Below are 57,671 nucleotides of genomic sequence, written 5' to 3'. Positions count from 1 at the left end.
GTTGGAAAAAGTGGCGTAACTTATGGATATAAGGCTACGTACGAAAATTATTTAAAGCGATATCCGGACCGAGCAACAATGGGAAAGCTGAAATTTGATGTAATCAGCCTAACTTTTCCGTCAGAAAATGTAGCCTTTGTCGTCGGAAAATTTCACCTTACCCGCCCGGAGAAAGGTGACTTAAGCGGATACTATACCCTGTTGTGGAAAAAAATTAAAGGCAAGTGGCTGATCGTTTGCGATCATACTAGTTCTTAGAAAGATTGAACCTATATAACAAGAGTGCGCCGTATCAATTTGCGCACTCTTGTTATATAGTTATTAGACTATTGCTTTTTAAGCAACAGAACAATGTTTTTAGTACTCGTTGTAGTCAAGTCCGTATCGACGATAATTTTCAGGTCTGTTCCTGAAATACTATACTTGAAACTCTGATTGTTAGATCCGTTTGTAATGATCAGGTTATCAGCGTCTGTTTGCCAGGTTGTTTCTGTGCCCAATGTCAGATAACCCGTTTGCGCCATAAGCGCGATCAATTGCTCACATCCACTGGGAGTAATCTTGTTGTTAGCTGCAAAAGTTAAAACAAGTTGGTTATAACAAGGGGCCACAACGGGAAGAAGAGCGAGAGCAGAAATGGTGTCATTCGGGTTTTCCTGTGTGACAGTGCTCAGTTTCCAGGCGGCAACGATTTCGTTTTTATTTTCAACAACCGGATCATCGTCGTCATCGCTGCAGGAGATGAAAGCAACTGACAAGAACATTGCAAAAAGTAGTAATCCGAGGCCTCTTAGGTGTTTCATGGTTTTGTTATTATAAATGGAACTGCTCAATTTAACGGTAAAAGTGACTGAATGAATATCTTTTTCCAAAAAATATGCCCGAATATTCAGTCTTTGGCACCCGAATATTGGTCAAGAAAAGATTGAACCAGTTTTTGAGCGGCCAACAAAGGGGTATCCAGGCCCTGTTTCAAATTTTGTTCAGTTTCCTGAATATTCGCTTTCATATTCAGGCTGTTGTAGAATTTTTCTACTAAAAGAGTTTCAATATTGTTATGCAGTCGCTCGCTTTGTTGTGAATTGCGATTTTCCAGGAGATATCCATTTATGGTTGAAATGGATTGGAAATCGGTGATTATCTTCCATATCTCCGAAATACCGGATCCAGTTAACGAGGAGCAAGATATGACCTCGGGCTGAAACCCCGAAAATGATTTGGGCATCAATGGCAGGATATTCCTTAATTCTGTTACTGTGTTGGCAACCTTACCAATATTATCCCCATCTGCCTTATTAACAACCAGTAAATCAGCGATTTCCATAATCCCACGTTTAATTCCCTGCATTTCATCACCGGCTCCTGCTATCAAAAGCAGTATGAAAAAATCGGTTATATTCTTAACGACTGCTTCTGATTGACCTACTCCGACGGTTTCAACCATGATATAGTCATATCCCGCAGCCTCACAAAGAACAATAGCCTCAGGCGTGGATCGTGATACTCCACCAAGTATGTTGCCAGCGGGAGTCGGGCGGATGAAGACGTACCGATTTTGGGCCAATTTTTCCATCCGGGTTTTATCAGCCAGAATACTTCCATGAGAAAGGCTGCTAGTTGGATCAATCGCTAATACGGCGAGTTTCTTGCCTTTTTTAAGCACTTCATTTCCCAGTGCCTGTATGAATGTGCTTTTCCCCGCGCCGGGAATTCCGCTTACGCCGATTCTCAAAGAATTACCGCTATGAGGAAGAATCTGGCGGATGAGTTGGTCGGCCAGGACACGATCACTTTCTAATATACTCTCTACCAATGTGATAGCTTTTCCCAGAATTCTACGGTCTCCCGCGAGAATCCCCTGCAAATAGTCATCGACGGAAAGCCTGGTCCTCATATTAACGCTTACTTTGATATTGGTTACAAAAGTTAACAATCAAAACCGAGGTTAAAACTTTTTAATATTAAAAAACATGAAAAGCCGTATATTGCTCGTTAAGAATAACATTATTTTAATATTTAATTTATCCGAATGAAAGTTTCAAAAATCGGCCTGGGTACGCTGTTACTTGGTATTCTGGGTGGCTCGGCGTCTTTTTCGCAGGAGGCCGAAAAAACGAAGTATGATGCTCATGTGCTCTTTCATCCTTTGTTCAATTTCCAGCCAGGAAACGAATTTCGCTCTGGTAGCGGAGCGCCTGGGGCAAAATATTGGCAGAATCGTGCCGATTATAAGATCAATGTTTCTTTGGATGAGAAAGAGGGAGTTGTAAAGGGCGACGTAGAAATTTCTTATAAAAACAATAGTCCTGAGGATCAGGAGTTTTTATGGCTTCAACTGGATCAAAACGCTTTCAGTGACAAATCTCGCGGCGGGAAAACGACCGCGGTGTCCGGTGGACGTTTTGGAAATATGGGATTTGAGGGTGGAGATGCAATCACCTCCGTGTCAACCCAACGCGGAAAAGACAAAGCAACGGATGCGGCATACATCGTCAACGATACCCGCATGCAGATCCGGCTTTCTTCACCTCTGAAAGGAAACGGAGACGTTATAAAAATCAAGATTGCATATTCTTTCAAAGTGCCTGAATACGGTTCGGACAGAATGGGTACGCTTGATACGAAGAACGGTATCGTTTATGAAATGGCACAGTGGTATCCGCGCATGTGCGTTTTTGATGATATAGAAGGATGGAACGTATTGCCATATCTCGGTGCGGGAGAGTTTTACCTTGAATATGGGGACTTTGAATATAATGTTACTGTTCCCTGGGATCATATCGTAGTCGGTTCTGGGGAATTGCAAAATCCTGCTGAAGTATTAACTGCAGAACAACGCAAAAGATTGGCGGATGCCGCTAAAAGCGATCAGACGGTGATGATTCGTACTGCGGAAGAAGTTACTAGTCCATCGAGCCGTCCTAAGACTTCCGGTACGCTTACATGGAAATTTAAATGTGTTCAGTCAAGAGACGTTGCGTGGGCGAGTTCAAAGGCGTTTGTTTGGGATGCGGCTAAAATGAATCTTCCTGGAGGAAAAACGGCTCTTGCTCAATCCGTATATCCTGCTGAAGACGGTGGGTTGGATGGTTGGGGACGTTCCACCGAATATGTGAAAGGGTGTATCGAATTCTATTCGAATTACGTTCACGAGTTTACATATCCTGTTGCGACCAACGTAGCCGGTATTGTGGGGGGAATGGAATATCCGGGAATCGTTTTTTGCAGCAGCAAAAGCCGTAAGGAAGACCTTTGGGGTGTGACAGATCACGAATTCGGCCACAATTGGTTCCCGATGATCGTTGGGAACAACGAGCGTAAATATGCCTGGATGGACGAAGGTTTCAATACTTTTATCAACTTCCTTTCCGGCGATTATTTTAACAATGGTGAATATAAAGACACTCGTCTGAATGATTTGCACCGTGTTGCGCCTATGATTTTCCGCCCGAATGCAGACCCGATCATGACGATTCCTGATGTGGTTCAGGCTAAAAATTTGGGTTGGGAAGCATATTACAAACCGGCATTGGGTTTGAAAATGCTACGTGAGGAAGTTCTTGGGAAAGAAAGATTCGACTACGCGTTCAAAACCTACGTAAAGCGTTGGGCATTCAAACATCCAACTCCGTACGATTTCTTCAGAACAATGGAAGATGCGGCGGGTGAAGATTTGGGATGGTTCTGGAAGGGATGGTTTTTCGAGAACTACAAATTGGATCAGAGTGTAAAGGATGTCGTATATGTTGGTCAAAATCCCCAGAAAGGTTCTTTAATTACCATCGAAAACCTGGATCAGATGGCAATGCCTGCAAGAGTTGAGATTGAAGAACTAGACGGCAAGAAAACGACCGTAGAATTCCCGGTTGAGATTTGGCAGCGCGGTGGCGCATGGACTTTCAAGGCAAGTACTACGCAGCCTTTAAAATCAGTGACAATTGATCCGACCAACAAGCTACCTGATATTGATCCTGATAATAATCAATGGAAACCGCTACAGACAACGGATTCTGAGATAAACTAGTCGGTAAGCCTGATATTCTTGATTACGATATAAAACGAGAAAGGCCATTCGATCTGTCCGGATGGCCTTTCTCGTTTAGGTGGGAGTTTCGCTAAACATTGATCAACATTGCTCCATATGAATATCCGCCTCCGAATACGGTAATAACAATATTCTCTCCTTTCTTAAATTTCTCTTTATTTTCAGAAAGAGCGATGGCACAGCCCGCGCAACCCGTATTTCCCAGGTATTGAATATTAGAAATCAATTTTTCGACAGGGATGCCCAAAGTATTGATCACGTTCAAACTGATCCTATGGTTGGCCTGATGCGGAATCAAATAATCCAGATCATCGATTGTTAGTCCGCAAGCTTGTAACACCTGCTGACTCACTTTCGGCATATACACACATGCATTCTGGAATACATCACGTCCGTACGGCATAACCACTCCTCTGTGATTAGGTCTCAAAACCACCGCTTCAACCGCTCGGCCACTCGTAGCAGCACCGCCGGTGATCAGCTTTTTGATATGCATATCCGACTCTGTTTGTCGTTCTTTCGAAATCACAAGCGCGGATGCTCCGTCGCCCCAAAGGTGGCCGGAAACCGTATCCATTTCGTTGTAATATGCAGTGTTATGATCGGACACCACGACAAGTGCTTTTGACGCTTTACCCATCGCAAAATAGCCTTCCACGATCTCAATCGCATTCAGGAACGATGAACAAGCTGTTGAAAGGCTCAAAACCGGAATATCCGGAATCTGGATATGATGCTGAACCGCATGAGCAAGTGTAACAATGGTGTCGTACGGCGTATAAGTTGCGCCGACAATCAGATCAATTTCGTTTTTACTATAAGGTATTTCTTCCAGCAACAGATCAACTGCGGCAATTGCCATAGTTGTGGTGTTCTCCCCTTCTTCGGCTTTCCGGCGTTCATATATTCCTGTACGCTCCGCAATCCATTCTGTAGACAGGTTGTTTATTTTAGTAAAATATTCATTACCAATTACTTGGCTTGGAAAATAGTGACTTATTGTATTAATATACATGGTTGGGAAGTTGACTTCGCAAGCTTTAATTCTGATTCAGTTCCGAAAGTTAAATATTTCGTAGAAATCGTAGCATTTAATATTTGAACAATTCAACAATAAATTTCATAAATACAAAAGTTTCATTGTCTAAAGATTTGGCAAATGCTCTTTTACTTCGATTTTTTCATAAAAAGACAACAGTATTTTTTCTTCATTTGTCCAATTATATTCCGAGTTCACTGCTGTTTTTCCATTTTTGCCCAATAATCTGGCTTCTTCCGGATTATTAATGAGCCAAAAAAGCTGTTCGGCCAGCTTTTCGTGATCAAATGGTGAGATGCAAAAACCACAATTCGCTCTTTCGACCACATTTTTGTACAATGGAAATTCGGAGGTAATGACTGGGAGCTCCATGGCCATATACTCAAATAATTTGGTCGGATAAGAATCCACATAATCCGCCACTGGTTTGAGTAGTGCAATTCCTGCCGTGCTGCCCGTTGCATGTTTTAAAGTCACTCTCAGATCGGTATATCCATAAAACTCGAAATGGTCCTTCACAAGGTTAAATCCGGGAATCTGCTCTGCCTCGCTGATCGGAAATCGTACTGGTCCAAAGAAATATACTTTAAAATCAGTGATTCTTTCTTTGAGTATCACAAAAGCTTTCACCATCGTGTCAAAGCACCTTTCCATTGAAATAACCCCGCAATAATAAAAAACCGGAGGAATACCGGGCTCGCTTTTCCGATAAAACTGCTCAATAAATGGCAAACTGACATAATTGTGAACAACCGCACTCGGATACTTCAAATCCTGATACTCGTTAAGATAAGCGTTTTCCGTAAAAATCAAATGAAACTTACGTCGCGCCAGGTGATCAAAATGATAAAACAGCTTCTTGGATAGCCAGCTGTTGTTATAACTCTTGATCGAGAATTTTTTGTATAAATTCTCCTGAACTTCATATACTATTTCCGCGCCAAGCCAATTGAAAAGAAACGCAATTGGGATCAATTCAGGCACGAAAATATGCACAACTGAGGGTTTGAGGCGAAAACACTTCCAAAGCACCAGTGGGTGGCTAAACAATATCCGGTTGTACAAACTCCTGAAATGCGGCAGACGAATCATGGTCACGTCATTTTGTCCATCCATACTGGTTTTAGCATGCGGTAAGCAGGCAAAAACCCTATGTTGTTTGACCAAGGCCGGGATAATCTTATGGACAATCCGCGGATCGCTTGGAGGATGAACAGTGCTGAGTAGTAACACGCTCGTTGTCATACCTCGCTTACCAGGATAATGCCCGATGAAGTTCCAATCCGGTCGGCTCCCGCGGCTATCATTTCAAGAGCCGATTCCTTTGTTTTGATTCCACCCGAAGCTTTGATTTTGATATGGGCCGGTAAAATCCTGCGCATCGTTCGTACCACCTCCGGATCGGCACCTGCGGGTGCAAATCCAGTGGACGTTTTCACGAAATCAGCATTCACATCAGCGCATATTTCACACGCCGTATGCAGCTCAAAAGCATCGAGGTATGCCGTTTCAATGATAATCTTTATCAAAGCGTTTTGCGTGTGAGCCAAATCGGTAAGTTCCCTAAGCTCTTCCCGCACACTCAGATAAGCCATAGACTTGAACTGAGACATATTCATGACCACATCAAGCTCTGTCGCTCCGTCGTCAATCGCCCTTTGTGCTTCAACTAGTTTTGCTTTCTTGACAGAATACCCAAGCGGAAAACCGACTACGGTCGCAATTTCAATTCGGATAGGACAAAATTCCAGCATTTCCTTCGTGTAGCCAACATAAGAAGGCGCGACGCAAACCGCTTTAAACTGATGAATCCACGCCTCTTCACACAACTTTCTGATATCCGTTTCGCTGGCGATCGGGGAAAGAAGTGTATGATCAATATAGGAAGCCAGATTCACGAATCAATTATTTACAGTTGGAATAATGCAAAAACCCTGTCCGAAGACAGGGCTTTTGTTATATATCAGTCGTTTATACTATGCTTCGCTTTCTGTGGATGTTTCAGCGCTTTCTTCAGATACTTCGGAAGCTACGAATAGCTCAGGAACGTATTTCGAAAGAAGATTGAACCAGGTAATTATTTTTTTAATATCGGAAACATATACTTTCGAACGGTCAAAGTCCGGAAGGATTTCGTTCAAAAATTCGATAAGATCTTTATCAGAAGCTGTTTTTACAACAAGCGCAACTTCTTCTCCGTGAACTTCTTTGATTTTCAGAAAAACATCAGCCAAAGGAACTGACTCAAATTCGCCATCCGTGAAGATCGAAACGTCCTTCAAAACAGATACACGGGCAGTAGGGCCGATTAGTGTTTTCTCTTTTTTCTCGTCAAGACTTTCAACAATTACACCGGCACGGCTAGGTTTCAAAATACGGTATAGGCCGCTTTTTCCGGATACGTTGGCTATTTCTTTCAACAATTCCATTCCTGTAGTCTCTATTTTTTCACTCATCCTTTCTGGGAATTATATTTAATATTGATAAATCCATGTTTCATAAACTCAATTTGCAGCCTTATGAAACGGTCAAACTTTTGGTAATCACCTAATTTTGTCGCAAAATAAGTGAAATGTTACGGGGTAAACAACCTTCGGAGGCTATTACTTACTTGCAAACGTCGTATTATAGGACGCTATTGCGTCCAGAATGGGTTCCGAACCCTGATTTTTTTCAGCAGACGTGACGAATAGCGGGGGCAATTCTTCCCAAATTTCTAAAAGGTGCTCTTTGTAATCGTTAACGGCAATTTCCACCTGATATGGTTTCAATTTGTCGGCTTTCGTGAATATAACATGGAACGGAATTCCTTCTTCCCCCAGCTTTTGCATAAATTCCAGATCGGTGGCCAGAGCCTTATGCCGAATATCCACAAGTACAAACGTGCAAACCAGATTTGGGCGAAGCAACAAATAATCGTTGATCATCTTTTCCCATTTTTCGCGCTCGGTTTTACTCACTTTGGCATATCCATATCCAGGTAAATCGACGAGGTACCACGACTGGTTAATGATGAAGTGATTGATAAGCTGCGTTTTTCCAGGTTGCTGGGAAGTTTTTGCAAGTGCTTTTTTTCCAGTCAGCATGTTGATCACCGACGATTTGCCCACGTTGGAACGCCCTATGAAAGCATATTCAGGGATGTTCGGCTCAGGGCATTTTTGGAAATCTGAATTGCTTACAAAGAACTTGGCTTCCTGTATTTTCATCTTTAAATCTCTTAATTTTACTGCAAAGGTACTCCTTTCTTTTTAAACGGGGTGGAACTACAGGTCAAAGGTGGTATAGTAGAAATTTATATGGCTGTTTTGGAACCTGTTGCCCACTAAATTACTTTTGTTTAAAATGAAGGACGTATCAAGTTCGTTATCAGGTTGTAACAATTGAAATCATATCAACGCATGAAGAATTTTAAGAATTGGGCTCTGACAGGTTTTGTATTACTTCTCACTTTTGCCGTAAGTTTTGCGGATGGAAAAGTAAAAAACCATGAAGCCAAAGCAGACAAGGGTATTCAGTTTGTCCAAGGAAACTGGGCATCCATATTGAAAAAGGCCAAAGCAGAAAATAAGGTCATTTTCTTCGACGCATATACCACTTGGTGCGGACCGTGTAAGTTGATGCAAAAAAATGTTTTTACACAATCCAGTGTAGCTGACGTGTTTAACAAGAATTTTATCAATGTAAAGTTTGATATGGAAGATGGCGAAGGACCGATGTTGGCCGAAAAATATCCTTTGCAGGGATATCCAACGTTGTTTTTTATCAATCCTGATGGAACGGTAGCTAAAGAAGTTTTGGGATATCAGAAGCCTGAGGATCTCATTAAAATAGCCAACAAAATTCTAAAACCTTCTAAGAAGAGTGTTTAGGACGTTGAAGATTTAGAATAAAAAAAACCTGACAATCAGTAAGATGTCAGGTTTTTTTATGTCTTTCGAAAAATATCCTATTCGTAGTAATTTGGTACTCTGTGACCGCTGTCTTCCAGAATCTGATCTTTTTTGAACAGCGTAAGATCGGCAGTGACCATATCATTCACCAGTGCTTTCAAATCATATTTAGGCTTCCAGCCCAGCTTCGTCATTGATTTGGTTGGATCACCAATCAACAGCTCAACTTCGGTAGGGCGGAAATAGCGTGGATCCACAGCCACTACTTCTTTTCCGATTTCAATTTTATAGGCAGGATTGTTGCACTTAACAACTTTGGCAATTTCGCTCGCACCTTCTCCTGTGAATTCAAGCTCCACGCCCACTTCCGCAAATGCCATTCTTACAAAATCTCGGATACGCGTTGTAACGCCAGTTGCGATTACATAATCTTCGGCAACTTCCTGTTGTAATATCAGCCACATCGCTTCTACGAAATCTTTCGCATGACCCCAGTCGCGTTGCGCATCCAGATTACCCAGATATACTTTGTCCTGCAAACCAAGTGCTATTCTTGCGACTGCTCTCGTGATTTTACGCGTCACGAAAGTTTCACCTCTCAACGGTGATTCGTGGTTGAAAAGGATACCGTTTACAGCAAACATATCATATGCTTCGCGGTAATTGACTGTGATCCAGTAGCCATATAATTTTGCAACCGCGTATGGTGAGCGAGGATAAAATGGTGTAGTCTCCGATTGGGGAACCTGTTGCACCAATCCGTAAAGCTCGGAGGTGGATGCCTGATATATCTTTGTCTTTTTTGTCAATCCAAGTAGCCGGACTGCCTCCAAAACTCTTAAAGTTCCGATTCCATCTACGTTGGCGGCATATTCGGGTTCTTCAAACGAGACCTGAACGTGCGACATTGCGCCTAAGTTGTAGATTTCATCGGGCTGAACTTCCTGAATGATCCGTATAATATTGGTTGAGTCACTAAGATCTCCGTAGTGAAGCTTCAACTTCGGATTTTTCTCGTGCGGATCTTCATAAATGTGGTCAATTCGTTGGGTATTGAAAAGGGAACTGCGGCGTTTGATCCCGTGGACTTCATATCCTTTTTTCAATAATAGTTCAGCAAGATAGGCTCCGTCCTGACCCGTTATACCCGTAATGAGCGCTTTTTTCATTAGTAATTAGTATGTATATAAAAGTGATTCAATATGAAAGTCAAATGTTAGTAATCGCTGGATGAGCTGGAATTCAGACTCTTCTTGATATCCACTTTATCGGGCAATATAGTTGCCAATGGATATTGTTCCCTGATCTGTTCAAGAACCTGTTCCGCGTCGCCGCGATCCATAAAATCACCTGCCTTAACTCTGTAAGTGGGTTGATTATAAGACATATAGGGATTCATTTCAGGAAACATCTGGTATATATACGACTTGGCACCGTCGGCTTCGGAGCGGATATTTCCTACATAAAGCTGAATCCTGAAACCGTTGATATAACGAATGGATTTGTTCCGTTGAGCCATCGTATCCAGCACAGACTGTAATTTTTTATTGACATTAAGCTCGTCGGCGTTGATTTTGGAATCTGAATAACGATCCTTTTTAGGTTCTTCCGGAGCCGGTTCTTTGATGACAGGCTGCTTATATTCGTATTTTGGTCGAACGCGCGCAAGGTCCTCATTATAAGCACCTCCGGAGGTACTAACTGTGGCCTTTCTAGAGCATCCGGTCAGAGCCAGTACTCCAAAAAAGATCAGTTTTATAATTAAGTTACCTTTTGGAAACATAGAATATGCGTGCTTTTTTTCTCCACAAACTTAACCAAAATTGGAAGAATAGCCATACAGGGTTAATTTGTTTGTAATACCTAACTTTGCCGATAAATAATTATTCATCAGGCAATGCTACCGATTTATAACGCTTCACTTCGACAATATAATACATTTGGACTGGACGTAAGAGCCCATACACTGGTCGAAATCCGGACCGTTTCTGACTTGCAGGAAATACTTTCTGACGGGAAATGGGAAGGATTACCACGGCTGGTTTTGGGAGGAGGCAGTAATATACTTTTTACCAAGGATTATGAAGGCCTCGTTATCTTAAATCGGATTACGGGTATTCAAAAAATTTCAGAAGACACAGATTATATTCGGCTGCATATAGGAGCGGGAGAGACATGGCATGACCTGGTAATGTATTCTGTTGCAAATGGATATGGTGGAATTGAGAATCTTTCTCTAATTCCGGGAACCGTCGGCGCGGCTCCCATGCAGAATATCGGAGCATATGGAGTGGAGGTGAAAGAAGTAATTGAAACGGTTGAAGCACTGCATATTTCGTCTAACTCCATTCGGATATTTTCAAATGAAGAATGTCAGTTTGGATATCGTGAGAGTATTTTCAAGGGAGAACTTAAGAATCAATATATCATCACCGGGGTCAATATCCGGCTGAATAAAAATCCTCAGTTCAATATTGCTTACGGTGATATCAGGAATATTCTGGGAGAAAATGAAGTTACTGTCAAGTCTGTCAGCGATGCGGTCATCCAAATCCGCCAAAGCAAATTGCCTGATCCTAAGGATATCGGTAACGCCGGAAGCTTTTTCAAAAATCCGGAGATACCGCAGGCACAATATGATTTGCTAAAGGAGAAATTTGGTGATTTGCCCGGATATCCAACGAACCATGGCATAAAAGTTCCGGCTGGATGGCTGATTGAGCAAGCAGGATGGAAGGGCTTTAGAGAAGGGGATATTGGGGTTCATGCACGTCAGGCGCTGGTCTTGGTCAATTATGGTGGTGGAAAGGGAGCAGATCTTATCGCGCTTGCGACCAGAATTCAGGAATCCGTTCATGAAAAATATGGCATTCGAATTACGCCGGAGGTGAATTTTCTCTAATCCGGAAAAATCGAAGCTTCGAAATTGCACTCCTGCTTTTACGGAATTGCACTTTGTGAAACTAAGAAATATTAATTTAAGAACAAAAGTATGAATTATTAATAGAGGTTAGACAGGCTATTTTTGTAACTCAACATTATTGAAGACTTCGATATGAAATCAGTTTTTACGTTTTTGGGCACATTCGTTATTGTGCTTTTAAGTGTTCTCGACTCGGCTGCACAGCGTTATTTTTCAGTTGTTTTTACCAAACTTCCCGCCGATTATCAACTATATGCAAGAGACGACAATAACAATGCGGAAGTCGCGATCGAAGGATATATCGAACTACCCGATTGGCAGTCGATGACGCTCGTAACTTATCGGAATAAAGAACGTATTGCATATTCAAGTTCCGCATTGGATTATGGTGCAAAAACAACGGCGAATTTCGCCCTCAAATCCACAATAAAAGCGGAAATGGCGGATTATGATTTTGAGGTATATGCCAAAAAGAATGACACAGATTCTGCTCTCATTGTCAGGAAAACGGAAATCGTGGCTGGAGATTTCTTTGTAATCAGTGGCCAGTCTAATGGTGCGGCCACCACGTTCGGGGCATGGTCGAGCAAATACTGCCGGACGATCGCCAGAACTCCCGATGAATCGCCGGCGATAACACCCGCGGATACGCTCTGGACCGTCGCTTCGTGGTCGTGGACGTATGTTGGGGCCTGGGGTTTGGAACTACAAAAATACATTTTGGAAAATGACGGAATTCCGACTTGTCTTATCAATGGCTCTCTTCCCGGCGCGAGAATAAGTGTATTTCTGGTGCGGGATGAGGCAAATCACAAGAATCCTAACACGCTTTACGGCCAGCTTTTATATAGGGTTGGTGTGTCGAAGGCAAACCGGATCAGGGCGTTTTTCTGGGTGCAAGGCGAGCAGGAAGTTTTTGAGAATATCGGAGGATATGATCAACTATATGATCAGTTGTATAAGTATTGGGCTGAGGATTATCCGCAAGTGGAGAAATTTATCAATATGCAGACCAACGTTATCGTTCTCGCCGATGACAATAAAGACCCAAAAGGAGGTCAAATACGGGATTTTTTAAGGAGGACAAAGTATATATACCCTAAGTCGGATCATTTCAGCCCGATCGGAGTGCCGGGATATGACGGTATTCATTACAGCAGGCCAGGATATGAGGAGTACGGACATCGCGTTTATCAGTTTATCCGGCCCCAGTATTACGGCTCAGCAGACACTTTGAATGTAAAAAGTCCGGATATCAAAAAGGCATTTTACACGTCAGCAGACAAGAATGAGATCAAACTTGTATTCGATAAAGGACAGCAACTTCATTGGGCGGCTGATACAACTATCAAAGGTCAGGATGGCAGTCCTTTGCTGAGAAGTCTCAAAAATTTCTTTTATCTGGATGGAGACGAGACCAAGGAGAGTTTTTCGGCAGGATCAGCAAATGAAAATGAGGTAGTATTGAAGTTAAAAAATCCTTCAGCCGCTTCTCTTATCAGTTATTTGCCTTCTTTTTATTCCCCGAACCTGCCATTATTATCCGGTAATGTCGGAGTATTTAAAGGGCCATATTTAACCAATAAGAGAGGTTTCGGGGCATTTTCATTTGATAAAGTGGCGATTGGCAGCCCGATCATACTTTCCACTTTTACCGGTGAACCCGGCGGAGCGATGGTATTTTTAAAATGGAGCGAAGCTGCAGGTGCAACGCAGTTTGTACTGGAAAGAAAAACCGGGGGTGGGGAGTTTTCTGTTCTCAAAGTGCTCGATAAGAGCATCCTGAGATATGACGATTTCGATGTCCAGGAAGATGTTACATATACATACAGACTTAGAGCGACCAACGACCAGTCGGAATCATTGGCAAAAGAGGTTACCGTCACTTATTCACCAGTATTGGGTCTTGAACCAACAGCAAATGCGAATTGGAATATTTTTCCAAATCCGTTTTCAACCGAACTGCATATAGAATTCAAAAATGACCAAACCGGGCTTCTGGAAGTATACAATATCAGCGGACAAAAACTCGAAAAATTGAATCTGCAAAAGTCGAGACTTGCAGTATTCAGGACGGTTCAATGGCCAACGGGTATATATATCGTGTTGTGGGCTGACGAAACCGGGAAACGATTTTCTCAGAAGGTTGTGAAGGTGAAGTAAGAATTCACCTTAATATCACCATCCCAGCGATTGAACCACCGACAGGAATATATCCTTTGATGAGCCTCTTTTACTCCGAAAAGCGGATTGTCCTGCCCAAAGGGAAGTCAAACCCGGAAGGTTACGAGCTTCGTCGACACTCGTTGCCGGGTGATAATATCAGATTTTTTAAGGGAACAAACAGCTACCGTCAGATTACTTTCAATCCCTTTTTCGAAACGCTGTTGGAGTAGTGCCAGTGTATTTTCGGAACTGTTTGCAAAGATGACTTTCGTCGGTATAACCAAATTCATCGGCAATCTCAGTCAGTGTCAGCTGACTATACAGTAAGCGGGCCTCTAAAAGTTTGATTCTGTGACGAATAATATACTGCTTTAGGGATTCGCCGGTTTGCTTTTTAAAAAAGAGGCTGATATAGGCCGGCGCATAGTTAAACTGGCGAGCCAGATGTTCTATACTAAGATCTGCTGGTCGATATATATGGAGCCGTATATACATCAAAATTGCTTCGACAGAGTCTTTCGGAACAGGTTTGGCTGCTGTTTGAGTGAAAAGATTTCTTGCGAGTATAATGAGCATACTACGCATAAGACTGTCGCGGATAATTTCAAAAAATGCGGACTGGTCATTTGCCGATTCGGCCTCCAAAACATGAAGCAGATGATGCAATTTTTGTTTCTCCTGTTTATCTGCGACAATGGAACCGCGACTTTGAGAAGAGGTATTCAACAGCGTTCGGATAACCGGCTGCCATGGACGGTCTTTGTCTCCTGGTATATCTTTTTGGATCGAATCGTTAAATCTAACAAAGCAAAATTCGGTGGGTTCGCCGATCTCGAAATGATGGAAATCTTCCGGCCCTAAAAGAAATACATCACCTTCGGCATATTCGAATGCATTCCCGTTGATATGGTGGATGCCATTGCCTTTGAGAATAAAAATAATCTCGAAATAGGTATGCTTATGAACCGAATGCAGCCAAGTTGCCTCCTTGAAACGGTAAATACTGAAAGGGGTATGTAGGATATATCGTTTCATAGGTGCCAATCATTGTCATAAACTTACCGATAAATAATGGTTTTGTACAACCCGGCAATAGCAGAGGTCTTCTATTTTTGCGGTTGGATAACGCATGGTACCACTTCAAAACTTAGTGGAAAGACGTTTAAATTGTTTGATTTGAAAATTTTATTAGAATCAATAAGCTAATATCCATGTGATTAACTCAATCATGACTGTCAATTCTCGGATAAGAAAATCTTTTGCCATGAATATTACCAGCATTATACACACAAACTTTTCTACAATGGAAATATACCAGAAGGCAGATTAGTCGAAATTAAAAAAGAATTTACCTATAAGGCCATCCCCGTAAACCTCATCTGTTTTGAATTTTAAAAAACTAGAAATGAACGATCAATCGAGAAGGAATTTTGTAAAAAGCAGCGTTGCAGCAGGACTGGGTATTTCGTTGTCAGATGGACTGGCACCGAAGGAGATATTCGTGCACCATGTATTATTCTATCTTAAAAATCCGGGGAATGCGGCAGATAAAGACAAGTTGTTGGAAGGATTAAACAAATTGGCCAAATGTCCGACAATTAAGGTGGTGCATATCGGAACTCCAGCGGCGACAAATCGAGAGGTCATCAATCGCGACTATGCATATTCATGGTTGTGCTTTTTCGATAGTCCGGCGGATGAAGAGGCTTACCAGAAGCACCCTATTCATGACGATTTCAGAAATAACTATGCTCATCTTTGGGAAAAAGTCGTGATATACGACTCTATCGGCCCAAAACGATAATCAAACTGGACGATGCGATTCAATCGGAGATTATAAGCATCTCCGGCTGAATTGTTAACGGCATCCACTTTCCTCCAATACATATTCTGAGAGGATATCTCCGCTGACGCACCATATTTACCTCTCTATGTGCGATTTCAATAATAATTTCTATCTTGTTTACGTCGGCCCAGTTTTTGCCGCGTTGACATTGTAATATCAAAAATTCTCATGGCACGAATTTTTCGATCTATCTCGCTGAATTGGCAGGAGTATCTCTTTAACAACAATAGTTAGAATATATGAAGAGCGTCACAAAGGAGATTTTCAAAGTTGCTGCATTTATGTTTTTGTTTGTGGTTACTTCCTGTTCGAGGGAGCAAAAGACAAAGGAAAGCGCAGCTGCACAAGATTCATTAAGTAGTAAGATGAATAGTCGGATTATCACGAGCGATAAAATAAAGACAGGCGAAGGTAATAGCACTCCTGTCATATCCGGGGCCCAGAAATTTATCATTCCTGTTCCAAAATTTAAGAATGGAGAGCCCTTGATTTTTCCCAAAGACAACCCGAAAGCTGGCGAGCAAATAAAGGACTACGAAGGGAAATTCATTGGAAAAACCGGTATCGTTTTTTTTAATTATAAGGACAAGTCCGTTCAGGCAGCTCCGGATAATGGAGAGGCTGTGATTATTATCAACGAAGTAAATCAGGAGCAAGCGGAAAAACTTGATTCGGAGATCAAGAAACTGAAGGCCAACCCGAACGATCTTTCGTTGGCTGAATTGAAACAGATTTTGGCATTTTCTCACGAGAAGCTGAATCTTTCTGATATGTATAACTCCACAAGATCATACGTCAAAGACAAAATGACTCCTGTTCTGTCAAACCAGAAAGCTTCGAATTCAGACGAGGTATATGGATTCAAAAAACGGGATGATCGTGATATTAACCAGGCGGTGTATATCAAAGGGGCTTTTACTTTCCAGGGACCTGCGGCAAGTCCTCAGCAATTCGAAAATGGCGGAATTATTATAGAACAGGGTGGTAAAATGCGGGGTGTGCAGCCGGATATCTTTATCAGAACTTACAAATTAGCGGACGGATCAAGTATTGACTCCTCTCTTGATCAGATCAAATCTCAAAATCCTTAGGCCGTCAGACATCCGGATATCTCATCCAGTCTTTTTTGGTCCAAAAGTTTTCAGACGTCGCAAGCCTGGGTTACTAAAAAATAGTTGCAAATTTGGTTGATATCAACCCCAGGTTTTTTTATATGGCGAAATTTTGTTTGCTTCTGTTGTCTCTGATATGCGCTTCTTTTGCATCATTTTCGCAGGCAAAAAAGTCCACCAATTTTCCAGACGGAACCCGAATTTCTGACTGGTTTTCAGATAGTTCAAAGATCGCTCTGAAGGATATCGGAAAACAGTATGTCATCACCCAACACGGCGTGATCACAGACAGCTCGGTTGTTCAGACTGCTGCGATTCAAAAAGTTATAGACGAGGCACATCAACAGGGGGGTGGCGTAATCGTCATTCCAAAGGGTACTTTTTTGAGCGGTGCCTTGTTTTTCAAACCTAAAACTCATCTCTATGTTTCGGAGGGCGGGGTACTGAAAGGCTCCGACAAAATAGCCGACTATCCGATCATGCCTTCCAGAATGGAAGGTCAAAGTCTGGATTACTTTCCTGCCTTGGTCAATGCATATGGGGTTAATGGTTTTACGATCTCCGGCAAAGGTACCATCGACGGCAATGGACTGAATTACTGGAAAGCATTTTGGCAAAGACGTAAGGAGAACCCTAATTGTACAAATTTGGAAGTATCACGTCCGCGGTTGGTTTTTATTTGGAAAAGCAACGATGTGCAGGTTCAGGATGTACGGCTTCAAAATTCGGGCTTTTGGACCAGCCATTATTATCAGTGCAACAATATCAAGATATTGAACGTGAGGATCATCGCCCCGCATGAACCTGTCAAGGCGCCAAGCACGGACGCCATAGATCTCGACGTATGCAATAATGTATTAATCAAAGGGTGCTATTTGGCCGTAAATGATGATGCCATTGCGCTGAAAGGAGGTAAAGGACCATATGCAGACTCGGACACAAACAATGGTGCAAACACGAATATCATCATCGAGGATTGTGAATTTGGATTTTGCCATGCTGCGCTGACCTGCGGAAGCGAAGCGATACACAATAGAAATATTGTGATGCGCAATTGTCATATTACGAATGCGATGCGTGTCCTTTGGCTGAAAATGCGACCCGATACGCCTCAAAAGTATGAGTTTGTGAGCGTTGAGAATATCACAGGTTATGCTTATAGTTTGATTTACGTAAAGCCATGGACACAATTTTTCGATTTGAAAGGCCGGAAAGATGTACCCTTGTCGTTTTGTGATCATATCAGCCTGAAAAACATTAACCTGAAATGTGATATTTTCTTCGATGTAAAGCCCGGGGAGTATGATAAATTGTCAAAGTTCAATTTCGAAAACCTGGATATCACTGCCAAAAATGCGGCATTTGACAAAACTTTCGTGCAGGATTTTAGTTTGAATAATGTGAAGGTGAATGAAAAAATGATCCGATAGTCACAGAAACTGGTTTTACTGAAAATTTAGAATTAGCTGGTATCTTGGCGTCCCACATTATTAGCTTTGCAAAAAAGAATCAACCCAATGATCTTCAAAAACAAAAAAGTTATATTTCTATTCATCCTCATTCTCGTGCTGGGATTTATTATTTACGATTCAACTTCTTTACCAAGTGTAAGCGATTTGAAAGGTAATTTCAAAGAACTGGCTACCTACCGGAATGAAAATAATACGGGTCCGATCGTGCGGATATATGCCGTGTCTGTCGAAGGATCAGAATGGGAGGAGATGGAAAAATATGGGGGTTTAATGCCCTATACGAAATATGGCAGCACTACTGTGTACTTTTTTGATGCTTCAAAGCCTGGCCCGGTGAAGTTATCGCCGAGTGAACCCCATTTTGACGACGCATTTAAAGCCGGATGTGTGGCGATGTATGCCAAAGATCAAAACGGAGGTGTTTCATTTAAAAAATCGCCGTTTTCCGCAGCTCAAAACTGATCCGTCTGGGATGTTTCTCAGACCATTTGGTGATTTTTGATATAAGAAATGAATTCGTTCAAATTCATTTCTTATATGCAGTCGTAACTGGCTCGCCCACAGGATGGTTCGCCGTATATTTGAATCCCATGATATGCGCAACAGTTTGTGCAAACTGATCCTGATATATCTGTGCCTTTTCTTTCATTTCTCCTTTCGCTGGAGTATCCGGGCCTATAATTGCCAGAAAAGTTTGATCCGATCCGGGCATTGAAGTTCCGTGAGATACCCACTGTTTGTCAGTCCCTCTTCCATGGTCTGGATAGATGAGGAATGTTGTTTTGCCTTTATAAAACACATCCTCCTGCATTGTTTTCCAAAGACTCCCTATCATCGCGTCGATATAATGTCCTCCGTCCAGGTACGAATCATATCTGCCGTCATGCGCTATATTATCTGTGTCGGAGAAGTCGATGTGAACTACTTTGGGATGACTGGCCATGATATAAGATTTGGCTATGGAATAGGTGTGCACATCAAAACGGACTTCTTTGCCATAATCTTCAGGGCTGAAATTTTGCAACTCATTCGCCATCAGCTGAGCCTCCGTCAAATTCTCTCCTTTTACAACTTCGCCTGGTATATTCACCAGCATCCCGTTCCGATCACGGTTTAAAATTCTGGCCAATGCATCCCACGAAGCAAAGGTTACTACTTTTCCCTCAAAGCCTTTTTGTTTGTTGAGAAACTCCAATACATTCTCATTGGGATTGTTCGGGTATTCATTGCTATTGATCTGCTGATCATAAAATCCACAAAGGGTCTCACTGCGCCCCGGATACGAAAACCAGTATTTGTTTCTCACATTCATATTGTTACCATAATCTCTGTTGCCATAAAGCTGCCCCTCGCTTGCGATGGTATTCCAGAAAAAAGGCATCAATTTTTCTCTACGTTCGACAGCAGACTTTGCCCAATATTTTTTCAAAAGAGCTGCCGAGTCCTGCTTAAGATACTTTTTGTTAAAAATCAGTAAAGAATCTGCTCCATGAAAAATTTCCTGCCACCGGTACCCGTCGATGGAAATCATCACAATATTTTTGGTTTGCTGCGCATACCCGGTTAGTGAGAAGGCAAGGAGTGAAAAAATTATAAATCTGGATTTCATGGTGGTACCTGAATGGATAAACGTATTCTATATCAGCTCTGCATTTAAAAACGCTAAACATACCCAGTTGATATTACCTTGAAATTAAGCGAGTATTAAGTTTACGGGAAGTTGGAGGAATTTAGTTTAGACCAGACTGAGGCGGCCTTTTGGCCAGGGGGATTTCTATAACGTTAGAACTGATATTCGGCAAAAATGCAAATTCTCGAGCCTGTGCAGGTTTTTTGAATCGTCTCAACATTTTTACTGGTCCGAATCTGGAAAAGTTAAGTATTAATTAATATTGCGGTAAAGAATTAGGCACTATTTATCCTTATGTTTGCTATTACAACACTATTGCATCATATTTAGGTTAAGTATTTTTAAACTTTTATATTCTTTCCTAATAGTAATTCATTGACGACGGCTCGTTTTAATGGGAGAATATGCCATTTAGTTCAAGTGAGGATTTAGAATAGGTCCTTAAAATGGTAGGAGATACAACCGAGTGGTTTTGAGTTAGGCGTATCAGAATATCATCAGTGTCAAGCAACAAGAGAATCGCACTTTCTTTGGCTCCTGAGACAAAATAATATCAGGAAAATCAGCATCAATTTTTACGCGTTTAGTGGAAAGTAAGTCCAAATGGAATTTGACGTCTTTCCTGTAAGGTTTCAATCAGAACACAACAAATCCTCAATCTTATGAAACTCACATCTACGAGGCCCATTTTGTTAATGCGCTATGGTGCCATTGCCTTTGCGGTTTTGGTCGCTGATACGCATGCTCTTTTAGCAGGAAAAGAAATGAAGTACCGATCTTCCGGTGAGAAGGCCACAATTTCGACCAAAGCAGCCAAGACTACGTATAGTATTCTACCGTTAGAGTGGTCCTTGCAGTACAGTAAAGCTGCTATTGACGTGACTGGGAAAGTCATAGACGGGAAGGGGCAGTCGTTGCCAGGTGTTAATGTCATTGTAAGAGACAGTCAGAAGGGAACTACCACGAATGCAAATGGCGAATTCGAGATCAATGTTGAATCGGCGGACGCGGTTTTGGTTTTTTCATTCATCGGTTATAAGTCGCAACAGGTTGTTGTTGGGAACAGGAAAGAAATTTCGGTAACACTTGAGGAAGATACCAATGTACTGAATGAAGTGGTTGTAACGGCATTGGGTATCAGCAGGGAGAAAAAATCGCTGGGATATGCTACGCAACAGATTAAAGGTGATGTGATTAACGAATCGCCTGCTTCCAACTTTGTCAATAACCTTTCCGGTAAGATCGCGGGGGTTAATATCAGCGGTGCAGGAGGGGTAGGTTCTTCTGCCAGAATCGTGATTCGTGGCGAATCATCGCTTTCTATGCAAAGCCAGCCACTTTTCATTATTGATGGCGTTCCTGTCGGGAATGATGGTACAAGTAACAGTGGATCAGCAGATTATGGAAACAGTGCCTCAGAAATTAATCCTGCTGATATCGAGTCGGTTAATGTCTTGAAAGGCCCGGCGGCGGCTGCGCTGTATGGTTCGCGTGCGGCACGTGGCGCGATTGTAATCACGACCAAAAAAGGAAGCAACCGTAAAGGTGTTGGCGTCAGCTTCAATTCTTATCTTTTTGGAACAAAAGTGGGGAGATTGCCAAAATTCCAAAACCAGTTTGGGCAGGGTAGCAACGGACAATATGAAGGTTCAAATTTCGGGGCGAGCTGGTCAGCATATCCGAATGGAAATAACGATGACTATGACGAAAGCTGGGGCCCACGGATGGATATTGGTACCACCAGAGCGCAATTTGATTCTCCGACTACAAACGGATTCAGGGGTGGGGATGTAGCTGTAAATAATCGTGGTGATATCAAACAAATGCCTTGGGTGTCTCAACCTAATAATATCAAGGATTTTTTTACGACAGGTAAGAAATATTACAATAACCTCGCATTTTCAGGCGGCAACGAAAAAGGTGAATACCGGCTTTCGCTCACCTCGCTAAACGAAAAAGGGGTTATTCCCAACAACAACCTGGATCGATATCAGGTCAATCTGAACAGCAGTTATCATTTGACCAAAAAACTGACGTCGTCTATCAATATCAATTACGTAAAGCAAACCAGCGAAAATCGCCCGGATAACGGATATGGCCGCAATACCTTTATGTATTTCTTTACCTGGATGGGCCGGAACGTGAATATCAATAGTCTGAAAAATTACTGGCAACCGGGCTTGGAGGGTATTCGCCAGTTTCAATATAACTATGGAGAAAATCATAACAATCCCTTTTTCCTGCAATATCAGGACACAAAAGGTCAGAATAAGGATCGTATTTATGGAAATATTGCTTTGGAATATGCATTCAATGACCACTTAAAACTGAAAGCAAGGGTTGCCGACGATTTTTACAACGATTTCAGGCCGATGCAATGGGCGGTGAGTACTGTTGACTATGAAAGCGGTCGCTATGAAATTGTTCAGATCAAAAATGAGGAACGCAACGCCGACTTTTTGCTGAGTTACAACAATACGATTAAAAACGGGGATTTCGGGTATAATGTATCCGTAGGCGGAAACCGATTTGATAACTCAGGTCACAGCGAAGATGTGGCCGCACCTCAATTGTTGATCCCCGGCGTGTACAGCATCAGCAATACCGCCACGCCATTAACAGGCGGTTCTAGCAGATATCAAAAACGGATCAACAGCCTTTACGGAACAGCCAACCTGAATTACAAGGACTATATATATCTTGATATTACGGCAAGAAATGACTGGTCGAGTACGCTGCCGGCTGGTAACAATTCCTATTTCTATCCAAGTGTCGGGTTAAACGGAAACCTGAAAAGCATATTCGGGTTGCCGGAAGTGATCAGTCAGGCGTTGTTGAGAGGAAGCTGGGCGAAGGTCGGGAATGACACGGGGCCATATGCTTTGAAAAATACCTACAACTACTCGGCACCGTGGGGAAGTAACTACGCGCTTGTGGGAACGGGAGGATTATTAAATCCGAATTTGAAACCGGAAATCATCACCACGTTTGAATTTGGAACGGCAGTCAGTTTTTTCAACAATCGTTTTGGAGTGGATGTGACCTATTATAATGCACTTTCGAAAAATCAGATTATTAGTCTTCCTACAGTACAAAGTTCAGGCGCGACAAGCAAGCAGATCAACGCGGGTGAAATCAGAAATAAAGGCGTGGAAGTCGTGGTGAACATTACTCCGGTAAGAACAGCAGATTTTAAATGGAATATCACGGTAAACTGGGCGCATAACGTCGGCAAGCTGTTGTCTCTGACTCCTGAAGTTGACAAAATCGTTCAGGCTGCTCCCGGTGAAGATGCTTCCATTCAAGCAAGAGTTGGTCAAAGAATGGGAGCCATATGGGGCCCAGGTTATCAAAGAGTTGCTGACGGTCCGATGAAAGGGGAGGTGATCATATTTAATGATGCTTATCCAAGAGGAACAAGCGAAGATATGTATCTCGGAAATTACCACCCGGACTGGACCGGTGGTATTTACAATCAATTGACTTACAAAGGTTTCAGTCTGAATTTCATGTTTGGCGGTCAATATGGCGGTAAGTTTATTTCCCGTTTCTATAACAAGGCAGCTGGAGCAGGTCAACTGGAAGAAAGTGCACTTGGTCGCGGAGCACGGACTCCGGGGAAAGAATATGATGCGCCATACTACATTCCTGGTGCTGCCCAAATGGCGGACGGATCTTATCAGCCGAACAATACCAGCACCGATGGAACTTACAGTGCCGGCGTTTATGGTACCAACGCAAGATATTTCATCAAAAAGCCGTTGGATCACATTTCGGAAGCTCAGCTTTTCAGCTCTACTTATTTCAAATTGCGCGAAGTTTCTCTCGGATATTCACTGCCTTCCAAATGGCTTCATGAAGGAAAGTTTATCAAAACGGTAAGAATTGCGGTTACGGCGAGAAACCTGTTTTTGATTACTCCGAAAAGCAATAAGCATTTTGATCCGGAAGTTACGACAGCAACAGACGGCGGCGGACTTATTCCGGGATTTGAAAACATGAGCACACCGTCAACAAGAGAAATGGGCATCAGTTTGAATCTGAATTTCTAAACGACAACTCGAAATCATGAAAAAGCTAAGTTATATATCCATTTTGGTACTGCTTTTGGGCATATCCTGTACCAACGACTTTGAGGAAATCAATACGAACCCGAACTCGCCAGATGTGGTGACGAACGTCGGGCTGTTGCTACCCAACGCGATTCGTTCAACCATTAACAAAAGCTACGCAAGTTCGTACGACCGTGGCGGAATTGTAGCCAATTTGCTTGCTTCGGATTTTGCAAGCAATTTTAGTAACTGGTCTAGAAACGATGCTGGTGGTTATTTTTTGTGGACTTATTACGATGCGATCCGGGATCTAAACGAGGTGATATCCATATCAGAAGCGCAGAATCTTAAAAATTACAAAGGTGTTGCGCTGGTACTTCGTTCATGGATGTTCCAGAGTTTGACTGATATTTACGGGCCGATTCCGTTTCGTGAGGCTGCCAATGCCAAACTTTTAGGAATAAGCGCACCAGTTTATGAAACTCAGGAAGCCGTGTACGCCGGTTTATTAGCGGACTTGGCAGAAGCCAACACACTGTTAGGTTCTGACAACGAAACCGTTACAGGCGATATTTTATACAACGGAAATACGACCAATTGGAAAAAGCTGGCCAACGGGTTGCGTCTTCGCTTGTTATTACGTCAGTCTAAAAGACTGGACCCAACTGCTGAAATGCAGAAAATTGTTGCAGACCCGACAACGTATCCATTGTTTACATCGAATGCGGATCAGGCTGCACTTGAATATATTGCCGATATCACCGCTAATGAATCTCCGTTTTACAGATCCGGGAATGGTGGAACGAGCACAAAAGTGTCCAAGCAACTGGTTGATTACATGAAAGCTACGAACGACACACGGCTATATGCATATGCCTTGCCAACGCCCGCGAGCAGTGAAATCGACGCGAGCGGAAACCGTCCGGACCCTTCAAAATTCTTATATGAGGGTGATTTGAACGGAATCGGTATGTTTCCAAATGCGAATATTACTTCTCCGTCGGGAATGATATGGATGTCTATACAATATAGTCCGGATCTTGCGTCTGCCAAAGCGGGGCAAGGTATCATCATGAGTTATTCCGAAGTGCAGTTTACATTGGCTGAGGCGGCAGAGAAAGGATATATACCCGGTGGATCGGCTGCTGCCGAGGAGTATTACTTAAAAGGGATAAAGGACCAGTTTGCATATTATTCGTCCAGAATACCAGCTAATTATGCTACATCGTATCTTGAACTTACTCCGGCCAGCATTTCGGCAAGCGATAGCTATTTCAAACAAGATGCCATTGCATATACCGGAACTACCGAAAGGAAGCTGGAGAAAATTGCGATGCAAAAGTGGATTTCATTATATCAGGTAGGTTTCGAAGCCTGGTCAGAATGGCGCAGAACGGGTATACCGAATATCCCTGTTGGTCCGGTTGGGCCTGGTTATATTCCAAGACGAATGTTATATCCCGCGGATGAGTTGAGAATCAATGAAGCTAATTATCAACAAGCTGTTGGGTGGTTGGGTGCAGACGATCTCAAATCGCATGTCTGGTGGGATAAATAGCAATCATCGAGGAATGATTGTTTTATGGATAATGATAAGAGAGGTTGTTTTCGGACAGCCTCTTTTTCTTGCCTCAAAGCGTTCCGATATCGATGACCGACAAACCTTCATATCTCAATTTCGACAAAGCTAAATATGCCTGGAAACCGGATATTGACTATCGGAAGCATCCGGAACAATACCGGGTGGGCAAAGGCGAGCAGGGTGTTTTGATTTGTGAGCCGTATAAGTCGGAGATTGGTCAGTTTTGGCGGTTTAAAACGAAAGAGATAGCCGTGGAGAGCAGCGATAGAATCTACAGTCTTTTTCTTGATTACTTAAAAAAAACAGATTTTGTAGGTGCAGATATGGCACGGAAATATTTGCAAATGGGCTTTACCCGAGCACGGCGATATGCCAACTACAAAGGCGGCCTTAAGTACGATAAGAACAACGACTATCAACTTTTAGAGAAAGGCACAGGCGAAAACGAAAAGGCAGCAGCGGCAGCGATATTTTTTTCAAAATGGAAAGAAGCCGAAAGTAATGTTGAATATGCTGAGCTTAAAAAGAAGTGGAAGAGTGAGTTAGGTTGAAGATAGGACGTGAATGTTTCAAACTTTTCAGTCAATCAAGGACGCTTTCTTAGTATCCTTCATTGTCAGGTAAACAACGAGAGAAATGAAGATACAGCTCGTTACATACCAGTAATAGTAACTCTCGTGACCAGCATTTTTGGCGAAAAGAGCAAAATATTCAGCAGTGCCTCCGAATATTGCCACGGTCAAAGAATATGGTAGTCCCACACCCAAAGCTCTGACTTCTACCGGAAATAGCTCTGCTTTAACCACAGCATTGATGGATGTATACCCGCTCACTATAATTAAAGCCAACATCATCAGACCGAAGGCGATGTAAAGAGAAGTAGTATGGCTCAGCATGGTCAATATTGGTACCGTAAACAGTGTACCGGCGATTCCGAAGGATATGAGTAGTGGTTTTCTCCCGACTTTATCACTCAACCAGCCAAAGGCAGGCTGAGATATTGCAAAGAGCAGCAAGGACAGAAAAGTCAGTGTGGTGGATTCGTTTTTTGTCAGCCCGACTGTGTTCACCAGAAACTTTTGCATATAAGTGGTGTAGGTATAAAACGCCAGCGTCCCTCCCAAAGTGAGTCCGACAACCGTAGCGAGGGCTTTCGGGTGTTTCAACAGTTCGTTTATACTACCCTTTTTGCCCGCTTTCTGCTCTGTGCTGGTAAATGCTTCCGTTTCATGAAGGTTTGATCTGAGGTATAGAGCGACCAGCGATAAAATTGCCCCGATAATAAACGGGATCCGCCAGCCCCACTCATGTAATTGATCCTCGGTAAGCAATACCCGTTGAAGAATAAGCAAGAGACCCAGTGCGATCAGCTGGCCACCGATCAGGGTTACATATTGAAAGCTTGAGAAAAAACCACGACTTTCTTTGGTGGCCACTTCGCTTAGATAGGTGGCTGATGTACCATATTCGCCGCCAACGCTTAGTCCCTGCAATAAGCGCCCAACCAACAAAAGCGTCGGTGCGGCAATTCCGATGTGTTCATATCCTGGCAAAACAGCTATTAACAATGACCCAAAGGACATCAGCAAAACTGACAAAGTCATAGCCTCCTTTCGGCCTTTTGTATCTGCTAATTTTCCAAAGAGATATCCACCGATAGGTCTCATGAGGAATCCCACTGCAAAAATACCTGCAGTGTTCAACAGCTGAACTGTGGGATTTGAGTCAGGGAAAAAGGAATGGGCGAAATAGAGTGAGAATGCAGAATATGCATACCAGTCGTACCATTCGACGAGGTTACCAATAGATCCGCCCAAAATAGCCTTCAGGCGCCAGTTTGTACTCTTTTCTTGTGACATCCTACAATTTGCACGATAAAAACCAGATTACCTTGTAAAAAGGTGAAATCTTGAATTTGGGAGCTGAAAGTTCAGAAACTGCACTTATTTTACTCGTCTGACCTTTTCACCATCAGGAATTTTGCGGTTTGTTCCACGATTTTGGAGTGGCCGCAAGGAAGGAGAATGAAGTTTTTTTGCGGAAGTAATTGAGACAATTTTTTAACCTGAACAGAAGTCAGCAACTGGTCATTGCTCCCGACAAATAAATAAAGTTCAATCTTCCCAGCTATATGATTTCTGTAGAGCCGGGTAATATCAAACTTGAGATTCCGAAATGCGATCCACGAATTGTAAACGACTGTTCGTCGTTCGGGTGTGCTGACCATGTTTTTCGAAAAGGTGATGAGCTTTGAAGGGAATATGTTCAGCTTTTCAACCCAGCTTAATAATTTCTGTAACCTTTGAGGTCGCCTCATTAATGATCGGTAAACAGAACGGGCAGGACCAAAGCGAGATGCGATCGAATAAATGGGATGTTCGTAAACTCCATCCGGAGCTATTAAATATGCTTTTTCTATTTGTGCCGAAAAGGATTCGATAGTAGCGAGCGCAAAACGACCCCCAATACTAAACCCGGCAATATCGAATTGCTGAATACCGTGATCTGTCAGGAACGTTTGCAAAAGCTGTTGCCATTGTTGTTTCGATATATCCTCTGAATGGATCAGCTCTTTTGAAACTACGTTTTGGCCGTGAAAGGGAAGGTCGAAGGCGTAGATTGTATATGTGTCACCCAGGTATTTCTCAAATGGCTGAAAGCAACTATGTCCATCCTGACCAACGCCGTGAAAACAAAGCATATGTCTTTCGCCGTTGCCAAAACGGTGAAATGGAAGCTTTATAAGGTTAATTAGATAGTTCACTATATCTCTGGTAGAGGAACAAAAAATCCGGGTAATTGCAAAAAAACTACCCGGATTGAAATATAGCGCATTAAGTTAATTCTCCATCAAATAAGCCTTGATGAAATCATTGATTTCACCATTTAAGACGGCATCTGTGTTTGATGTCTGATAGTCTGTGCGGTGGTCTTTCACCCTCCGGTCGTCGAGAACGTAGCTTCTGATTTGAGAGCCCCATTCAATTTTGCGTTTGGATGCTTCCACTTCTGCTCTGGCCGCGTTTCGTTTTTCCAGCTCGATTTGATATAAACGAGATTTCAGAAGGCGGATTGCCACCTCTTTGTTCATGAGCTGCGACCGTTCCTGCTGACAGGCGATGATGATACCAGATGGCTTGTGGTGTAAACGAACAGCGGTTTCCACTTTGTTTACATTTTGTCCACCCGCACCACCTGAACGGTAGGTATCCCAGGTAATATCGGCGGGATTGACATCAATTTCGATATCGTCGTTAGCCAGAGGATATACATAAACAGAGGTAAATGAAGTATGCCGACGCGCGTTCGAGTCAAATGGTGAAATACGAACCAGACGGTGCACGCCGTTTTCGGATTTCAGATTTCCGTATGCATATTCCCCATCGATTTCCAATGTAACAGACTTAACACCAGCCACATCGCCATCCTGCAAGTCTACTTCACGAACTTTATATCCGTTTTTCTCCGCCCACATGATATACATCCGCATCAGCATTGATGCCCAGTCCTGCGACTCGGTACCACCCGCTCCGGCGTTGATCTCGATTACGGCCGGAAGTTCATCACCTTCTTCGCCCATCATTTTCCGGAACTCAACTTCGTCGAGTTTGTCGGATAATTTTTTGCCTTCCTCGTCTACTTCTTCTTCAGTAGCCTCGTTGGCTTCATAAAATTCCCATATGGTGTCAAGGTCGTCCCGAAGTCGCGATAGCTCTTCGTAACCGTTCGTCCAGAATTTTAAGCCCCGAATTTCGCGCATGGTTTTTTCGGCTCTCGTCGAATCACTCCAAAACTCAGGCTGAACAGTTTGCTGTTCAAGGTCTTCTAGTTGATGCTTTCTGTTAGCGTAGTCAAAGATACCTCCCCAAAGCCTCTACACGGGCTTTCAAGTCTTTCAATTGCTCAAGTGTCATTTGAAATTTAAGTTTAATTAATAATGAAAATTAATGTCAAGCGTGGTCGGGGATGTCAATCCTTATTATTTATTGTCAAGAGTTGCCAGGTATTGTCTTTGTAGTCAATGATTGTTGTCAGAACTTGACAATAAAATGACCACTACTGACCTTACTTGACCCGATCTGACTATCCCTGCCTCCCCGGTTGTTTGCCTGTTGTTTTGATATAGTTGTTCAGCTTAACTGACAAAGTTTCGCAAAGTTGATTCAATTCTTCGAATTTTTCTATTGAAATAAGTTTTCTGTTCTTTGCCGTTGTCAGCTAAGTAGCTGTTTCCTTCAGAGAACCACGGGAATAAAAGCAAAAGTTCAAATTCTCTTTGTAGTGATATCGGCCGCTCTGACAAGTTGTTTGCCAATTGTATCTTTCACATAATAACTTCATGAGTCGGTTAATGCCCAGGTTTCCTCCCCAAGCCTCATCGCTTGTTGATAAATATGTAATTCTTCGGGTTTCATAGTAAAACTTTTATAAATACTTACGTGTTAATCGTCAGGCAGTAACATAATAATCCTATTTAAATCGTGTGCAGTTTATGGGTAGCAAAACTCCGGTTCTATAGTAGGGTGATGGAGCCAGTATGGGTGAAGGCAAATGACTACTCTTGACAATACCTGACTGTAAGTCACAATACCTGTCCCTCCGCTGCCAATATCATTACTATAATTACTAACTTTGTAGAAATTTCTGTCAATCCATTTCTGTACAAATAAAAACATTAGAAAATGGCTCAAACTTATGACGTGATCGTGATTGGAAGCGGTCCCGGTGGTTATCCCGCGGCAATTCGTGCCTCTCAATTAGGTCTTAAAGTAGCAATCGTTGAAAAAGAAAGCTTAGGCGGTATTTGCCTTAACTGGGGATGTATCCCTACAAAAGCCCTTCTTAAAAGTGCTCAGGTTTTTGAATATATCAAACATGCCAAAGATTACGGTATCAATGTAGGCGATTCTTCTGCCGATTTTGGTGCTGTTATCAAAAGAAGCCGTGGCGTTGCAGACGGTATGAGTAAGGGAGTTTCTTTCCTTATGAAAAAGAATAAGATCGATGTGATTTTGGGTGCTGGAAAAGTGAAAGGCAGCAAGACTGTTGAAGTAACTGACAAGGACGGCAAAAAGACCGATTATACTGCAGGAAAAGGTGTGATCATCGCTACGGGTGCTCGTGCTCGTGAGTTGCCAAACATCAAAATCGATGGGATAAAGGTCATTGAATATCGTAAAGCAATGAGTCTTGAAACACAGCCGAAATCACTTTTGGTGGTTGGTTCTGGTGCGATCGGGATGGAATTTGCCTACGTATATGCAACAATGGGTACCAAAGTCACTGTTGTTGAGTTCTTGCCAAATCTGGTTCCTGTTGAGGACGAGGACATCTCGAAAGAAATAGCGAAGCAATACAAAAAACTAGGTGTTGACACTTACGTTAACTCTTCTGTTGAGAAAGTTGATACAAGTGGCGCAGGATGTAAAGTATCCGTGAAGACTCCAGATGGCGAGAAGACTTTTGAAGTAGATGTCGTTTTATCTGCTGCCGGAATCGTTTCAAACATCGAAAATATCGGTCTTGAAGAAACTGGTATCAAAACGGATAAAGGTAAAATTTCAGTAAACGAGTGGTACGAAACCAGCGTTCCTGGCTTCTACGCAATCGGTGACTGTACTCCCGGACCTGCTTTGGCACACGTTGCAACTGCAGAAGGTATCATCTGCGCTGAGAAAATCGCAGGACATAAAACAGAAGCATTAGACTACGGAAATATTCCTGGATGTACTTACTGTCAGCCTGAAATTGCATCTGTTGGTTTGACTGAGAAAAAGGCACGTGAGGCGGGATATGATATCAAGGTAGGTAAGTTTCCATTTATGGCCTCGGGTAAGGCTTCGGCTGCCGGTGCTAAGGATGGTTTTGTAAAAGTGATTTTTGATGCCAAATATGGCGAGTTCCTTGGAGCGCATATGATTGGTATGAACGTAACAGAAATGATTGCGGAGGTAGTTGTTGCCCGTAAATTGGAAACAACTTCGCACGAAATCCTGCGTTCGATTCACCCTCACCCAACCATGTCAGAAGCTGTGAAAGGAGCAACTGAGGCGGCATATGGCGAGGCGATAGATCTATAGAGCTCTCGGCGATCCGCCGTCGGTTTAAACTTTAACCCCGGGGACTTTGGTCTGCCGGGGTTAATTTTTTGTTGGGATTGGATAGAGCCAATGAAGGGGAAAGATATTATCGAAATTAGGAAATAAAAGAGCATTCTCGGCAATATGGAAATTTAGCTTCATTGCGCCGGCTCAACAGGCTGGCCGAAAAGTTATACTGTTCAAATCTACCAAACAAGAAGGTTCTTTGATTTGGAAGAGCTTCAGGGAATTTGGGAAGAACAAACGAGATAGTAAAAGTACAAACAATCAATTTTAGGCGACTCCCACTTTATCTAACCACTTCGATTTTGCGTGAATTAAAAATGATGTTGAAAAATGGATAACCAAGTAAACGGTTAGCGTGCAGAAATACATCAATACTGAATTTTTAGCCTGAGATATCAGGGTCAGTATTGGTAAAACTTGAATTAGTGGTACATACCGATTCTGTATGCAGAAGGCCTTCAGGTTTTGTTTCTCACCGTAAAATGATTGATCACCTCGTATGGTACTCCATTTTCTGAAACTCCAGAGATTGTAAAATATCGTGGTGGCGGTAGCGATGAAATTGATTTCGCTAATTGGAAAGCTTTTGAAGCTTTCGTGTATTGAGAAGAGCAATAGAGCTATCAAAACGGGGATCCCCCAACGGAAAGATCGAAAATATTGCATGGCAAATTTTTGAAAAAAAGTATGAACTTGACTCTTGATATCTTTAATATATTGATATTCAATAGTCTGAAGTCCAGTTCGACGGCCTAAATTATCGTAAATGATATTGACGGAGTCGGTAAAAGAGTCTCCGAGCCTCATATGTTCCTCAATACCAGTAACGAAATGGTCAAAGATCTCATCATGTATTTCAGCGTAATTGTTTTGTAGTGAACTTTCAATCAGATGATTGACGGTTTTTCGCTGCTCTGTTGACAAGGTCATAGTGAAGAAGATGAAATTTACGACATGTGTTTTTTACAGTAGTTTCGGTTGAAGTTGAGGATTTAGGATACTTTGCAACTGAGCGATGAACCCCTGTAACTGATTCAAACGCGTTTCCGCCACTCCTTCCTGTTCTTCCGGGATCGCATAATATTTTCGGGAGCGACCGTCGACAACTTCGGTATTGGTTACTAAAATTCCTTCACCCTCCAGTTTGTGCAACGCTGGGTAAAGGGCTCCTTCCGTTATTTTTAATTCTCCTTGTGTTAATTCCTTAACCTTCTGACAGATTTCATATCCATACATCTTACCATGTTCGGATATAAGCTTAAGAATGATCGCGCTTAGTCCGCCTTTTATCAAAGAATTGGATGAGTTCATGAGCAAATATAGCAAAAGTTGATATACATCGAAATCTTAGGTATGCAACATAAATATTTCAACTTAAGATAGTGGTTTCCGGGTTGATAAAAGTAATTACCGTGGACGTAGGTCAACTACGAATATTAGTAAAAGAATATCCCATCCTTTTGTATTATTTTCGTGTAGTATAAATTCAATATTGTATATTTGAAATCTAATAGTATTGCGGTATAACGTAGTGAATAACTTTGTGTTAGATAATCATTCAAACTTTGACTGGGAGTTAGAAATTGAGCGAAAATCTCAATGGGGGCACCGTTTCTTTTGCATAGCAATTATTATCGGTTACCCGATTACTTCGATTCTATATTACCTCAATAATCCGGACTATTTTCTGGAGGTTCTTTTGCTGTTACTCGGGACCAGTGCCATCCTTATTGTGGTACTGATTCTCCATTTTAAGGGGATGCTGGACAGTCGAAAAACCAGCTTTTTATTTTTGATCACTATTACCATTATTAATGCTTACATTCTTTATAGTGTTCCTCATAAAACATATGAGAGGGTAAACACAAATCTTACGCTTGCCTTAATCTTCTTTATTCTGGTACTGCGGTGGCCCACTTGGTATGCGGTAACGATTTCGATTTTGGCGGTATGTTTGGTACCGTTAGCAATATACCTTCAGGGGCCGGATGCCTTAAGAATGTTTTTGGCGCAGGGCGGCTTGTTCTTCGGTTTGAGGGTAGCCGTATTCCCTTTCGTTATCCGACTAAGATATAATATTGATTATAAGGAGTTTGTATTTCTGAAGAAACTTCGCGAGCAAAATGTAGAGCTGGAACAACAAAATGAATTGATTCAGCGCGCCGGAGAGGCCAAGTCAAATTTCCTGTCTACAATGAGTCACGAAATCCGCACTCCTTTAAACGGAATCGTCGGCATTGTGAATATTTTGCGACAAGATAGCGGACTTAATAAAGAACAGACAGCGCTTCTGGAGACTTTACAGTTCTCGACCGAGCACCTGATGTCCGTCGTTAATAATGTACTGGACTTCAATAAAATCAGTTCGAAATTTATAGAACTGGATGCATCGCCGTTTGTGGTTAAAAAGCTTCTGGAAAACCTGCGGAAAACTTTTATTCCTATTATTGAAGAAAAAGGGATACTCTTGATTTTTGAAGTTTCTGAGGAAATGCCACAGGTTTTAATAGGTGATGAAATTCGTTTGAATCAAATCATTACAAATTTAATTCACAATGCGATCAAGTTTACTAGTAGAGGGCATGTGAAGTTAGTTGTAAAACCGGAGTGGAGGAACGACCAAAAAGTTGCGGTTAATTTTGCGATAAGTGATACCGGAGTAGGTATCTCTGAGGAGGAGCAGGAAAAGGTTTTTGAGATTTTCAAGCAGGCTAGTTCAGGCAATAAAGTGAGTACTGGTGGAACAGGGCTTGGGCTTGCGATCACCAAGGAATTAGTTATGCTGCACGGCAGTGATATCGTTTTGACGAGCGAGCTGGGGAAAGGTTCTGTGTTTTCGTTCACGATTGAATTTCCGTTTGTGGAGGAATATAAAAAGGAAGCAGTGATCGATATTCCCGAGAATATTTCTGAAAACAAATACAGGAAAATCCTGGTAGCAGATGACAATAATATCAATCTGCTAATTATATCCTCGTTGTTGAAGAAGTGGGGTATTGAGCATGAGCTTGCTCATAATGGTCAGGAAGCAGTAGATCTGGCAAAATCCAGAAGCTTTGATATGGTACTTATGGATCTGAATATGCCTGTGATGGATGGTTTTGATGCGCTCCGGGAGATATATGCACTAGGTATAGATATTCCCATCATCGCGGTTTCTGCCTCTGCATTTCAACAGGAGAGGGAAAGGGCATTATCGTACGGATTCACAGATTATCTTGTAAAACCGTTCCTGCCGGAAGAGCTTTACAAGATGGTTTCGCCGAAGGAGTTCAACCCTTAGCCCAGTGTTTTTATTTTACATTTTGGCGTCGGGTCATCACTTCCCGCCAGGTAGTCAGAATAATACCTTCTTTTTCAATATATTTTTTTAATTCTGGATCAATCATTGCCACCAGGTCGCCTTCACGGGTCGGCCAAGAGTCGGATATATGAGGGAAGATTTCGCTGTTCTGAGTACAATGCATGATCACCATTGTCAATCCCGGCTGGATATTTTTGAGTGCCTGAATATATTTTGCTGTTTTATATTTCTGAAGTGCTTTTATTGATTTGTCACCATTTTCAGGCCCCTTCCATCCATAGCTGCTATTTTCGAGATCGTCCAAAACCGGCAGTCCGGCATCCCAGAGTTGTTTGCCAACCATTCGCGTCATAGCCAGTCTGTCTCCAACCACCTTTTCCTGTTTTTTAACAATGGTATTATGACCTCCCGGAAACATCACCGGGATTTTCTCTGTCATCCCTAGTTTTATATATCGGCCTAGAAAATCATCCGTAGCAAACAAGGTGCCCATGTGCGAGTCCAAATGGGTTGGTTGAAAGCCCATGGCCCGGGCACGATCCAGTTGCGCTTTTATTTCAGTTTCCACTTCGTCGGCTGATGCATTTTTGACGACATTTTCAACGCTGCTCCACATGGCACCTTCTGAGTCTACCAACCCTTTAACAGCGGGCTTTCCGGCCAATGGTCCCCAGCGATAGTCGTTCCATTCGGACGTTAGTGTTAAGTGAAGGCCGGCGTCTATATTCGGGTTATCCTTAAGGTAGTGGACAAAACCAGGCACCCAGCCGCAGGGCATCATGACACTTAAGGAAGTGGCGACACCTTCGTTTATGGCCTTAATTGCACCTTGATTGGACTCATATGACATGCCTACATCGTCAACATGCATGATGATAACCTTTTTGCCTTTCGGGAAACCCAGTTTTTCTGCAAAAGTGACTTCGGACGTTTGCGCTTTTAACGCCGATGAAAACACTAGAAACGCGGAAACTATATATATCAATTTCATGACTGTGGCTGTTTACATTACCTTTGAATTCTTTACCAATATCTTACTTTTTTTGAAGCCGATAGTACCAGTGTTTTATCCAACTTTTATTTTTTCTGAGTGTTCGGGCGTGAAAAATATCCAACAAGCAATACCTCAAAGAATTACGCGTTTAATCCGGACAACTACTCTATACCCCGATATGCCTTTGAGACAAATTCTGCTAGCCGTACTTTTTGTGACAATAGCTCCCGTTTCTTTTGCCCAGCATTTTTCTCTCAGCCGACTTTTCTATCCCAATATGACGCTAAGCACGCAATATAATGTGCCTGCACCGGTGAAAGATGGAGCCGATTTTGGTCTGACAAGAACCGGATTTTTTGGGATGACACCGGTCCAGAGTGAGGTGCAGGTGGGATATAGTCTTCGGAAGAAACTGGATTTGAGGGCTGTTCACACGCTTATGTATGCACAATATGATCAATTGAAGCCGACCATCGATGGGGAGAATAATCCTGAGCAGGGGTATAAAACGGTGTCCGTCGGGGTGATCAGACTTCAGGCAAGCATCAAAGACAAGCTTTGGGTATATGGTGGAGGCATTGGAATTACGGAAACAAACGAGACATTTTTTTCTCCTCAGCCCTTTTTCTGGGGCGGAGGGGCACGTATGCATATTTTAGGACTCCGAACTCAGATTATATATGGTTCCATATTGGCATATAATCAAAAGTTGATGTTCGTGCCCATATTTGGTTTGAATAAGGGTTTAGGAAAACATTGGCGTGTTTCAGCCTTGTTGCCTTTTATGATCAATGGAAATTACCGTGCGACGAAATGGTTTAATGTAGATATGTTGACCGGCCTGAGTGGATATAGTGGCGGTTTTCAGGTTCAGACGCCGGAAGAGAAGCTGCTCCGAAGGCAGAATTTCCATCAGATCAAGTCGGGATTGTCTGCTAATCTGCATTTATTTTCCGTGCTGAATTTGTCGGTGGAGACAGGAATTACTACATTCAGGAAAGTAAAGATACTGAACGGGGCCAGGGAGAATCTGGATACCTATTCGCCGGCGGCTTCTCCGTATGTCGGCGTAAGTGTCCGTTACATTACCAGCCGTGGCAAGCTTTCATCCAAATTTGTCCGAAAAATGGGACTGGGTGAGCCGGGTTTTAACTGGTAATTCATTATTTCACCAATCTCACTATGAAGCATTTACTTTTCGCCGGAATTCTTTTTCTTTTTGTCTTTGGATGTAAATCAAACAAGATGAAAAATACTGGAGGGCAGACATATCGGGCTGCCGATCAGCTAAACGGCACTTGGGAATTGAATCTTATTCAATATCCAGGCAAGAGCTTCGAGGAGCTATATGCAAACAAAAAACCACGGATTGTTTTTGATATAGCGGCTAATCAGTTTACTGGCAATACGAGCTGCAACTCTTTTTCGGGAACGTTAATTACTGAGGGCAACAAAATCGATTTTTCGAAACCTTTTGCCATGACAAAAATGCTATGCCCGGGGGATGGAGAAGCGGTTTTTGTCGAAATGTTACAAAAAGTGAATGGGTTTGCTATTCAAGACAAGAGGACTTTGACCTTTACTACCGGTGATATCGCAACGATGCGATTTGAAAAAGTTGGAAATTAGTATTTTTCCTACCTTTTCAAACCTAGCTTTGAAATATATTGATATTTCAAAGAGTTAATCTTCGAAAGCCGAAAGCTAACCGCCTAGCTCCTACAGTATCCCCAGCTTTGCTGATTCAGATTTAAGCAAAGATTTGTCAATTGGAACAACTCCAACCATTTCACACACCAGTCCTCCTCCCAAATTGGAAATAGCAGCAATAACTTGCGGAGGAAGTTCCAAAGCAACACAGCAAGCAGCGATGCTGATGACAGTATCGCCCGCGCCTGAAACATCGGCGATTTGTCGGATATGGGCTGGAAGTTTGTGCGTCTGATTTTGGTAATCGATATATACCCCGCGTTCAGACAAAGTAATAAGTGCTCCTTTTGTGTTGAGCGTTTCTTTCAGGTGGTTTACGGCATCCGCCAACTCAGCCGGATTGTCTACGTTGAAATCAATTTTCAAGCCTTCACGCAGCTCTTTAAGGTTTGGCTTAAAAAGAGTAGTATTCAAGTAGGAAAGGAAATTTCTCTTTTTTGGATCCACCACTGTTGGCACGTTATGCGCGTTTGCCAAAGCGGTAATTGCCTCAATTGTTTCCGCTGTGAGAACACCTTTATCGTAATCTTCAAAAATTACAACCTGGCAGAGCGGTAAAAGTTGCTTCACTTTTTCAATCAGCAGTGCAGCTTCTTTCGACGATATGGGTTTATCCGTTTCAGTATCCACCCTCACGACTTGCTGAGTTCCTGCTATGATGCGCTCCTTGATGGTGGTGATGCGCTCGTCACTTCTGATAAGTCCTTCGCAATTGAGCCCTTTTTGTTTCAGGCTGTTTTCCAGCATATCGCCTGGGCCGTCATTTCCAATCACGGTGCACACCATTGCTTCTGCGCCCAAAGCCTGAACATTCAGAAGCACGTTTCCGGCGCCGCCCAGCCGGAATTCCCGCCTGCTGACATTTACCACCGGAACTGGAGCCTCGGGAGATATACGCTCTACTTTCCCCCAAATATATGAGTCTAGCATTACATCGCCGACTACCAAAACTTTCAGATTGTTGAATTCTTCAAAAATATGATCAATTCCCATTTAATATCATTTTCTGTTTTTCCGCCTTATCGTGTCGGAGACGGGTGATAATACTAGTTAACCGGCGTTGAAAAATGCAGGCTGGACACTTGGAATCCTTTGTTCAGATATAGGCGATGCGCATTGGTTCGCGCTGCCGAAACGCCCGAATCCAGGTGGACTTCATCGAAACCGTGCTCTTTTGCATATGCCATTATCCAGTCAAGCAATATACCGGCATGACCTTTTCGACGATGATCGGGTAAAGTCGAAAGATCGTCGATGTATATGTATTTGCCGCGAAATAGATTATATCCCGTTTCGAATACTGCAATGGAAGCCGCGGCACCATCTTCTTCAATAAAAATCAAAACACGATTATCGGCCAGTGTTTTTCTAACGGCTTCTTCATATAAGTCGTCAGAAAGGGCAGGTCGAAGTGCCTGAATCGCTGCGCGGCATTTTAAGATATCGTCGGGAGTTTCAGCCTTCTGAACAGTGATCATCCTTTGTTAGACGGAATGGTTAGGTTCGAAAGGTTGTGCCCCATTTTATCTCGTTTCGTCACCAGATATTGTTGATTGAACGGATTTGCAGGAATTTCTATTGCAACAGAATCAACGATCTCAAGCCCATACCCAATCAATCCTGCTCGTTTTTTAGGATTATTGGTAATCAGTTTCAGTTTGGAAACTTCAAGGTCACGCAAAATCTGAGCTCCTACGCCATAATCCCGTTCGTCTACAGTAAATCCTAGTTCAAGGTTCGCTTCAACAGTATCACGACCCATTTCCTGCAGTTTGTAAGCCCGCAATTTGTTCAAAAGACCGATTCCACGCCCTTCCTGATTCATGTATACGATCACACCTTTGCCAGCTTTGTCGACCATATCCATCGCCGCATGAAGCTGCGGGCCGCAATCGCAACGGCAGGACCCGAAAATATCGCCTGTTACGCATGAAGAATGGACTCTCACCAATATAGGTTCGTCTTTTTCCCAGGTACCTTTTACCAGTGCAAGGTGCAACGCTCCTGTATTGACCTGGCGATAGCATATCAGATCAAAATGTCCCCAATTGGTAGGCATATCCACACCAATCTCACGTTTGATAAGCGATTCTTCTTTGAGACGGTATTCGATTAAGTCCTTGATACTGACTAATTTCAAATTTAGTTTGTCTGCTATCAAACGCAACTGAGGCAATCTTGCCATCGAGCCGTCTTCGTTCAATATTTCAACCAATACACCAGCCGGAGACAGTCCCGCCAGTCTTGGAAAATCTATCGCAGCTTCCGTATGACCTGTCCTTCTAAGTACACCGCCGGTTTTAGCTCTTAACGGAAATATATGCCCCGGACGACCCAGATCAGATGGTTTTGTATCAGGATCAACAAGTGCTTGTATGGTTTTCGATCGGTCACTGGCAGATATACCCGTAGTACAACCATTTCCCAAAAGATCGACTGACACCGTAAATGCGGTTTCGTGAAGAGCGGTATTATTGCCCACCATCATTTCCAATTCCAGCTCTGCACATCTGTCTTCGGTAAGAGGAACGCATATCAAACCTCTTCCTTCGCGAGCCATAAAGTTGACGATTTCGGGAGTAATCAATTCGGCAGCGCATATAAAATCGCCTTCGTTTTCACGGTCCTCATCATCCACAACTATAATCACTTCTCCTCTTGCGATGGCCGAAATGGCATCTTCAATAGGATCCAATTTTATCGAACTATAATTATTATTATCCATTTAAGGTATTGGTGAAAATAGTTTCACTGAAAATCTCGTTAAAAATGCAAAGTTAAAGCCTTAATCTTGAAAAGCTTTACTTTTGAACTTATAGTTCAACAAGCAAAAGACATGAACTGTTTCAGAAAGTAACTATACTTTCCGGCCAAAATTTTCTTTTGAACACACTCAGCGGTAAATGAAAACCTATATCCCGACAATTGTATTCATTCTGTGGGCGGTATTCCCTGGCAAATCCATCTCTCAAAGCTTCTGCGGGGGAAGTGGCGGGTTTAAAATTTTGCCGACGGCGCACTGTTTTCCGAAGACGATTATTGTCGAGAACTCGGCAACAGGTGCGCAAAATCCCCAGTATATCTACGATTTCGATAGAAATCAAACTGCCGCCCCGGATAGTAAGAGGTTTGAGTCTACAGCGATTCATACTTACAATGAGCCGGGAACCTATACCATTTTACAGGTCGGGGACAATGGCGAAAAGTATTGTAACGATGTGGTGGTAAGGGAGGGAAGGGCTCCCGAAGCAGACATTGTTCGTTGTAATGATCATGTGAGGATTAAAATAGTTTTAAGTGATATTACACTGGCATATGATTATATCGAGGTGGATTGGGGGGATGGCAGCCCCAAATATATATGGGTAAAAGGGGGCAGGCTTTACGTTGACCATCAGTATAGCACAAACCAAGCAAATCCGGTGATCATAACAGGCATGTATGTGGAAGGCGACTGCAGAACCAGTGAACCATTGGAACTAACTGGCTTAACTTCTGATATGATGTCTTCAATCAAAATAAAAAGCCTTGAAATTCAAAATAATGGCCAGGCGAATTTGATTTTTTCAGGGGTAGACGGCGTGTCAACCGAGGTGTTGATCGATAAGGGAACCGGTGTTTTTGAGTCGGCTAACAAATCAAGTGATCTGGATGGTATCCAAAAAGTTACGATAAGTGGGCTGGATATCAATCAGATATATCGGTTCAGGTTGTTCAGTCAGGATATTTGTGGAAACCGCTCGGAAAGTCCTATCGTAAGTTCCGTAACAGTAAATCAAGGGACCCTGGCCTTGGACGAAATCAATTCGCTTGAATGGAATAGTTTGCCAAATACAGAACGGTTGGTAGAATATCAGGTCACCAGAAACGACGTAGTGGTTTTTAAAACTCCTGATGCGCTTTCCTATATTGACAAGGATGTAAAATGTGGAGTCGATTATACATACAGTGTGGTAGCTATTATTGAGAATGATGTGCGGTCTTATTCGCCGGATATCGTTATCAAGCCGTCCAGTTCTACCCCTGAAAAAATTCAGAATGCTCTTGTTTCTGTCGTTTCAGAAGACAAAATCGAAACTACAGTGTCCCTGACCGGTGAAGGGTTGACAAGCACATATGATCTGATCGTCGAGCGTGCAGAAGGCCCCGATGCGAATTTTGTACAAATATCTGCCCCTGGAAATCAAAACCTTACGTTTGAAGATGATAGGGTAAAAACGTCACAAAGGTCTTACTGTTATCAATTTACATATCAAAATGCATGCGGACTTAGGTCGGAGCCCAGCGTTCCGGTTTGTTCAGTCTTTTTGTCGGGAAATATTCAGGGAGTTTCCTGGACTTCAGAAAGTCCGTTTCTCAGCGAACTGGAATCCTATGAATTAATATTAAAAGACAAGAATGGCGACTTAGTGGATCAGCTTCCAAAGCAAAAGGAGACAAATCACGCGATTAATTTAGGAAGTGATGAATCCTCAATCGTCAGCTATCAAGTCAAATCGTATTCGGCAAATGGCTCCGTTAGCTATTCAAATACTTTCCGTTTAGTTACCAATCCGATATTACTGATTCCGGATACGTTTACTCCAAACGGAGATTCTCACAATGAAAGATTTGAGGTAAAAGGTTATTTTATTGATAAGTACAACATTTCCATATTCAACCGCTGGGGAAGTGTAGTATTTCAATCCTCCTCGATCACCGAGAGTTGGGATGGCAAACTTAAAGATGTTCCGGCACCTTCCGGATACTATTTGTATAAAATAGAGTCAACTGATTCTATCGGAGGAACCCTGATTAGGACAGGTAGTCTGCTACTAATCAGGTAGTTCCAAAATCAAAGTTTGATTCAAGCGCTAAAATACTTTTAGCGCTCATATGTTATTTCTCCACCGGCATAAGGGGCAATTCTTCAATTTCGTCTGTTACAATTTATTACTTTTATTAAGAAGGCCTGTCATAATCAATGATTATGCAGGTTAATTTATACACACTTACATGAAAAGATTTCTATTCATAATTTCTGTACTCATATTAAATCAGATTACGGGCAGGAATTTGGTTCAGGCTCAGGGGCTATGTAGTCTTGGCGGTGGAGGTTTTACCGTAGATAAAACAGCAGGTTGTAATCCACTTTCTATACAAGTTACCAACACTTCCAATGTAGGTGCACAGTTCGTAGAGTATTACCTTACATATAGTCCAACTGTGCCTGGAACCAATGGATTTAAAGTAGTCGCGGAAGAGGATGGTGTCACGGCCATGACTTACATTGTTCCGGCCGGTACCTACACACTACTTCAACGTGTGTTCCGACCTGAGGGTTTTGGTTATTTTTGCACGCCGATAAAAGTATATTCTGTTGCCGCGCTGACCGCCGCAATCACCTCTTGCGGGGGTGGGAAAATTAAGCTGACATTGGAAGACAATGCGGTGCTGGCGGGCTACGACTATATTTCAATCGATTGGGGAGACGGGATTAAGGGGACCTGGAATAAGGGAGGTGATTTAACGCTGGAACACCTCTATACGACTACGACGGATGCTCCTGTTATCAAACTGCAAGGCATTTATGCTCCCGGAACAGCCTGTCCGTATGGGCAGATAAGTTCAATTCCAGTTGCTTTTCAGCAACCTCAGTTGTCGAATATTGCTGTCAAATCTTTGGAAATGAGGGCAGATGGATCTTTAATGATCAACTATACCGGAGTTGCGGCCGTTGCCACTGAAATATATTTTAGCGAAGACAACGGAGCTACTTATAAATTGGCGGCCAGGCGAACCAGTGGAGGAAGTCAAATCTATAGACAGGCTGGGTTAACTCCGAATAAAGTATATCTGGTAAAGCTTTCTTCCACAGATCTTTGCGGTGGAAAAATTGAAACGGAACCTGTAAGTAGTATATCAATTTCAGGGTCATCCGGAAGCGGCTCGAATGTTTTGAATTGGAATAAATTTCACGCAGAACCAGATTTCAAAGAATATCAGCTTATCAGAGATGGTACGCTCATAGAAACGATATCTGATATAAGCAAAACTTCATTCAATGACGATGACGTCCAATGTGATGACAATTATGAATATCAGATTTTAGCTATCACTAATAAAATTACGTCTACTTCCGCCCCCATTTCAGTTAAAACGGTCATAACCAATCCTCAACCATTAAGTGGTGCTCTGGTATCAGTCGTGTCCGAACGATCCGTGCAACTCCACGCTGATATACCCGGAAGCGGCAGAGGGACATATACGCTGACGGTTGATCGGGCGGAGTATGGAAGTACCTTATTCAAAAGACTGGTGACACTTTCGAATGAAAACGATTATTCAGATCTGGATGTGAGAACCTCGGAAAAATCGTACTGCTATAAATTTAGCTATCAGAATGCCTGTGGACAAAAACTTCCGGCAACATCACCAATTTGCAGCATCTTACTGACAGCCCAGATTCCAAATATGTCATGGATTGCCGAAAAGCCTTTTCTGGATAATATATCTTCATACGATATTATCCGGACAGGGGATGTCAGCGGAGAGAGTCAGATAAATGCAGATCTTCGAACTACCTACCTGATGTCTCTTGCACCGCAGGCAGACCAGAAAATCGAATACAAGGTCAGAGCGAATTCGGCATCTGGCAGTTTTACCAGCTTTTCAAATACTATAGTTGTTAATTCCAATGTGAGCGTATACATTCCTGAAGCCTTCACCCCAAATGGTGATGGGAATAACGATTTGCTGGAATTAAAAGGCACACAGTTTCAATCTTTTAATATGTCTGTCCTAAATCGCTGGGGGCAGGTGCTGTTTAATACGAACAGTATTGCAGAATCATGGGATGGTACATATAATGGAAAAGAAGTACCAGTTGGCTCGTACGTATACAAGCTTGTTCTGGTAAACTCGTTTAACCAAACTACGGAAAAAAGTGGTACTTTTATGCTGTTAAGATAGTAATCAAAAGTACGAAAACAGATAGCTATGTTTGGAAATATGGCCGACATGATGGGGCTGATGGGCAAGATGAAAGATCTTCAGTCGCGTATGCAGGAAGCTCAGGGGCAGTTGTCCGGAATTATTGAGACGGGGGAATCCGGAGGAGGTATGGTGAAAGCCACCGTGAATGGAAATAAAGTCTTGGTAGGTTTGGATATTGATCCTGATTTGATCAATCCGGCTGATAAAGAGATGCTTCAGGACCTTATTGTTGCAGCTGTCAACAAAGCGCTAGAAACCATTGAGCCGAAAGTTAAGAACCATATTCAACAGGCAACAAGCGGTATGCTACCCAATATTCCGGGCTTGGATCTCAGCAGTCTGATGAAATAGTATATTAATGGCCTCTGACACCGCAATAGTTATCCTGAACTATAATGGCAGGCACTATCTCGAAAAATTTCTTCCCAATATCATAAGTCATTCGAAAGGATACCAGATATGGATTGCAGATAATGCATCAACTGATGACTCATTATCTTGGTTATCAGTCCATTACCCGGAGCTTTCTACAATTGTGATTTCGGAGAATAAAGGATATGCCGGTGGCTATAACTATGCGTTAAAGCAGATAGAATCCGAATACTATGTTCTCCTCAATTCGGACGTGGAAGTAACCAGGAACTGGATCGAACCTGTGATCTCCTTCATGGACTCAGACCCGAGAATTGCTGCCTGCCAACCCAAGATATGCGCCTATGATCTGCGAACGCATTTTGAATATGCGGGTGCTGCCGGCGGTTATATGGATTATTTAGGATATCCTTTTTGTCGTGGTCGCATTTTCGATACGAGAGAGGAAGACAATGGCCAATATGACGATGAGCTTGATGTCTTTTGGGCTACAGGGGCATGCCTTTTCGTAAGATCGGCAGCGTTTCATAAAGCGAATGGGTTTGATGAAAGATTTTTTGCCCATATGGAGGAAATAGATTTATGCTGGCGCCTGCTCAACGCCGGATATCGCGTGACTTATTCCGGTAAGTCGTTGGTATATCATGTTGGAGGAGGAACTCTGCATAAATCCAATCCGGGAAAGACGTTTCTGAATTACAGAAACAATTTGATCATGTTATTCAAAAACCTGCCAAAGGGGAGACGTTGGAAAACGCTGTTTTTCAGGATGGTTTTGGATGGGATCTCTAGTGCAAGATTCGTAGCTACCGGAGCATTTCCTGACGTCCTGGCCATCATCAGAGCACATATGGCATTTTATGCCATGATCCCCCAGCTTCTTAAAACCGAAAGGCGCACCTTCTATAGAGCACCGCTTTACTATAGAAGCGTGGTTTGGGAGTATTTTGTGTTAGGAAAGAAGACTTTTCCCGAATTGACGAGAGTGAATTCTGCTAAAACTCCCAAATCGTCGGACTATGGTGTCTCCGCCAGTGTTGACGAAGTTGCATCCAAAAAGCCAATATCAGATATAGAATGATAGGGGAGCCGAATGTCATGAAGGTGGCATAAATGAAATACAATCGGATGCTACTCGCCGGAAACTTTAATTTTTCTCCAAGATTGGCGCAAACCCCAAAAATCTGATCCTCTACAAAATAGCGCAGTCTATTCATAAAATTATAGTCAATAATTGCCTCATAATTAGCCTATTCAATACGAATTTACGATTATCTCGACAAAATTTGAGTCATTGGCGTTAAAATACCGCTAACTAGTAAATTTTTCAAATTATTCCCCTAAATAAATTGTTTTACGAACAATTTTTGTTTCTTTGTGATTGAAGGAGTTTGTGCTAGTTTCACTATTATCATTATGTCCTAATGATAAATGTCAAAAAATTCTCTTGCTAAATATTTGAGCCTCCCTCAATTATTTGGTTTAGAAGCCAAAAAGCATACATTAGAAACGTGGAAAATCCTTCAGTATTTTCACCTTATTTCATTTTTATTTCACTATTATGCCAACAGGTACTGTAAAATTTTTCAATGAAGCCAAGGGATACGGCTTTATCGTTGAAGACGACACAAACAGGGATATTTTCGTCCATGTTACAGGATTGGGAGGACTTACTATCCGTGAAAACGATCACGTAGAATTCGAAGTCGTTGAAGGAAAAAAAGGACTTAACGCCGTACAGGTAAAAAAGATATAGTTATTTTTTTTGCAGTAAGGATCAGAAAAAGCCGATGGAATCCCATCGGCTTTTTCATGTTTGTTATGATACCCAGGCAGTTACTTCGTCTAAGGTTGGCATTTTCGCATCAAGCTTTAGCTTTTTCCGCATTCCGCCCAGGTCGTTGAATATCTTGTTTGGACTTGCACCTTTTAACTGCTCAATGGTCAGGAGGTTCATTTTTTGTAATGCAGGAATCCACACTTCCGGAACTCCGGCAGTAATATAATCCGCCTCCTTCGCGATCTCAACCTTCTTTTCCGGTCTCATCTGAGGGAAAAAGATTACCTCCTGAATACTGGAATGATTGGTCAAGAGCATAGTCAGACGGTCAATTCCAATTCCAATTCCAGAGGTTGGCGGCATACCATATTCCAGTGAGCGCAGGAAATCGTCGTCCATTTCCATAGCTTCGTCGTCTCCTTTCTCTTTAAGGTTCAGCTGATCTTCAAAACGTTCACGTTGCTCGATCGGATCATTTAGCTCGGAATACGCGTTGGCTATTTCTCTTCCATTCACAAAAAGTTCGAATCTTTCGACCATTCCTTTTTTGGTCCGGTGCTTTTTTGTAAGAGGCGACATTTCAACCGGATGGTCGATAATAAATGTAGGTTGAATGATATGAGATTCCACTTTTTCGCCGAAGATCTCATCGATCAGTTTTCCCTTACCCATGCTTTCATTAACTTCCATACCCCACTCGCGGCATTGTTGACGAATAGCAGTTTCATCCAGCGCATTTACGTCAAGGCCTGTATATTGTGCAATGGCGTCTGTAATACTCAATCGTGGATATGGGCCAGCAAAGTCGAGTTCCACATCGCCAAACTGTGCTTTTGTGGTTCCGTTTACAGCAAGCGCAACATTTTCAAGAACTTCCTCAGTCATCTGCATCATCCACAGATAATCTTTGTAGGCAACATAGAGCTCAACAGTCGTAAACTCAGGGTTATGTGTACGGTCCATCCCCTCGTTACGGAACAGCTTTCCGAATTCATATACCCCCTCAAATCCGCCGACAATCAGTCTTTTTAAGTGGAGTTCGGTTGCGATTCTAAGATATAAACCCATATCCAACGCATTGTGGTGCGTTGTAAAAGGCCTCGCCGCCGCACCACCGTGGATTGACTGAAGAACCGGGGTTTCCACTTCCAGCCAACTTTTCGAATCGAAATAAGATCGCATGGTGGTGATAATCCTTGCTCTTTTTATGAAAATATCACGCACTTCAGGGTTTACGATCAAGTCTACATATCGCTGGCGATATCTCAACTCAGGATCGGTAAAACCATCAAAAACATTTCCCTCTTCGTCCCTCTTTACAACAGGCAGAGGTTTCAGAGATTTGTTCAAAATCTTGAATTCCTGTACGTGAACAGAAATCTCGCCTGTTTGGGTAGTAAAGACAAAACCCTGAACCCCGATGATATCGCCGATATCCAACAGCTTTTTGAAGACATTGTTGTACAGGCTTTTATCTTCTCCCGGACAAAGATCGTCTCTTCGGAAGTAGAGTTGAATTCGGCCCGAGCTATCCTGAAGTTCTGCAAATGCAGCACTTCCCATAATTCGAAAACCCATCAAACGACCCGCCATCGAGACGTTTTTGTAGTCAATTTTTTGATTTTCGTAATTTTTCAGGATGTCATCCGCATAGGTGTTCACAACAAACTCTTCTGCCGGATATGGCTCAATTCCTAATCTAATCAGTTCTTCTCTTTTCTGACGACGTAGTATTTCCTGTTCGCTTAAAAGCATGGTTTTGAATATTTCTTGAAGTCAGGCTAACAACCGCAGACAGTTGTCGACAAACCCGGAGAGGCTTGGCTATTGACCTTTCTATTATATTAAATTGATTATCTCTTTCTATTTCAAAAGAGTGCGCAAAAGTAATATTTTTTGCGGTGAATATGAAGATTGCTGACGCAAACATGAGATGCCTGTCATGCACATGTGATTCTATATACTGATTTGAAAAATTATATGTGCCTGATGGTATGAAAGGGGAACGGTTTTTATAGAATAGTAATTCTTAGTATGTTACACACAGTTTAATATAATCTCCTTCTCTCTTAAATTGAATGTTTGCAAAGCTCCTTAAAGGTTTCGGTATTCTCACAATCGTGATTGTCTTTCTGTTCGGAGCAGGTGAGGTGTGGATATACCGCAACAAGGATGAGATTTTTCGAAAAGCGAAGGAGGCTGTAAATGATAACCTAAATGGGGAACTTACCATTGGCGATGTCAAATTCAGACCATTTACAGGTGGTTATGGACTGAATTTTACCCTGTACGATGTCCAGCTTGTGGATACCCTTTACAAAAGCCACAATACCCCGATTTTAATGGCCGAACGTATTAACGTTGCGGTAGATTTAAACAGCATCTTTCAAGGGGAAATTATTGTCAAAAACCTGATCCTTCAGAATGGCGGACTGAGGGTTTTTGTCAGGAAGGATGGATACTCCAATCTTTCCATTTTTAGAAGTCCGAAGAAAACGAAAAAAGAGGAAAGTAAGGATAACCTCAACACCTGGATTAACAGATTTGGTAAAACAAGATTTACGAGCTTTGAAGCCACCTATTACGACTCAACATCCGGTAAGCATTATGGTGCGATATTCATCGACGCAGAAAATCAGATTGCAAAGAATGACACCGCTATCGGTATCACCTTTGGTGGCAGAATATTTTTCAAAGGGCTGGTTTTCAAACCCGAAAAAGGAGGCTTTTTAACAAATCAGGACACCAGGGTCGACTTAAATCTGACTTACAATGAGGATAAACGTTTGTTGAAGATCTTGCCATCTACACTTTTCACGTTAAAAAATGATGAGATAGGCATTCGGGGGAAAGTGGATCTGGCCGACTCAATAAAGCACTATGAACTGGGTTTCAACAGCAAAGGTATTGAGGTAAGTCATGCGTTGCCTCTTCTGCAAAAATTTCTCAGCCAGAAAATTGACTCGCTGAATATTAAAACGAAAGTGGCTATTGATGTGAGACTTGCGGGTAATTCTAAACCCGGAAAGCCGCACACAGAGTTGGAATTTAAGACGGCCCCTTTCACATTTGTTTTGCCGGTCGGTCAGTTAAAAAAGGTGCAACTCTCTGCGCGTTACACAAATCAGGCAGATACTACACAGGCACCCGGGCCGTTAAATTCCCGAATGACGTCTACGGATACTAAGGGTATGTTTGAGTCGCTCCCCTTCCAAATTAAATTTGCGGTTACGAATTTTGAAGATCCGCGGGCAGTTGTTGACGGAGAAATAAGGGCCGATTCTATCAATCTGGATGGAGTGCTTGATCCAAACAGATATAAATTTAAGAAGGGTACTGCCCAGATCGACTTCCATTTTGACGGGAGTCTTAAGAAGTTTTATGTTCCAGAAAAGGATGATTTAGATGGCAACTTGTATGGCAAAGTAAGTGTCCGGAATATCGCGATAGATTATTTGCCACGTGGCGTACATCTGAAAGACATTAACGGAGATTTTGTATTTAATCAAAAGGCGGTAGTCTTTCCATCATTCTCATTTGATGACGGGATGAATAAGCTTTATATCAAGGGTCAGGTTTTGGATTTGATTCCTTTCCTCTTTGGTTCCCCGCGGCCTTTGCGCGCTCTGGTGGATATTAATATTCCTACCTGGAAACTCAACTGGCTGGAAACTCTCCTTGCTTCCAAGTCTCCGGTTCGAAACAAGAAACGAAAAAGTTTGAAATTGTCGGATCTGCTGGATGATGTTATCGACAATATGTCAATAGCAGCACGGCTGCGGTCTAAGCACCTGAATTATAAAAGCTTTAATGGAACGAACGTATCGGGCGACTTTGTCATTACCAATAATTCCATGAGAATCAAAAGCTTTTCGATGGATGCGTTTGGTAAAGGATCGTTTGAGGTGTCGGGTGAGCTGGATAATTCGGGTACTAACCTCCTTCCTAAGGCAAGTTTTAGGGGCAAGGTGATCAATGCAAGTGTTAATTCTGTTTTTTCTTCGTTCAATAATTTTGGACAAAAGACGGTTACGCACAAAAATATTAAAGGAGTGCTTAACACTAGTTTCAATTTTGAATCAAGACTCACGAATGATGTTAAACTGGTACCATCCAGCATGCGTGGCGATTTGAAGGTTGATTTTAGAAACGGGTATATCCTTAATTTCGAGCCGTTCTTAAAAATGAAAAAGCTAATTTTTAAAAAGCGAAATTTTGAGACGGTTGAGCTCGCCCCGATTGTAACGGAATTCGTTTTGAAAGGCCAGGAAATAGAAATCAAGCCGTTGGAGATAGAGTCGAACGTGATGACGCTCTATATAGACGGCGTGTACAGTTTCGGGTCAAAAACCAATATCAACATTCAAATTCCGCTCAGCAACCTCAAGAAACGGGATTCTACCTATGTCTTGGTTCCTCACAACGAATCAAGGAAGAATGGCGCAAACGTATTCTTACGCGCGGTGGACGAAGGCGGAGAAGTTAATATTAAACTGGCTTTCCGAAAAAAGGAGAAGAAAGAGGAATAAGATCGTCTCGAAACAAAGAATTAGTTTGCAGAAGCTTCCAGTGGGGGAGGATCAATGACCTGGCGTCCGCCATTGGGCGTCCCCGACTGGGCGTCCCCGACTGGGCGTCCCCGACTAGGCGTCCCCGACTGGGCGTCCCCATCAAATCCTGACTAAAAAAGTTAGGCCGTTTCGACCTCGTCCGCGAACATATATCCAACACCTTTAAGCGTTTTGATATAGGTATCTCCCAGTTTCTCACGAAGTTTTCGGATGTGGACGTCAACAGTTCTTTCCAAAACGTAAATATCGGCACCCCATATCTTCTGAAGAAGTTCGTCCCGGCTGAAAACCTTATTCGGGGTTTGAGCGAGGAAGAAAAGGAGTTCAAATTCCTTTTTCGGCAATACGGTCGACTTTTCTCCGGCTTGGGTAACGGTATAATTTTTACGGTTGATCGTCAAATCCAGGATTTCAATTTGGTCACCAGATTCGGCCTTTTGGGCCTCTCTTCTGAACAGGGCGTTGATCCGGCTCATTAAAGCCCGGGGTTTGATGGGCTTGGTGATATAATCGTCTGCTCCCACTTCAAATGCGGCAACTTCCGAGTATTCTTCAGAGCGTGCGGTAAGAAATAAGATATAGGTATTTTTGATATCAGGATTCTGTCTGAGCATTCTTCCGGTTTCGATGCCATCCATTTGCGGCATCATGATATCCAGTAAAATAAGATCAGGAATAAAGTTTTTGGTAATTTCCAATGCCTTCTTCCCGTTTGATGCAGTCACTACCGAATATCCTTCTTTAACCAGATTATATTCCAACAATTCCACGATATCCGAATCGTCATCCACCACTAATACTTTTGGAACAGAAGTACTTCCTTTCGAAGAGCTCATTTGTAGTTTATTTAAAATCAGGCCGAAATTACTGGGTGTGATACTTTTATTACACTGATAATGCCAATATTAACATAAAGATAACATTACCTGCGTGCAATTAGGAACACCTGTCCCTGCTCATTTGTAGCTATCATATCTTTATTATTAATAAAGGCAATCGCTTCTGATTGCAAATGAGAAAACCGGAAACAACCAATCGGATTACTAAAATTGATTTCTGCATGCTTGACTTGAAACAGCAGGATCTTACCGTAAGTGAGAAGAGCAAAGGTTTTTCCATCAGGACTGATGTCGGCTGAGGTTACCTGTGCACCAATGCTAATACTATCCTGCACAATCGCCTCTCGAATTCCCTTGCTGGCATCCAAAGCGTAAAGTTTAACGAAATGATTTTCTTTACTTCGATTTTTGGAAAACAAATACAGCTTGTCTTTGAAATAGAAAAATGCTTCACAGTCGAAATTCAGATTTGCAGCCTTTGGAGGAAAAGCATGCTGATCACTGTATTTAAATTGAATCTTTTCAGCGGGGATTTCGCCGGATTTCAATTGTCGCAAATCGGTTTTATAAATAGTCAGATCTTTTCGGTTATTTCCGTTGTTACCAAAATCGCCGATAAAAATGGTGCTGTCGGGGCCAGTAGCCAAATCTTCCCAGTCGCGATTGACCGCATTTAAGACCTTTATTTGTGCTTTTTGATTACCGGAGGAATCCATTTCGTAAAGTAAGGGCTCTCCTCCACTGTCATTCATCGTGAAAAGCGATTTGCGCTTATGGTCCCAGACAACTCCCGAACTTTCAGATACCGACGCAGATAGCTTGCCTATTTTGTTAATTTTGTATTCAGCATGGATTTTGTCAATTCCATTTAATCGGTGATCTGGCTGGCAAGTACAAAAAAAGACCTTCACTCCAAACCAAAAATACGCTAATTTACTCATCATGAATCCCTCATTACGAACCGTTAGTAACAAAGATAATGAAACCCCGTTCTACATAAAGCTTGCCAGCGTTCTGGTGGCACTTATCAGCCTGGTATACATACTTTTTACGCTGAGTGATATTATCATTCCACTGGTGTTTTCGGTGTTGATAGCTATTTTACTTCATCCGGTTTGCTCATGGCTGGAAAGGAAGAATATTCCCCGGATCGCGGCTATTCTGTTAAGTATTCTTGTTCTGATTGGAGTGTTAGCCGTGCTAGTTTTCGTAGTTTCGATTCAGTTGGGAAGTTTGGGCGACGAACTGCCTCGAATTACAGAAAAAGCAGAATTGCTGCTGGATAAAATGCTTGCCATGGGAGAGCAATATCTCAACGTAAGCAGGTCGCAGCAGGTTAGCGAGGCAAAGAAGTACCTGATCAACGCTTTGGGCGAAAGTAGGGAAGTGGTTTTTAATACGCTTGTGGGGACGACCGGGGCAATATCGACATTTGTATTGATCCCTCTGTATATCTTCTTCTTCCTGCTCTACCGGGATTTTTTCAGGATGTTTGTTCACAAAGCTTTCAAAAGTGTGGCTGTCGACAATCTGAATAATGTTCTGAAAAAAATATATGAAGTTATTCAAAGTTACCTTTCCGGGCTGTTTTTGGTGATATTAATCGTGGGTGTTCTCAATAGTATAGGACTGCTGGCGCTTGGTATACCTCACGCCATCTTCTTCGGATTTCTGGCAGGTTTTCTTATTTTGATACCTTATATCGGAATTTTGATCGGATCCGTTTTGCCTGCTTTACTAGCTATCCTCACCATGGATTCGCCGTGGTACGCTGTTGGGGCAATAGGAATTATGAGTTTTGTGCAGTTTCTGGAAGGCAACTTTATCACGCCGAATATCGTCGGTTCGAAGGTGAGCGTTAATCCCCTTGCTGCAATCGTTGCGCTGTTTTTTGGAGGTCAATTATGGGGGATTTCGGGTTTAATATTGGCATTACCAATTACCGCCATTCTAAAAGTGGTTTTCGACGCTATTCCGGCACTGGAGCCATATGGATTTTTGTTAGGGGAGCCGGTTCATGAGGTAGCAGAAGAGCGGGCCGAAGAGTCATGTTAATCTCCATACTAAATGAGAAATAATCGCGAAATAATTTGATTTTTTCTCCACAGTCGTGAGAAAATCACCTTACTTATTGAGAATGTTTTCAATAATCTCCATACGGAATGAGAACTTTTTTAGAAGAAAAGAAAAGGATTCTCTCAATTAACTGGTAGTGAATGTAGTAGCTTACTTTTTTGATTCTTATTAAGTTGATTTCCCATTTACTTCGGAGTTTTCTCATTTAGTTTTGAAATTGACAGAGGCGTTCTTGGGGTCAGCTCCCAAATAAACTATCTAGTCAAGACTGAGGAGCCGGAACCTTTGAAAATTGCTACTTTTCGGTGCCAAACCGGATTTCAGTTCGATGAACCGATGATCTTGAAACGTGGTCGAACAAAGAAAGCAATTGCCGCAGTAAAGCAATGTATAGATCTTAGTCAGGCCCACGCTTATGGAGCATTTTGCTACAAATGTGATGAAAAGAATATGATTCTCGTACGCAGTGCAATGCAGTCACTCTACGATCTTGAACAAGCGATTTTAGCTTTTTTAGATAAGATTAATGAATTGAAGAAGTGAGCACTAGGTGGCCAGCATCAGAATGACTGTTGTCTGGAATACTACATCACAGATTCGTATATGGCCTTCAGATCTCGCAAATGCACAAATGATGAATCTTTAACGGTCTCGGCACCGTGATACCGCTGAATAGACTGGATTTGTCCGTCAATGAAGAGCAAGGGGCTCCTGTAATTTTCATATAACGATTCAGTGATATTTCTCCTTGAGCAAATATTGCGGTTTGAAAGTATTTATGCAAACCTTCTAATTCTAAGTCTAGTTCTTTCGAGGTCACAACAACACAATTTGTTTCACAAAGATCTCTTCGCTTGGTTTTTATATACGGAATGGTTACGCTACCTAAATAAGAACGAATAGCTTATCGAAGGTACGATTCCGTAGGCAGTTAAACCGGCAATTTGATAAACTTGAAAACCACTATAATCCTGTGCGCGTGCTACGGCAGAAAATATATTCTTTTTATTATAGACGTTATAAATTCCAAATGTCCAAGATCCCTCCCCATTAACCTTAGGGCGGTTTTTTAGAATAAAGGAAACGTCCAGGCGATGGTAAATTGGTAATCGGTATTGATTGCGTCCTGTATAGGAGTAAAATAGCGCATCATGGTATAAAAATGTCTCAGATGGTAATGTAATCGGAGCACCGCTATTTAAAACAAAATTTGCAGAAAACTCGACCCTTTTGAATGGAGCTGCGTACAGACCAGTAAGAGCAAGTGCATGTCTTCTATCATCTCGGGTAGGATAAGGATTACCGTTGTTGATGTCCCTAATTGTTCGCGTTGTTTTGGAAAGGGTATACCCAATTTGATATCTTAAATGACCATTCTGTTTATTTAGCATAAATTCTATGCCGTACGCCAGGCCTGTTCCGGATCTGACGATTGCACCAATATCTTGATTTAAAAATAGATCCGCGTTGTCGATGAAATCAATGACATTTTTTAGCGTCTTATAATAACTTTCAATCGTAAGTCCATAGTTTCCTTTTTGTAATGAAGCATAATATCCTAGGGAAAACTGTCTGGCAGTCTGTGGTTTGAGATAGGTCCCTGAAGGTATCCAAATATCTGTTGGCAAACCCACCGATGAATTTGACAATAAATGTGAATATTGTGCTGTCTGATTAAAACTAAATTTAATGGAATTGTTTGGCGACATAAACCAAGTTAGTCCAAGTCTCGGTTCGGGAAGGGAATATGTTTTAATGATTTTGCCCTTCGAATACAATGTGGAATCAAGCACTACTCGATTTATGCCATCACTAAATTGATATATTGTTTGTGGCCCTAACAGGCTAAAAATGCTTTGACGTAATCCTACATATGTCTTTATCTTAGAGTTGGGATTCCATGTGTTATCTATAAACAATGCAGGGAGAACAGATTGCTTCATGGAAATGCTCGACTTTTTCGTTACTGACAATGTATCAAGTGGTTTGATTGCGCCTGGCCGATTGTTATTTCTGGATACTTGAATTCCAAAATTTATAGCATATGATGTAGAAACCGTGTAGTTAAATTCGGCTTTTGTGTTGACTTCTCTTTGACTGGCGCTCCAGTCAAATCTTCGGCTGTCATCTAATGTTTGGTAGTGATACCCGTAATTACTATACGAAACGTTTGTGATCATGAAGAGGCGATTGTTGAATAAATGATTCCATTGCAATGAAACCGTTTGATTTCCCCAATCCATCAATGTGTTCCCTTTAAGGATATAATAGTTAAAGACATCACCGCCAGTATAAGCAGAAATGTAGACGCGATCTTTTCCTGTCTTGCTTCCAAAATTGACTTTGGCATTCAGGTCGTAAAAATTTATCTTATTTCCCTTAGAAAAATCCTTCGCGTCATAAATGTTGAAAACATTCTTCATTGCCGAGCCTAGTCCATTCAGTATTCTGCCGGCGTAACTATAGCGACCTGATACAATAAATGAGCTCAGACCTTTTTTAATAGGTCCTTCAGTTGTAATTCTGCTTGCGATAAGCCCAATTCCAATTTTAGTTTCATAGTTATTTACATTTCCATCCCTCATGCGTATATCGACTACCGACGATAACCTATTTCCAAATTGAGCGGGGATCAAGCCCTTATATAGTTCTGCATCCTTTATTGCGTCCGTATTGAACATCGAAAAGAAACCTAAGGCATGGCTAGGATTGTAAACTGGCGCTCCGTCAAGTAGTATCAATGTTTGATCATAACTCCCACCACGAACAGCTATGTTCGTAGTAGCCTCACTGGGAGATTTAACTCCTGGTAAAAATTGTATTGCTTTTAATAGATCAGGCTCGCCTGCAAAAGACATCTGTCTTTGGACGTCAGCAATGTTGATTTTGTTTCTTCCTGCTACTACATCAGCTGTGATATTATTCCCTTTAACAGAGACTTCATCTAACGTGTCCGTGGCCGAAGATAAATTAACATTCCAGAGCATATTAGAGGATAATTTAAACTTGGTTATTTTAGAACTATAACCTAAGTAGCTCACGACGACAGTATAGCTGCCCGCTGGGACGCGAAGAGAATAATATCCAAATGCGTTCGCTTGAGAAGAATATTTAGTATCTAATAATTGTATGGTTGCATAAGGCAATGTTTCAGATGAAGCACTGTCCTTTACAATGCCTTCC

General features: G+C 42.2%; 49 protein-coding genes (1 of these 49 running past the window's edge). 24 read left to right on the top strand and 25 right to left on the bottom strand.

The genetic code is table 11. The features are described from left to right. Nucleotides 1-258: the 3' portion of a YybH family protein gene (locus tag AC1XUD_RS22795; RefSeq protein WP_483363339.1), read on the top strand. 177 nt of this gene lie to the left of the window's left edge; the window shows 258 of its 435 coding nt (coding positions 178-435); the start codon falls outside the window, past its left edge; it ends in the stop codon at nucleotides 256-258. Between the two features lie 68 nt (nucleotides 259-326). Here the strand turns inward: AC1XUD_RS22795 and AC1XUD_RS22790 are convergent, their stop codons facing one another. Further along, complete coding sequence (locus AC1XUD_RS22790) at nucleotides 327-803, bottom strand: hypothetical protein (RefSeq protein WP_483363338.1); 477 nt, start codon at nucleotides 801-803, stop codon at nucleotides 327-329. 86 nt (nucleotides 804-889) lie between these two features. Beyond that, complete coding sequence (meaB, locus tag AC1XUD_RS22785; RefSeq protein ID WP_483363337.1) at nucleotides 890-1,894, bottom strand: methylmalonyl Co-A mutase-associated GTPase MeaB; 1,005 nt, start codon at nucleotides 1,892-1,894, stop codon at nucleotides 890-892. A gap of 135 nt (nucleotides 1,895-2,029) precedes the next feature. Between meaB and AC1XUD_RS22780 the strand changes: the two genes are divergently transcribed. Beyond that, nucleotides 2,030-4,024 carry a M1 family metallopeptidase gene (locus AC1XUD_RS22780; protein WP_483363336.1) on the top strand — a complete coding sequence of 665 codons (1,995 nt, stop codon included), beginning with the start codon at nucleotides 2,030-2,032 and terminating at the stop codon, nucleotides 4,022-4,024. Nucleotides 4,025-4,115: 91 nt separating this feature from the next. On the opposite strand, the gene AC1XUD_RS22775 is transcribed toward AC1XUD_RS22780, so the two are convergent. From AC1XUD_RS22775 to yihA, 5 genes are all read right to left on the bottom strand, one after another. Then, the gene (locus tag AC1XUD_RS22775) at nucleotides 4,116-5,060 is read right to left on the bottom strand and encodes a 3-oxoacyl-ACP synthase III family protein (RefSeq protein ID WP_483363335.1); all 945 of its coding nucleotides are present in this window, start codon (nucleotides 5,058-5,060) and stop codon (nucleotides 4,116-4,118) included. Between the two features lie 129 nt (nucleotides 5,061-5,189). Continuing rightward, nucleotides 5,190-6,200, bottom strand: a complete 1,011-nt coding sequence (locus AC1XUD_RS22770) for a glycosyltransferase (protein ID WP_483363334.1) — start codon at nucleotides 6,198-6,200, stop codon at nucleotides 5,190-5,192. A gap of 125 nt (nucleotides 6,201-6,325) precedes the next feature. Next, nucleotides 6,326-6,982 carry a deoxyribose-phosphate aldolase gene (deoC, locus tag AC1XUD_RS22765; RefSeq protein WP_483363333.1) on the bottom strand — a complete coding sequence of 219 codons (657 nt, stop codon included), beginning with the start codon at nucleotides 6,980-6,982 and terminating at the stop codon, nucleotides 6,326-6,328. A gap of 78 nt (nucleotides 6,983-7,060) precedes the next feature. Then, complete coding sequence (locus tag AC1XUD_RS22760) at nucleotides 7,061-7,540, bottom strand: DUF5606 family protein (protein WP_483363332.1); 480 nt, start codon at nucleotides 7,538-7,540, stop codon at nucleotides 7,061-7,063. 147 nt (nucleotides 7,541-7,687) lie between these two features. Next, complete coding sequence (gene yihA, locus AC1XUD_RS22755) at nucleotides 7,688-8,293, bottom strand: ribosome biogenesis GTP-binding protein YihA/YsxC (RefSeq protein WP_483363331.1); 606 nt, start codon at nucleotides 8,291-8,293, stop codon at nucleotides 7,688-7,690. A 192-nt stretch (nucleotides 8,294-8,485) separates the two neighbouring features. Between yihA and AC1XUD_RS22750 the strand changes: the two genes are divergently transcribed. Beyond that, on the top strand, nucleotides 8,486-8,956 hold the full coding sequence (locus tag AC1XUD_RS22750) for a thioredoxin family protein (RefSeq protein WP_483363330.1): 471 nt from the start codon (nucleotides 8,486-8,488) through the stop codon (nucleotides 8,954-8,956). Between the two features lie 77 nt (nucleotides 8,957-9,033). Here the strand turns inward: AC1XUD_RS22750 and gmd are convergent, their stop codons facing one another. Next, complete coding sequence (gmd, locus tag AC1XUD_RS22745; RefSeq protein ID WP_483363329.1) at nucleotides 9,034-10,146, bottom strand: GDP-mannose 4,6-dehydratase; 1,113 nt, start codon at nucleotides 10,144-10,146, stop codon at nucleotides 9,034-9,036. Between the two features lie 47 nt (nucleotides 10,147-10,193). After that, the gene (locus AC1XUD_RS22740) at nucleotides 10,194-10,760 is read right to left on the bottom strand and encodes an SPOR domain-containing protein (RefSeq protein WP_483363328.1); all 567 of its coding nucleotides are present in this window, start codon (nucleotides 10,758-10,760) and stop codon (nucleotides 10,194-10,196) included. A gap of 114 nt (nucleotides 10,761-10,874) precedes the next feature. Between AC1XUD_RS22740 and murB the strand changes: the two genes are divergently transcribed. Together murB and AC1XUD_RS22730 are read left to right on the top strand one after the other, a co-directional pair. Further along, a complete protein-coding gene (gene murB / locus AC1XUD_RS22735; protein ID WP_483363327.1) occupies nucleotides 10,875-11,879 on the top strand; it encodes a UDP-N-acetylmuramate dehydrogenase in 1,005 nt (334 codons plus the stop codon). A 153-nt stretch (nucleotides 11,880-12,032) separates the two neighbouring features. After that, the gene (locus AC1XUD_RS22730) at nucleotides 12,033-14,063 is read left to right on the top strand and encodes a T9SS type A sorting domain-containing protein (RefSeq protein ID WP_483363326.1); all 2,031 of its coding nucleotides are present in this window, start codon (nucleotides 12,033-12,035) and stop codon (nucleotides 14,061-14,063) included. A 201-nt stretch (nucleotides 14,064-14,264) separates the two neighbouring features. Here AC1XUD_RS22730 and AC1XUD_RS22725 read toward each other — a convergent pair whose 3' ends face one another. Beyond that, nucleotides 14,265-15,101, bottom strand: coding sequence for an AraC family transcriptional regulator (locus tag AC1XUD_RS22725; RefSeq protein ID WP_483363325.1), 837 nt, complete (start codon nucleotides 15,099-15,101; stop codon nucleotides 14,265-14,267). Nucleotides 15,102-15,471: 370 nt separating this feature from the next. Between AC1XUD_RS22725 and AC1XUD_RS22720 the strand changes: the two genes are divergently transcribed. The 4 genes from AC1XUD_RS22720 (at nucleotide 15,472) to AC1XUD_RS22705 (ending at nucleotide 18,958) form a co-directional block, all read left to right on the top strand. Then, nucleotides 15,472-15,870 carry a Dabb family protein gene (locus tag AC1XUD_RS22720; protein ID WP_483363324.1) on the top strand — a complete coding sequence of 133 codons (399 nt, stop codon included), beginning with the start codon at nucleotides 15,472-15,474 and terminating at the stop codon, nucleotides 15,868-15,870. Between the two features lie 281 nt (nucleotides 15,871-16,151). Continuing rightward, complete coding sequence (locus tag AC1XUD_RS22715) at nucleotides 16,152-17,003, top strand: hypothetical protein (RefSeq protein ID WP_483363323.1); 852 nt, start codon at nucleotides 16,152-16,154, stop codon at nucleotides 17,001-17,003. Nucleotides 17,004-17,125: 122 nt separating this feature from the next. After that, the gene (locus AC1XUD_RS22710; RefSeq protein WP_483363322.1) at nucleotides 17,126-18,454 is read left to right on the top strand and encodes a rhamnogalacturonidase; all 1,329 of its coding nucleotides are present in this window, start codon (nucleotides 17,126-17,128) and stop codon (nucleotides 18,452-18,454) included. Between the two features lie 87 nt (nucleotides 18,455-18,541). Further along, the gene (locus AC1XUD_RS22705; RefSeq protein ID WP_483363321.1) at nucleotides 18,542-18,958 is read left to right on the top strand and encodes a hypothetical protein; all 417 of its coding nucleotides are present in this window, start codon (nucleotides 18,542-18,544) and stop codon (nucleotides 18,956-18,958) included. A 64-nt stretch (nucleotides 18,959-19,022) separates the two neighbouring features. Here the strand turns inward: AC1XUD_RS22705 and AC1XUD_RS22700 are convergent, their stop codons facing one another. Next, nucleotides 19,023-20,105, bottom strand: coding sequence for a phosphoglyceromutase (locus AC1XUD_RS22700; RefSeq protein WP_483363320.1), 1,083 nt, complete (start codon nucleotides 20,103-20,105; stop codon nucleotides 19,023-19,025). 683 nt (nucleotides 20,106-20,788) lie between these two features. Between AC1XUD_RS22700 and AC1XUD_RS22695 the strand changes: the two genes are divergently transcribed. The 3 genes from AC1XUD_RS22695 to AC1XUD_RS22685 all read left to right on the top strand — a co-directional run bounded on the left by AC1XUD_RS22695 (nucleotide 20,789) and on the right by AC1XUD_RS22685 (nucleotide 26,311). Beyond that, the gene (locus AC1XUD_RS22695) at nucleotides 20,789-24,178 is read left to right on the top strand and encodes a SusC/RagA family TonB-linked outer membrane protein (RefSeq protein ID WP_483363319.1); all 3,390 of its coding nucleotides are present in this window, start codon (nucleotides 20,789-20,791) and stop codon (nucleotides 24,176-24,178) included. A 16-nt stretch (nucleotides 24,179-24,194) separates the two neighbouring features. Beyond that, the gene (locus AC1XUD_RS22690) at nucleotides 24,195-25,736 is read left to right on the top strand and encodes a SusD/RagB family nutrient-binding outer membrane lipoprotein (protein ID WP_483363318.1); all 1,542 of its coding nucleotides are present in this window, start codon (nucleotides 24,195-24,197) and stop codon (nucleotides 25,734-25,736) included. Nucleotides 25,737-25,828: 92 nt separating this feature from the next. Continuing rightward, the gene (locus AC1XUD_RS22685) at nucleotides 25,829-26,311 is read left to right on the top strand and encodes a DUF4385 domain-containing protein (RefSeq protein ID WP_483363317.1); all 483 of its coding nucleotides are present in this window, start codon (nucleotides 25,829-25,831) and stop codon (nucleotides 26,309-26,311) included. Nucleotides 26,312-26,338: 27 nt separating this feature from the next. Here the strand turns inward: AC1XUD_RS22685 and AC1XUD_RS22680 are convergent, their stop codons facing one another. From AC1XUD_RS22680 to prfB, 3 genes are all read right to left on the bottom strand, one after another. Then, complete coding sequence (locus AC1XUD_RS22680) at nucleotides 26,339-27,619, bottom strand: MFS transporter (RefSeq protein ID WP_483363316.1); 1,281 nt, start codon at nucleotides 27,617-27,619, stop codon at nucleotides 26,339-26,341. An 89-nt stretch (nucleotides 27,620-27,708) separates the two neighbouring features. Further along, nucleotides 27,709-28,524, bottom strand: coding sequence for an alpha/beta fold hydrolase (locus AC1XUD_RS22675; RefSeq protein ID WP_483363315.1), 816 nt, complete (start codon nucleotides 28,522-28,524; stop codon nucleotides 27,709-27,711). A gap of 75 nt (nucleotides 28,525-28,599) precedes the next feature. Then, a protein-coding gene (gene prfB / locus AC1XUD_RS22670) for a peptide chain release factor 2 (protein WP_483363314.1) occupies nucleotides 28,600-29,674 on the bottom strand; the annotation gives its coding sequence in 2 pieces (ribosomal slippage) (nucleotides 28,600-29,613 and nucleotides 29,615-29,674; 1,074 coding nt in all). 768 nt (nucleotides 29,675-30,442) lie between these two features. Here prfB and lpdA point away from each other — a divergent pair. Beyond that, a complete protein-coding gene (gene lpdA / locus AC1XUD_RS22665; RefSeq protein WP_483363313.1) occupies nucleotides 30,443-31,840 on the top strand; it encodes a dihydrolipoyl dehydrogenase in 1,398 nt (465 codons plus the stop codon). 294 nt (nucleotides 31,841-32,134) lie between these two features. On the opposite strand, the gene AC1XUD_RS22660 is transcribed toward lpdA, so the two are convergent. Both AC1XUD_RS22660 and AC1XUD_RS22655 read right to left on the bottom strand, forming a co-directional pair. Further along, nucleotides 32,135-32,797 carry a hypothetical protein gene (locus AC1XUD_RS22660; RefSeq protein ID WP_483363312.1) on the bottom strand — a complete coding sequence of 221 codons (663 nt, stop codon included), beginning with the start codon at nucleotides 32,795-32,797 and terminating at the stop codon, nucleotides 32,135-32,137. Nucleotides 32,798-32,830: 33 nt separating this feature from the next. After that, nucleotides 32,831-33,178, bottom strand: coding sequence for a PadR family transcriptional regulator (locus AC1XUD_RS22655; RefSeq protein ID WP_483363311.1), 348 nt, complete (start codon nucleotides 33,176-33,178; stop codon nucleotides 32,831-32,833). Between the two features lie 205 nt (nucleotides 33,179-33,383). On the opposite strand from AC1XUD_RS22655, the gene AC1XUD_RS22650 reads away from it, so the two are divergent. After that, on the top strand, nucleotides 33,384-35,150 hold the full coding sequence (locus AC1XUD_RS22650; RefSeq protein WP_483363310.1) for a response regulator: 1,767 nt from the start codon (nucleotides 33,384-33,386) through the stop codon (nucleotides 35,148-35,150). A gap of 10 nt (nucleotides 35,151-35,160) precedes the next feature. On the opposite strand, the gene AC1XUD_RS22645 is transcribed toward AC1XUD_RS22650, so the two are convergent. Continuing rightward, nucleotides 35,161-36,162 carry a polysaccharide deacetylase family protein gene (locus AC1XUD_RS22645; RefSeq protein WP_483363309.1) on the bottom strand — a complete coding sequence of 334 codons (1,002 nt, stop codon included), beginning with the start codon at nucleotides 36,160-36,162 and terminating at the stop codon, nucleotides 35,161-35,163. Nucleotides 36,163-36,343: 181 nt separating this feature from the next. Between AC1XUD_RS22645 and AC1XUD_RS22640 the strand changes: the two genes are divergently transcribed. Further along, nucleotides 36,344-37,324, top strand: coding sequence for a hypothetical protein (locus AC1XUD_RS22640; RefSeq protein WP_483363308.1), 981 nt, complete (start codon nucleotides 36,344-36,346; stop codon nucleotides 37,322-37,324). A gap of 86 nt (nucleotides 37,325-37,410) precedes the next feature. Then, nucleotides 37,411-37,794, top strand: coding sequence for an META domain-containing protein (locus AC1XUD_RS22635; protein WP_483363307.1), 384 nt, complete (start codon nucleotides 37,411-37,413; stop codon nucleotides 37,792-37,794). A gap of 90 nt (nucleotides 37,795-37,884) precedes the next feature. Here AC1XUD_RS22635 and AC1XUD_RS22630 read toward each other — a convergent pair whose 3' ends face one another. From AC1XUD_RS22630 to AC1XUD_RS22620, 3 genes are read right to left on the bottom strand one after another with little or no spacing between them, the layout of a single operon-like run. Next, nucleotides 37,885-38,868, bottom strand: a complete 984-nt coding sequence (locus AC1XUD_RS22630) for a bifunctional heptose 7-phosphate kinase/heptose 1-phosphate adenyltransferase (protein ID WP_483363306.1) — start codon at nucleotides 38,866-38,868, stop codon at nucleotides 37,885-37,887. 53 nt (nucleotides 38,869-38,921) lie between these two features. Continuing rightward, on the bottom strand, nucleotides 38,922-39,353 hold the full coding sequence (locus AC1XUD_RS22625; RefSeq protein WP_483363305.1) for a GNAT family N-acetyltransferase: 432 nt from the start codon (nucleotides 39,351-39,353) through the stop codon (nucleotides 38,922-38,924). Further along, nucleotides 39,350-40,600, bottom strand: coding sequence for a bifunctional 3,4-dihydroxy-2-butanone-4-phosphate synthase/GTP cyclohydrolase II (locus tag AC1XUD_RS22620; protein WP_483363304.1), 1,251 nt, complete (start codon nucleotides 40,598-40,600; stop codon nucleotides 39,350-39,352). Before AC1XUD_RS22620 ends, AC1XUD_RS22625 begins: the two co-directional genes overlap by 4 nt. Before the next feature lie 178 nt (nucleotides 40,601-40,778). Between AC1XUD_RS22620 and AC1XUD_RS22615 the strand changes: the two genes are divergently transcribed. The 4 genes from AC1XUD_RS22615 to AC1XUD_RS22600 all read left to right on the top strand — a co-directional run bounded on the left by AC1XUD_RS22615 (nucleotide 40,779) and on the right by AC1XUD_RS22600 (nucleotide 46,303). Further along, a complete protein-coding gene (locus tag AC1XUD_RS22615) occupies nucleotides 40,779-42,701 on the top strand; it encodes a T9SS type B sorting domain-containing protein (RefSeq protein WP_483363303.1) in 1,923 nt (640 codons plus the stop codon). Nucleotides 42,702-42,870: 169 nt separating this feature from the next. Then, nucleotides 42,871-44,826, top strand: coding sequence for a T9SS type B sorting domain-containing protein (locus tag AC1XUD_RS22610; protein ID WP_483363302.1), 1,956 nt, complete (start codon nucleotides 42,871-42,873; stop codon nucleotides 44,824-44,826). A gap of 27 nt (nucleotides 44,827-44,853) precedes the next feature. Continuing rightward, nucleotides 44,854-45,201, top strand: coding sequence for a YbaB/EbfC family nucleoid-associated protein (locus AC1XUD_RS22605; RefSeq protein WP_483363301.1), 348 nt, complete (start codon nucleotides 44,854-44,856; stop codon nucleotides 45,199-45,201). A gap of 7 nt (nucleotides 45,202-45,208) precedes the next feature. Beyond that, nucleotides 45,209-46,303, top strand: a complete 1,095-nt coding sequence (locus tag AC1XUD_RS22600; protein ID WP_483363300.1) for a glycosyltransferase family 2 protein — start codon at nucleotides 45,209-45,211, stop codon at nucleotides 46,301-46,303. On the opposite strand, the gene AC1XUD_RS22595 is transcribed toward AC1XUD_RS22600, so the two are convergent. Continuing rightward, nucleotides 46,218-46,439, bottom strand: a complete 222-nt coding sequence (locus AC1XUD_RS22595) for a PspC domain-containing protein (protein WP_483363299.1) — start codon at nucleotides 46,437-46,439, stop codon at nucleotides 46,218-46,220. The genes AC1XUD_RS22600 and AC1XUD_RS22595 overlap by 86 nt on opposite strands. Nucleotides 46,440-46,783: 344 nt before the next feature. On the opposite strand from AC1XUD_RS22595, the gene AC1XUD_RS22590 reads away from it, so the two are divergent. Then, on the top strand, nucleotides 46,784-46,978 hold the full coding sequence (locus AC1XUD_RS22590; protein WP_215241359.1) for a cold-shock protein: 195 nt from the start codon (nucleotides 46,784-46,786) through the stop codon (nucleotides 46,976-46,978). Nucleotides 46,979-47,041: 63 nt separating this feature from the next. Here the strand turns inward: AC1XUD_RS22590 and lysS are convergent, their stop codons facing one another. Then, a complete protein-coding gene (lysS, locus tag AC1XUD_RS22585) occupies nucleotides 47,042-48,757 on the bottom strand; it encodes a lysine--tRNA ligase (protein WP_483363298.1) in 1,716 nt (571 codons plus the stop codon). A 323-nt stretch (nucleotides 48,758-49,080) separates the two neighbouring features. On the opposite strand from lysS, the gene AC1XUD_RS22580 reads away from it, so the two are divergent. After that, a complete protein-coding gene (locus tag AC1XUD_RS22580) occupies nucleotides 49,081-51,531 on the top strand; it encodes an AsmA-like C-terminal region-containing protein (RefSeq protein WP_483363297.1) in 2,451 nt (816 codons plus the stop codon). A 161-nt stretch (nucleotides 51,532-51,692) separates the two neighbouring features. Here AC1XUD_RS22580 and AC1XUD_RS22575 read toward each other — a convergent pair whose 3' ends face one another. Both AC1XUD_RS22575 and AC1XUD_RS22570 read right to left on the bottom strand, forming a co-directional pair. Next, entirely contained in the window at nucleotides 51,693-52,409 is a 717-nt protein-coding gene (locus tag AC1XUD_RS22575; protein ID WP_483363296.1) for a response regulator transcription factor, read from the bottom strand. An 86-nt stretch (nucleotides 52,410-52,495) separates the two neighbouring features. Next, entirely contained in the window at nucleotides 52,496-53,356 is an 861-nt protein-coding gene (locus AC1XUD_RS22570) for a hypothetical protein (RefSeq protein ID WP_483363295.1), read from the bottom strand. Between AC1XUD_RS22570 and AC1XUD_RS22565 the strand changes: the two genes are divergently transcribed. Continuing rightward, a complete protein-coding gene (locus AC1XUD_RS22565; protein ID WP_483363294.1) occupies nucleotides 53,355-54,467 on the top strand; it encodes an AI-2E family transporter in 1,113 nt (370 codons plus the stop codon). The two genes, AC1XUD_RS22570 and AC1XUD_RS22565, sit on opposite strands and share 2 nt — an antisense overlap. A 363-nt stretch (nucleotides 54,468-54,830) precedes the next feature. Then, nucleotides 54,831-55,031 carry a hypothetical protein gene (locus tag AC1XUD_RS22560; protein ID WP_483363293.1) on the top strand — a complete coding sequence of 67 codons (201 nt, stop codon included), beginning with the start codon at nucleotides 54,831-54,833 and terminating at the stop codon, nucleotides 55,029-55,031. A gap of 338 nt (nucleotides 55,032-55,369) precedes the next feature. Here AC1XUD_RS22560 and AC1XUD_RS22555 read toward each other — a convergent pair. Further along, a partial coding sequence (locus AC1XUD_RS22555; protein ID WP_483363292.1) for a TonB-dependent receptor occupies nucleotides 55,370-57,671 on the bottom strand: 2,302 nt, incomplete at its 5' end.

It is taken from the genome of Dyadobacter sp. HNCC25DJ184 (genome assembly GCF_056895215.1).
This window is presented reverse-complemented; position numbering and strand designations above follow the sequence as displayed.

Coding starts and splice junctions, on each gene's coding strand:
- AC1XUD_RS22605 (WP_483363301.1), top strand. CDS start 44,854: ATGTTTGGAAATATGGCCGACATGATGGGGCTGATGGGCAAGATGAAA.
- AC1XUD_RS22615 (WP_483363303.1), top strand. CDS start 40,779: ATGAAAACCTATATCCCGACAATTGTATTCATTCTGTGGGCGGTATTC.
- AC1XUD_RS22790 (WP_483363338.1), bottom strand. CDS start 803: ATGAAACACCTAAGAGGCCTCGGATTACTACTTTTTGCAATGTTCTTG.
- AC1XUD_RS22695 (WP_483363319.1), top strand. CDS start 20,789: ATGAAACTCACATCTACGAGGCCCATTTTGTTAATGCGCTATGGTGCC.
- AC1XUD_RS22575 (WP_483363296.1), bottom strand. CDS start 52,409: ATGAGCTCTTCGAAAGGAAGTACTTCTGTTCCAAAAGTATTAGTGGTG.
- meaB (WP_483363337.1), bottom strand. CDS start 1,894: ATGAGGACCAGGCTTTCCGTCGATGACTATTTGCAGGGGATTCTCGCG.
- AC1XUD_RS22750 (WP_483363330.1), top strand. CDS start 8,486: ATGAAGAATTTTAAGAATTGGGCTCTGACAGGTTTTGTATTACTTCTC.
- AC1XUD_RS22775 (WP_483363335.1), bottom strand. CDS start 5,060: ATGTATATTAATACAATAAGTCACTATTTTCCAAGCCAAGTAATTGGT.
- AC1XUD_RS22600 (WP_483363300.1), top strand. CDS start 45,209: ATGGCCTCTGACACCGCAATAGTTATCCTGAACTATAATGGCAGGCAC.
- AC1XUD_RS22710 (WP_483363322.1), top strand. CDS start 17,126: ATGGCGAAATTTTGTTTGCTTCTGTTGTCTCTGATATGCGCTTCTTTT.
- AC1XUD_RS22715 (WP_483363323.1), top strand. CDS start 16,152: ATGAAGAGCGTCACAAAGGAGATTTTCAAAGTTGCTGCATTTATGTTT.
- AC1XUD_RS22780 (WP_483363336.1), top strand. CDS start 2,030: ATGAAAGTTTCAAAAATCGGCCTGGGTACGCTGTTACTTGGTATTCTG.
- AC1XUD_RS22580 (WP_483363297.1), top strand. CDS start 49,081: ATGTTTGCAAAGCTCCTTAAAGGTTTCGGTATTCTCACAATCGTGATT.
- gmd (WP_483363329.1), bottom strand. CDS start 10,146: ATGAAAAAAGCGCTCATTACGGGTATAACGGGTCAGGACGGAGCCTAT.
- AC1XUD_RS22685 (WP_483363317.1), top strand. CDS start 25,829: ATGACCGACAAACCTTCATATCTCAATTTCGACAAAGCTAAATATGCC.
- AC1XUD_RS22565 (WP_483363294.1), top strand. CDS start 53,355: ATGAATCCCTCATTACGAACCGTTAGTAACAAAGATAATGAAACCCCG.
- AC1XUD_RS22655 (WP_483363311.1), bottom strand. CDS start 33,178: ATGAACTCATCCAATTCTTTGATAAAAGGCGGACTAAGCGCGATCATT.
- AC1XUD_RS22610 (WP_483363302.1), top strand. CDS start 42,871: ATGAAAAGATTTCTATTCATAATTTCTGTACTCATATTAAATCAGATT.
- AC1XUD_RS22570 (WP_483363295.1), bottom strand. CDS start 53,356: ATGATGAGTAAATTAGCGTATTTTTGGTTTGGAGTGAAGGTCTTTTTT.
- AC1XUD_RS22595 (WP_483363299.1), bottom strand. CDS start 46,439: ATGAATAGACTGCGCTATTTTGTAGAGGATCAGATTTTTGGGGTTTGC.
- AC1XUD_RS22740 (WP_483363328.1), bottom strand. CDS start 10,760: ATGTTTCCAAAAGGTAACTTAATTATAAAACTGATCTTTTTTGGAGTA.
- AC1XUD_RS22705 (WP_483363321.1), top strand. CDS start 18,542: ATGATCTTCAAAAACAAAAAAGTTATATTTCTATTCATCCTCATTCTC.
- yihA (WP_483363331.1), bottom strand. CDS start 8,293: ATGAAAATACAGGAAGCCAAGTTCTTTGTAAGCAATTCAGATTTCCAA.
- AC1XUD_RS22660 (WP_483363312.1), bottom strand. CDS start 32,797: ATGACCTTGTCAACAGAGCAGCGAAAAACCGTCAATCATCTGATTGAA.
- AC1XUD_RS22690 (WP_483363318.1), top strand. CDS start 24,195: ATGAAAAAGCTAAGTTATATATCCATTTTGGTACTGCTTTTGGGCATA.
- lysS (WP_483363298.1), bottom strand. CDS start 48,757: ATGCTTTTAAGCGAACAGGAAATACTACGTCGTCAGAAAAGAGAAGAA.
- AC1XUD_RS22680 (WP_483363316.1), bottom strand. CDS start 27,619: ATGTCACAAGAAAAGAGTACAAACTGGCGCCTGAAGGCTATTTTGGGC.
- AC1XUD_RS22720 (WP_483363324.1), top strand. CDS start 15,472: ATGAACGATCAATCGAGAAGGAATTTTGTAAAAAGCAGCGTTGCAGCA.
- murB (WP_483363327.1), top strand. CDS start 10,875: ATGCTACCGATTTATAACGCTTCACTTCGACAATATAATACATTTGGA.
- AC1XUD_RS22590 (WP_215241359.1), top strand. CDS start 46,784: ATGCCAACAGGTACTGTAAAATTTTTCAATGAAGCCAAGGGATACGGC.
- AC1XUD_RS22635 (WP_483363307.1), top strand. CDS start 37,411: ATGAAAAATACTGGAGGGCAGACATATCGGGCTGCCGATCAGCTAAAC.
- AC1XUD_RS22700 (WP_483363320.1), bottom strand. CDS start 20,105: ATGAAATCCAGATTTATAATTTTTTCACTCCTTGCCTTCTCACTAACC.
- AC1XUD_RS22730 (WP_483363326.1), top strand. CDS start 12,033: ATGAAATCAGTTTTTACGTTTTTGGGCACATTCGTTATTGTGCTTTTA.
- AC1XUD_RS22620 (WP_483363304.1), bottom strand. CDS start 40,600: ATGGATAATAATAATTATAGTTCGATAAAATTGGATCCTATTGAAGAT.
- AC1XUD_RS22645 (WP_483363309.1), bottom strand. CDS start 36,162: ATGAAATTGATATATATAGTTTCCGCGTTTCTAGTGTTTTCATCGGCG.
- AC1XUD_RS22760 (WP_483363332.1), bottom strand. CDS start 7,540: ATGAGTGAAAAAATAGAGACTACAGGAATGGAATTGTTGAAAGAAATA.
- AC1XUD_RS22630 (WP_483363306.1), bottom strand. CDS start 38,868: ATGGGAATTGATCATATTTTTGAAGAATTCAACAATCTGAAAGTTTTG.
- AC1XUD_RS22725 (WP_483363325.1), bottom strand. CDS start 15,101: ATGAAACGATATATCCTACATACCCCTTTCAGTATTTACCGTTTCAAG.
- lpdA (WP_483363313.1), top strand. CDS start 30,443: ATGGCTCAAACTTATGACGTGATCGTGATTGGAAGCGGTCCCGGTGGT.
- AC1XUD_RS22625 (WP_483363305.1), bottom strand. CDS start 39,353: ATGATCACTGTTCAGAAGGCTGAAACTCCCGACGATATCTTAAAATGC.
- AC1XUD_RS22640 (WP_483363308.1), top strand. CDS start 36,344: ATGCCTTTGAGACAAATTCTGCTAGCCGTACTTTTTGTGACAATAGCT.
- AC1XUD_RS22770 (WP_483363334.1), bottom strand. CDS start 6,200: ATGGATGGACAAAATGACGTGACCATGATTCGTCTGCCGCATTTCAGG.